Consider the following 57,671-nt stretch of genomic DNA (forward strand, 5'->3'; position numbering starts at 1 on the left):
TCTTATAAAAATTATAACTTATTTCAAATATTTTAGCTATAAAAACAATCTAAAAAACTGACTTTACCCTTGCAAACACAATAATTTAGCTAAAACGGAAGTTAGTTTTGCATTCAACGTGTAAATGTATATCCAAGTTCATTTGCAACATCAATAGCATCTGTATTAGTAGAAACATATTGGAATGTAAATCTTGCTATTCCAATCAGTTATGGATTATATGAAGTTGGTATTAGTAGAAACATATTGGAATGTAAATTAAATTCTTTCTTATTAATTAACTCACCGAATGTAGTATTAGTAGAAACATATTGGAATGTAAATCCTAAGTTTTTTTCCATTGTCTATATCACACCTCCATGTATTAGTAGAAACATATTGGAATGTAAATGGTGCAACAATCCACTCACTTTTATCTCTTGTTTTAGTATTAGTAGAAACATATTGGAATGTAAATGCTAAGCAAGCTGTTGCTTACGATTTTGTTGAAGGTATTAGTAGAAACATATTGGAATGTAAATGATTATTATTTTTCGGATACTAATTTGATGAAACATGGTATTAGTAGAAACATATTGGAATGTAAATGCGGTATTAATTGCAGCAGCTATAGGAGTAGTTGTAGGTATTAGTAGAAACATATTGGAATGTAAATTTGCTTGGTGGAAAAAATTCTAAGATTGAAATAGATTGTATTAGTAGAAACATATTGGAATGTAAATATAGGCGATTATAAGGTTGCTGTAGGCGATAAGTTAGTATTAGTAGAAACATATTGGAATGTAAATTCAGATTAGAAATCTTGATAAGGCTTGTTTGTATCTGTATTAGTAGAAACATATTGGAATGTAAATTTGCTTGGTGGAAAAAATTCTAAGATTGAAATAGATTGTATTAGTAGAAACATATTGGAATGTAAATATTATAGATTGGACAGAGGCAGAAATATGGGAATTTGTATTAGTAGAAACATATTGGAATGTAAATTTAATGATGCAAGCACTAACTTACTATACTTAAATGCAGTATTAGTAGAAACATATTGGAATGTAAATTTGGAATACTGCCGTTTGTGAAGAATTGGGTATAAAGGTATTAGTAGAAACATATTGGAATGTAAATCCTTTTTATTGTTAAAATATACTTGTTCACAAAACGTATTAGTAGAAACATATTGGAATGTAAATTTAGAATAATCAGGAGGGGGTTTCCCCCTTCCCCCGTATTAGTAGAAACATATTGGAATGTAAATTGTGAATTTGCTTTTGCATCTGATGAACGAAAAGATGGTATTAGTAGAAACATATTGGAATGTAAATTGACGAATTCGGCGAGATTCAAGAGCATTAACCAAAGTATTAGTAGAAACATATTGGAATGTAAATAATGAAGATGAAAGTCACAAAAAAGCTTTAGAGTTAAGTATTAGTAGAAACATATTGGAATGTAAATTAACATATAAATTATCTTTTTTCATTTGTGTTTTCGGTATTAGTAGAAACATATTGGAATGTAAATAGAAATCATAGAGGATTATATAGCTTCCATCTACTGTATTAGTAGAAACATATTGGAATGTAAATTATATAAATAAATGTGTTGGATATTGTGGTTGTGAAAGTATTAGTAGAAACATATTGGAATGTAAATATATGAACTCATCAAAAATTATCTTATTGACTTTTGGGTATTAGTAGAAACATATTGGAATGTAAATTCCACAAAATAATTTAGAAATGAGCCAAATTATGACAGTATTAGTAGAAACATATTGGAATGTAAATTTTGTGTTATATTATATATATAGCACAAACTAGCACTGTATTAGTAGAAACATATTGGAATGTAAATAGCTCTGCTAGATAAATCTTCTCTAAGCTATAATCCGTATTAGTAGAAACATATTGGAATGTAAATAGATTGTATAAAAGTTAAAGAAGAATTGGATAAAACAGTATTAGTAGAAACATATTGGAATGTAAATATGAAAGCGACGTAGTAAACTATGTACAAGCAAATAGGTATTAGTAGAAACATATTGGAATGTAAATGGATAAATAGATCCTATTTTAACTTGTAATTTATCAGTATTAGTAGAAACATATTGGAATGTAAATTATCGAAAACAGATTAGATTTACGGCATATGATGGTATTAGTAGAAACATATTGGAATGTAAATAAGGAAAATCAAATTTTACTGTTAAGAACAGACATTGTATTAGTAGAAACATATTGGAATGTAAATCTGCGTCATAGATGGTAGGGATATCATTATTCAAACGTATTAGTAGAAACATATTGGAATGTAAATGAAGTTGCGGCTGAATAATATGTTAGGTGACAGATAGTATTAGTAGAAACATATTGGAATGTAAATGGGACATATTGTCATAGAAATTGGGGATATGAACTTGTATTAGTAGAAACATATTGGAATGTAAATACTATGTTATCCCATATTTCCTTATTACTATTAAATGTATTAATAGGAACATATTGGAATGTAAATATAAACTATGTTATCTTATAATAATTAATTAAGGTTTTAGATATTTAATTAATTTTGCATAATACTTAAAAGACAATAAAAGGTGAAAAAAGCACCCACAATAGTAGATGCTTACACACTTTCTCCTAGCTTTTCAATTTCAGCAAGTTTAGGAGAATTATTTATACAACCTTTCTCTAACATATTAGGTACAGTAATTATACCTACATTGTTCCATTTTAAATAAGAAGTCATTGCTTTGTATTGAGCAATAGCAGCATCGAATACATTATCTGCACCAGCATCTAATAATAGTGCTGTTTTGTTAAAGTTAAAACCTATACTTCCACAAGCATATAATCTATCTATAACTGTTTTTAACTGAGCTGTTATATCGAACCAATATATTGGTGAAGCAAATACTACCATATCAGCTTTTTTTAAGTTTTCCATTATATCTTTCATATCATCATTTATTATGCATTCACCAGAGTGCGAATAACAATATCTACATGCTTGACATCCTTTTATATTCTTGTTGGCAATATTTAAAATGGTCACTGTATGATTATTTTTTAATGCACCTTTTTTAAATGTTTCAGCCATAATTTCTGTATTACCATTTTTTCGTGGACTTCCATTTAATATAACTATATTCAAAGTTTTCCCCTCCATTTTATTAAGATATTTTATAATTAAATCAATTTACACATTAAAATATTATAACATATTAATAAAAATATATATAAATAGAGTGGCTATATTGTTGGTTAATAAATAGGTGTAAATATTAATGTATTAAAATATTAGAAAAAAGAGGAAAAAGCACAAGAGTAGTAGAATTACATATATTGTAATCTTATTATAAGAGATAGAATGATGGAGAAGAAACTTTTTATAAGGGGGAAAAGAGATGAGTTTTAGATTTTCTGATAGGAAGGTTGAGTATGCTAATAGATGGAAGATTAATGAATTAGGAGAAGATATAGTTGAATTAGATAGGTATGAAGGGGAAGTTTATGAAGAAGGTACACCTATAAATTCAGAAACATTAAATACAGTTATTGATGAAGTTTTCAATGCTCTTAGTGAAGGACTTACAAAAGATGAGGTGATTAAACTTATTAACGAACAAATAAATGATAGGATTATAGAAGACAATAGTGTAACTACTTCTAAAATACAAGATAATGCAGTTGTTCCTTCCAAGATTCAAGGTGAATATGAGAATTATGTTGAAACAATTGAAAATGATAAGACAATAGATATTACAACAGGAGAATTAATAGATAATAAAGGTTCTTATGTAACTAATTTTATTAAGATAAAAGATGAGAATGGAGACATTCATCCTAATTTATATGTGAATAAGTGGAAGGAAGATTTGTTATGGGTAGGCTATGATAATGATAGAACTACAGTTATTAACTTTGGTAATGGAGATGCAAGTGTAGTAGATTTGTGTTATAAAGTGAATTTTGAGAATGTATACTATGTTAGATTTATTGGTTATTCAGACATATGTAGAAGCGATTTATTTGTAGTTTCTAATCAGGAATATAAATACTTAAAATGGTTACGTTTAACAGAAGAAAATTATTCAGAACAAATAGGAATGGAGAATGTAAGAAATTGTGTTGCTAGAATTAGAGAAGCACAGGTATTTAAGGTTAAAATTAAAGATGGAATAGCTACACTAAAAGCTTTAAGAGGGGCATTAGCTTATATTAATAATGTAGATAAAAGAATATGCTATAGTGGAGATACTGATTCTATTAACTTAAGTGATCAAACAACTTATGCAATTATATATGATATATATCAAAAAGCTACAAAGATAGTAGAGTATAAATCCATATCATACAAGTGCATTATATTTGCTTATATATATTATTATAATAAGAATACGGTTAAGGTTGCATTATTAGGTAATGATAATAGCATAAGTGTATATAATAATGATATTAGAATATTTGATGCTGAGACAGAAGAGAGTATTTTTAATAACTATCCTAATAAGGCAAGTGCTGTGTGGAATGATTGGTCAACTGTAAAGGTTGACAAGTTAGTAGCACCAGTTCCTTTTGTATTTAATAGCTCTATTTATGCAAAAAATGGTATGTTTGTTGCAAAGGCTGGATTGACTAATACTTGGAATAGTTATGATAACGGAAAAGGTGGTCATATTGTTCAGTTATTTGCTAATGACAAGAGTTATAGAGGAACACTGATTTTAGATGATAGAATAGATAGTTTACCAGTTATAGCATTACAGAGCTGGATAACTACAGGAAAGGGTCATATGTCATTTGGTTGGACTCATTTAGGTGCTGATTCATGTGGATTTGTAGATGAAGTTAGTATAGGTAAAGAAACAGGTATATATGTGAATCCAAAGGTATCTATATTTAATACTCCAACTATTATGAAACCGCAACCACTTATAACCAATATGCCTATGCAATATCAAATGAATGATAATGGTGATTATGTTCTTGATGAAAATGGCGGTAAAATACCTGTAATAGGGGAATCTATAGAGAATAAAAATGTACTTCAAGTTAACGAAAATAATGATTTATGTTATCATAGGGCAGATACAAACAAATGGTACAAGATTAATATGACGGAAATAACAGAATAGCATAATATAGATATTGGTAATTATAACAACAGATGAGGTTATTATGTATTCAGTAAGATAATAAGTATAAAACAGAGTGCTATCTATGTTTTAAATAAGCACTCTGTTTTTATATTATATAAGAAGTGTCAATAGAGGTATGGTTACCATTGAAAATAATGTTGAAACAAATACTATTTGAGAAGCAAATAGTGAATCACAATCATATTTTTCAGCAAGAATAGAAGTAGTACTTCCAGCAGGTAGTCCACACATAAGGACAATAATTGATACTAGTAATTTATCTAAGTTAAATAAACTTAAAACTCCAAGGGTTAATAATGGAAAAGCTACAAGTCTCAAAAATGTATAATATAATATAGGTTTTGAAAATAGTGATTTTATGTCTGCATCAGCTAATATTGATCCAATTACTATCATAGACATAGGTATTGTACATTTACTTACACTTGTTATTGAATTATTAAGAAATACTGGTAATTCAATAGGTAATACCATAAGTAAAAATCCTATAAATATGGATACTATACATGGGTGTACTGCTAACTTCTTAAATGCATCTTTTTTGCTAACATTAGTAAATAAGGCAAGCCCAGCAGTCCACATAGTGAAACGTAGAGGTATTTGAGCTATAGAAGTATATAATACTCCCATACTACCATATAATGCTTCAGCAACAGGTAGTCCTACGAAGCTAGAGTTAGAACATATTATACCATAAGACATAACGCTCTTTTTTTCTTTAGGATATTTTATAAATAATAACTTACTTATATATGTAGCAAATATCTGAACTATAAGTGATATTATTATCGCATATATACAATTCTTCCAGAACGAAGCAGTCATCTCTATCTTCTCTAGAAATGAGTGTATTATATTACAAGGAAGAATAAAGTTTATAAGTAGGTCTGATAAAGTTTTCTTGGTTTTATTATCTATAAGACCTTTTTTCTTTAATATAATACCTACTAGCATAAGAGTAAACAACATGAGTTGAAGATTTATCATGTTTAGAAAAAACTTCATAATTAAAAGCCCCCTATTTAGTTTTTTTATACAATCAATATAGTATTATAGCACGAAAGGGAGTATATGATAAGTGTAACTATATATGAAATATGTTATAATTTCTAGGAATAAATTTTTGATGCTTGGAGATAATTATATGAGTAAAGATTATAATAGAGAACAACTTAAGGAAGATATTATTCATGGAACAGTGTTGTTTCCATTAGCTAGTTATAATTGGTCAGATCGTGGAGAGTTTGTAGTTAATTTACATTGGCATGATGAGATGGAGATAGTTTTTTTTCAGCAGGGGAATTTCATAGTACATATTAACATGGAGAAGTATATTATAGATAAGCCTGCATTTATGTTTATTTCTTCAGGAGATATTCATTCTATAGTGGGAGCACCAGATTGTATAGAGAGTGCTATAGTTTTTGATCTTAAGATGCTTAGTTTTGAGTATTTTGATGGAATACAATATGAGATTATAAGACCTCTATTAGAGAAGAAGATAAGTATGCCTACTATTATATACGAGGATGATGTTATTTGGCAGGATCTGCTTAGAAGCTATAACGGAGTTCTTGAAGAGTTAGAACATGAGGGGTTAGGAAGTTTTATCAGGATTAAGTCTCATATATATAATATAATTGCAGCTTTTTATGATAATAATAAGTTTAGTGATTTTCAGGAGATAAGTGAGAGTAGCACTTATAAGATAGATAACATTAAGAGAGTTTTGACTTATATTCATAATCATTATAATGAGAAGATATATATAGAAGATTTGTCAGAATTGTTGAATATGAACACTCAATATTTCTCTAGATACTTTAAGAGATTAGTAGGGAAGACACCTACAGATTATATATGCGAGGTTAGAATAGAGAAGGCGAAGGAATTACTTATAGAGAGTAATGAGAAGATAATAGAGATTGCTATGGAATGTGGATTTGATAATGTTGGGTATTTTATTAAGAGATTTAAGGAGTATAAACATGTTAGCCCATCTGAATATAGAAAGATAAAAAAGTCAAAATAATATAATTTTTTGTCATAATTGAATAAGTAAACCTTTACCTATGTATCTATAATGTAAGTATAATCAATGAAGAGAAAGAAGGTTTTCATTATGATACAAAAGAAGTGGTGGCAAGACAAGGTTGCATATCAGATATATCCTAAGAGTTTTAATGATACAAATGGGGATGGAATAGGTGATATTAGAGGTATTATAGATAAATTAGATTACCTTAAGGAATTAGGTATAGACATAATATGGATTTCGCCTATATATAAGTCTCCTTTTATTGATCAAGGTTATGACATATCTGATTACTATAAGATAGCAGAAGAATTCGGTACTATGGAAGAGTTTGACGAATTATTAAGTGAAGCTAAGAAGAGAAATATGTATATAGTTATGGATTTAGTTGTGAATCATTGTTCTGATAAACATGAATGGTTTCAGAAGGCATTAGCTGATCCAGAAGGCGAATATGCTGATTATTTTTACTTCAGAGAAGGTAAGGATGGTAGAGCACCTAACAATGTACGTTCTTATTTTGGCGGAAGTATATGGGAACCTATAGAGGGTACTAATAAGTATTATCTACATTCATTTGCAAAAGAACAACCGGACTTAAATTGGGAGAATCCAAAAGTGAGACAAGAAATATATAAGATGATTAATTGGTGGTTAGAAAAAGGTGTTGCTGGATTTAGAATAGATGCTATCATCAATATAGCGAAGAATTTAGATTTTCCAGATTATCCTGTAGATGGAGAAGATGGTTTATCATCAATAATTAATTTTATAGCTGATTCAGAAGGCATAGGTCAGAAATTAGAAGAACTTAAACATGAAACATTCGATAAATATAATGCATTTACAGTAGGGGAAGTCTTTAATATGAAGGATGATGAGTTAGCTGAATTTGTAGGTGATAATGGACATTTTTCAACTATGTTTGACTTTACAGCAGAAGTATTAACTAGTGGAGAAGATGGTTGGCACAGTGCAAGAAAACCTGAGTTTAAGGTGTGGAGAGATGCTATGTTTGAATCTCAAGAGAAATGTGAAGACATAGGTTTTCTAGCTAATATAATAGAGAATCATGATGAACCTAGAGGCGCTAACAATTATCTTCCTAGTTATGCACAAAATAATAATGGTGTTAAGATGCTTGCTACGACTAGTATTTTGCTTAGAGGAATTCCTTTTATATATCAAGGCCAAGAGATTGGAATGAGAAATTGTAAGATGGATAGTATAGCTGATTATGATGATATAGAAACTATTAATCAGTATAATGTGTGTCTAGAAGTAGGACTTACTGAAGCAGAAGCACTAGATGTATGTTATAAACATAGTAGAGACAATGCAAGAACACCTATGCAATGGAGTAGTGAAGGTAATGCAGGATTTACTACTGGTAAGCCATGGCTTAAGGTTAATCCAAACTACAAGGATATTAATGTAGAGGATCAATTATCAGATGAATCATCAGTACTTAGATACTATCAGAAGCTTATAGCTCTTAGAAAATCTACTGATTATTCAGAAGTATTCACATATGGTACATTTATTCCTAGATTTACAGAATTAGATAATATATATTCTTATTCTAGAAGATTAGATAATAAAGAAGTACTTGTTGTGGCAAATTATTCTAGAGAAAAAATTACTATAGATCTAGAAGAAGTAAATGGAGTTGTTATTTTAAGTAATAAAGATAGAACTGGCAATATTGAAGGAAGATTAGAATTATCATCTTGTGAGGTTATGGTTATAGAAATAAAATAATAAATCTGTCTACGTACTTATAATCCAATAAATGTTTTGACAAGAATTAAATAAGCTAATATAACATTACTTAAGAATAAAATTAAGGAGGTACTATAATGAATTGGGCAACATTAGGATGTGGAGTTATTGCAAATGAACTTGGCAGTAGCTAAGGAGAATAATGTTATATTGGCAGAAGCTATGACTATATTTCATATGCCATTATATAAGAAGCTTAATGAGATAGTTAGGAGTGATAAGTTAGGACCTCTTAGAATGATACAAATGAACTTCGGTAGTTATAAGGAATATAATATGGAAAATCGTTTTTTTAATCGTAATCTAGCAGGAGGTGCTATGTTAGATATAGGTGTTTATGCATTGTCTTTCATCAGATGGTTTATGTCAGAAAAACCAGACAACGTAGTATCTCAAGTTAGGTATGCACCTACAGGAGTAGATGAACAAGCAGGAATATTACTTATGAATTCATTAGGAGAGATGGCAACAGTATCATTATCATTGCATGCAAAACAACCTAAGAGAGGTACAGTAGCATTTGATAAGGGATATATTGAAGTGTATGAATATCCTAGAGGTAGCAAGGCAACTATTACTTATACGGAAGATGGGCATCAAGAGGTTATAACAGCAGGAGATACTAGTGATGCTTTATTGTATGAAGTACAAGATATGGAGAAAGCTATACAAGGTGATGATGGAGTTATTCATATGGATTATACTAAAGATGTTATGGAAATAATGACAGATATAAGAAAATCATGGAATATGACTTATCCAGAAGAAGAATAAAATAATTGGGAGAATAATATATTATGTTAAGTACAAATGTTGATTTGATAAGAGGTAAAATATTAAAGTCACTTATAATATTTGCAGTGCCATTATTTATATCTAACCTATTTCAACAACTATATAATACAATAGATGTTATGATAGTTGGCAACTATCTAGGAGATGTCTCTCTTGCTGCAATGGGAGCTTGTGCTGCTGTTTATGAGTTACTTATAGGATTTGCGCAAGGTGTAGGTAATGGATTAAGTATAGTTGTAGCAAGAAGTTATGGATCAGGTAATGAGAAGTTAGTGAAAAAATCAGTAGCAGGATCTCTAGTTATAGGAGTTATTATATCTATAATTATAATGATAATATCTGCTTTATGTCTGTATCCATTACTTCGAGTACTAAACACACCAAGTAATATAATAAAAGAAGCATATTCGTATATAAGTATGATAACAATGTTTGTATCTGTTATGTTCATGTATAATTTATTTGCAGGAGTGCTTAGAGCAATTGGAAATAGTATTATGCCTCTTATATTTTTAATTATATCTTCAGTATTAAATGTTGTATTAGATATATTTTTTATAACTAAGATGGATATGGGAATAAGGGGAGCTGCAGTAGCTACAGTTATAGCTCAAGGTGTATCTGCACTATTATGTATTATATATATTTATTCTAAGTGTAAGATTTTAATACCTAGTAAGAAAGACTTTACTTATGATAAGGAACTATATAAGGAATTATTATCCCAAGGATTATCAATGGGAATTATGCTTATGGTGGTATCAGCAGGTACTGTTATCCTTCAGAGTGCTATTAATGGATTGGGATATCTTACAATAGCAGCTCATACAACAGCTAGAAAAATAAGCAGTTTTGCTAACATGCCATGTATTGCATTATCACTTAGTTTAGCAACATTTGTATCACAGAATAAAGGTGCAGATAAGAGAGATAGAATAAAAAAGGGAGTTAGATATACTAATATATTATCTATAGTATTTGGATTTGTAGCTTTTGGATTACTAGTTATAGTAGCACCTGCATTAGTAAAGCTATTATCAGGTTCAACAGAGGCGTTAGTTATAGACAAAGGGACAAGGTATTTAGTTATTAATTCATTATTTTATCCTGTACTAGGAATATTACTTAATCTTAGAAATTCCCTTCAAGGATTAGGGGAGAAACTTATACCATTAGTATCTAGTGTTATAGAACTTGTAGGAAAAATATTATTTGTAATATTATTTATTCCAACTCTTAAATATACAGGAGTAATATGGTGTGAACCTATAATATGGTGTCTTATGTGTATTCAACTTGCTTGGTCATTTTATAGAAATTCATATATTAGAAATAAAGAAAACTATGTACATTTTGTTGAAAATGAAGCAAAATAGTGTTAGAATAACTTGGAAATTTTTTGATTATAAGGCGAAGATGTATATGGAACGTTCATTTGAAGTATTATTATATGGAATGCAATTTAGAAAATTATTAGAAAAAGAATTAGATTGTTTGCAAAAAGAATATGATTTGTGCAAAATAGATATGCATATATTGTTATATCTCTTTAATGCAGGAGATAAGAATACAGCAAGAGATATAAAGAATCTTAAGATGTTTACTAAAGGACATATATCTCAATCACTTAATAGGCTACATAATAGAAGATATATTGAGATGGTTAAAGATGATAAGGACAAACGATGTATGCATATACTTCTTGATAGAACTGCAGATGGAATTATAAGTAGGATATTAGAAGCATATGATAGAATTAATAAGATAGTATTTCAGAATATTACAGATGAAGAAATGCAAGTGTTAAAATCAGTGGCAAGCAAGATAAATAATAATATAAAAGGTGTATTGGAAGAAAAGAATATAAAATGATGAAATAATTATTATGTAACCTCATGAAAGAGAGACTAGAAGTTTTTGTATGCTTGGAGCGATAATATAAGTATTATAAAAGCCTCTAGTCTTTTCCATAAGTGTGTTGAAGTATATAATTGTAAGAAATAATTAATATTTGTATAAGATTCTACTTGTTGACAAACTATTTTTTTAGAGTTAAAATAGTTTAAAATTAAACTATTTTTTATCCCTTAAAAGAATATTCCAATAATTATTTATTGGAATATTCTTTTAAAAATATATTAGCACTCAATAAAGCTAAGTGCTAATAATGACGAAAAAGTAGTTTTATAAAAATAAAATGGGGTGATTTGGTGGTAGATATAAGAAATTATTCAAATGAACAAGAGAGATTATGTAGAGAAAACGATAAGATTGCACCTAAACTATATGAAGAATATGGAGTAAATTTAGGATTAAGAGATAAAAATGGGAATGGAGTATTAACAGGACTAACTAATATATCAAAGATTATATCTTTTAAGAATGAAAATGGACAAAAAGTTCCTTGCGATGGAGAGTTATGGTATAGAGGATATAATGTAAAAGATTTAATTAGAGATTTAGGACCTACAGAGTTTGGATTTGAGAAAATAGCTTATTTATTACTTATTGGGCAATTACCTGATGATAATCAACTTGAAGAATTCAGTAATATAATAGGGCAAAGTAGAACATTGCCTACTAATTTTACTAGAGATGTTATAATGAAGGCACCTAGTTCTGATATTATGAATAGTATGACAAAGAGTATTCTTACTCTTGCATCGTATGATGAAACAATAAAAGACAATAGTATAAGTAATAGTTTACGTCAATGTATACAACTTATTAGTTTATTTCCATTATTAGCTGTATATGGATACCATTCTTATAATCATTATGAAAATGATGAGAGTATGTATATTCATAGACCAGATCCAAAGTTATCAACAGCAGAAAATCTTCTTATGCTATTAAGACCTGATAAGAAATATACACCTGTTGAAGCTAAGGTTTTAGATACAGCACTTATATTACACATGGAACATGGTGGAGGAAATAATTCAACATTTACAACACGAGTAGTTACTTCATCAGGTTCAGATACTTATTCAACTATTGCTGCAGCTATGTCTTCCCTTAAAGGACCAAAGCATGGTGGGGCAAATATCAAGGTTATGGAGATGATGGAAGATATCAGAAATAACATTAAAGATATTGAGGATAAGGAAGAAGTTGAAAATTACTTAAGTAAGATATTAGCAGGGGAAACCTTCGATGGTAAAGGTTTGATTTATGGAATGGGACATGCTGTTTACTCTTTATCAGATCCTAGAGAAAAAATATTTAAGAAGTATGTTGAGAAGTTAGCCATAGAGAAACATCGTGAAAAAGATATGCAGTTATATAATACTATTGAGGAATTAGCTCCAAAGTTAATTGCAGAGAAGAGACGTATATACAAAGGGGTAAGTCCTAATGTAGATTTTTATAGTGGATTTGTATATGATATGCTTGGAATTCCACAAGAATTATATACAGCGATATTTGCAGTAGCTAGAATAGTAGGTTGGAGTGCACATAGAATAGAAGAACTTATATGTGCAGATAAGATAATTAGACCTGCTTATAAGAGTGTTATGGAAGAGAAAAACTAAGAGATATAATTAAAGAAGATATATAATAGAAAAAAGAAATAATAATGTAAAAGATAAGAGAAGCCTAAATTTAAGCTTCTCCTATCTTTTTATCCATATTAATAATATGATTAACTAACCAGGAATTTAGAAATTCTAGTAAGTCTCTAATTGATGCATCTTGATTATCATCAATTGTATTAAGATTATAATCATCTAATTTCTTGATAAATTGTTCATGTGCTATTTGCTGTTCTTTTAAACCAGCATAGTTAATTTCTTTCATGTATTTTTCCTCAGTTGCAAAATGAAGCTGAGTATATTCTTTTAATTCATCTAATAGTTCCATAATTCTATCATATTTATCAACTAATAAATCATTAGTTAATAATTCATATGTTTTGTCTGTTATTTCAAATAAATGCTTATGTTGCTCATCAACAATGTCAATATTAGTTTTATAGGCATCCTTCATTTCATACATTTTACTTCATCTTCTTTCATAAATAAAATAATATTTAGATAATAAATATATGATAAAATGAGGAAATATCAAAGTCAACGAGTACTAAAACATGTTAACAGAAAATTATAATATTAATGAATTAAATTTCGTTTTTACTTAAACCTAAAACCTCTTTGTTATCTCTTATCAAGAAAAACATAACTAGTGGGAATACAAGAGATAATAGTGAAGTTGCTTGGAATCCTGTAACAGCTATTCCATATATTAAGTTGATTATAGTTATAATATAGTAGCCGTATACACCTATATAATTCTTTGCAAGTATAAGAATTAGAGATGCTATAATTAAGGCACCTAGTACTATAGAGATAATATAATCAGTTGTAGTTGGAATAAGTCCGGTATCTAATCCCATGGATTTATAAGCTGATTCTATTTCGTCTTTGAAGAATATTCCTATAATTGTTACAAGAAGTGATATTGCATTTACCACTAACAAGAATATTGATACTCCTTTTAATGCTCCTGATAATTTATTTTGGTTCATTTCCATATTTTCAACCCCCTTTTTTAAATGTAGACAACATCATTATAACACATAATAGAGATGGTGGTAGGAAAGAATAACTTAAGGATATCTTAAGTTTTCATTTATTTACAGTATGTGTTAATTTATGTTATATTACAAATATAAAATATAGAAGTATAGGGAGTTTTTGAGTATGAAGAAGAAAAACATAATAATTTCAGCAATTATAATTGTAGTGGCTACAATTATTTTAGTTACAGTAAATAAGGTATCACATAAAGGAAATTCAGGTTCTGAAACAACATTAAAAACTACCAAAATAGATGTATCGGATAAAATATATATAAATGGTGAAGTAAAAGCTGTAGATAGCACTAATATATATTTAGATAATACAAAGGGTGTAGTTGATTCGGTAGCAGTTACAGATGGGCAAGAAGTGCAAGCTGGCGATTTATTATTTACTTACAGAAATGATACAGTAACTAGTCAAGTAGAAGAGTTAACTAGTCAAGTAACAACATATAATAGTCAAAAGTCTAGATTAGAGTCAAAGAAATCTGATGCTAATAATAAATTAAATGATAAGAAGAATACTATTAGAGATCTTGAAGCTAAAGTTAATAATGATGCTACAGGTATGATAGCACAAGAGTTAGAACAAGCAAAAAGTGAAGCTCAAGCATATGAGCAAGAAATTGCAGGATATGATGATCAAGTAGCTACAATAAATGATTCGATAAATGATTTAAATAGTAAGACACAGAAACTACAATCAGAGGAGAAAGTTGAAGTTAAGGCAGAAGTTAAAGGAATAGTTAGAATAGTTGGAACTAAGGATGATTATACAACTGCATATATGAAGATAGATAGCAGTGATTTCTGTGTTAAAGGAACTGTTAATGAGAAAAATGTAGCCAAGGTTAAGAAGGATCAAGAGGCAGAATTATTAATAATAGCTTTAGATAAAACAATAAAAGGAAAAGTTCTAGAAGTGTCAAGAGAACCAGTGTCAGCAGCAGAACTAGGAGCAGAAGCTACAGCTAGTAGTGCAAGTTCATCGTTATCTTCATATAGAGTTGTTATTTCTGTAGATTCTTCAGAAGATTTATTAACAGGATATCATGTACAAGCTACTATAAAAGAAAAAAGTAAGGATATTGAAATATCTAAAAAAGCAATAATAGAAGAAGATGGCAAAGAATATGTATTTAAAGTTGTAGATAATAAGCTAGTTAAGACAGAAGTTAAAACTAATACTACAGAAAAGGGAAAGGCTATAGTTGAAAGTGGCTTAGAAGATGGAGATAAAATAGTTACTAACCCTACATCTAATACAAAGGAAGGAATGAAATTAGATGAGTAGTTTAATAAGCTTAATAGACATAAATAAATATTATGTTGTAAATAAGGAAAAAATGCAAATTTTAAAGTCTATTAATATAGAGATAGAACAAGGTGAATTTGTTATGATAATGGGTAAATCTGGTTCGGGGAAAACTACTTTAATGAATTCATTAGGATTTCTTGATAGATTTAGTGATGGAAAATATTTATTTAATGGTGAAGATGTAACTGATATAAAAGAAGAGAAAAAATCAGAACTTAGAAATAGATATATGGGATTTATATTTCAACAGTTTCATCTTATAGATTCCTTAACTATAGGGAAAAATGTTGAACTACCGCTATTGTACAAAGGTGATGTAGAGAAGAAGGAAAGAGATAAACTTGTTAGAAAATATTTAAAGCTTGTAGGCTTAGAAGAAAAAATAGATAGATATCCAAAAGAGCTATCTGGAGGACAACAACAGAGAGTGGCTATTGCTAGAGCACTTATATGTGATCCATATGTAATATTTGCAGATGAACCTACAGGAGCACTTGATAGTGAGACAGGGATTCAGATAATGGAAATATTAAAGGAACTTAATAAGGATGGCAAGACTATAATTATGGTTACTCATGATGGAGACCTAACTAAATACGCTACTAGAGTAATAAGAATTAAAGATGGTTTAATATTAGAGGAGAAATAAAAGATGTCTATAGGAAATTTAATAAAAACAGCACTATATAGTATAAAAGCACATAAGTTAAGAGTGTTTTTAACTATGATAGGAATAATAATAGGTATAAGCTCTACAGTGGCAATGAAATCTATAGGAGATGGACTTACTGAATATATGGTTAGTTCTATGCAAGAATCTGGCTCTAATGTATATCAAGTATATTTTAACAATGACAATTCTGAGATGGACTCTGGAATGGTAGAATATTTTGATGACAATGATATAGCGGATGTAGAAGCTATAGATGGAATAACCAAGGTTGAAGCAGCAACTAATATGGGGACTTCTGATCAGATATATGGTACATTGAACTTCTTTGGATCAACTTATGAGACATATGTATCATCATATTCTGATTATAATCCAGATATGAAATATGGTAAGTGGTTTGATGGAAATAATGATAGCAAGAAACAAATAGTTTTAAACTATAAAGCTGCTGAGAAGCTTATGGAAAATCCAAAGAATGCGATAGGAAAAGGTGTAACATTTAATGGTGAAATATATGAAGTAATAGGAGTAACTAAGGATTCAGATAGTTTATTTGATATGACTTCTATGTTTTGCTTTATTTCAAGTAAGAATGTGGCAAGTGTTGCAAGTGCAGATAGTATATATCAATTAAACTTTACCATAGATCCTGAGTATGGAAATACTGATGATATATTTGATGAAGTTACTGAATTACTTGCAAAGAACCACCCACAATTACAAGGTAAATATGAAGTATATGATCCAAGCGCAAATGTTGAATTGATATCTAATGTTATAGGTGGATTAACCACTTTTGTAACTGCAATAACTGGAATTGCTTTATTTGTAGGTGGAGTTGGTGTTATGAACATAATGTATGTTTCTGTAACAGAGAGAAAGAGAGAAATAGGAATAAGAAGGGCAATAGGTGCTAAACCTAATTCTATAATGTTACAGTTTTTATTAGAAGCAGTTATTGTTACTGGAATAGGAGGAATAATAGGAATAATATTTGGTGCAATATTTGGGAAACTAATAGGTCTTATAATTCCTATAGATGGATTTAAGGCGGTAATAACATTGAAGACGCTAATACAATCAGCATCTGTTTCAGTATTAGTAGGAGTATTGTTTGGTATAGTACCAGCACAAAATGCAGCGAAGTTAGATCCAATAAAGGCGATATATCAATAAAGATTTTAATTATATATAGTGAAAAAGTTAAGTTAGCTAAATGTTGTAAACTTCTTAAAGATCATACAGTGGTACAACATTTTTAAAGCTAACTTAATTTTTTTACTCTTTAGGAAATTATAGGCTAGTAAGATTAACATGGAACAATAGGTTACTGTAACTAATTCTATTATATTTTAATATGCTATTATAATTGATATTAATGAATAATTCTGTATAATTAAGGACATAATAAACAAATGAAAAAGAAATTTATAGGAGCAGGAAGACATGACAAAAGAATATAATAGAGACATACATCATTTACACGACAAGAGCTACAAGGATTTATATTCTAAGAAAGAAATAGCAGCAGACTTGTTTAAGAACATAATAAAAGCCGAATGGGCGCAGCATATAGATGCAGATAAATTAACTCTAGTGAATAAGTCCTATGTAACATCAGATTATGAGGAAACAGAATGCGACATAGTATATACGGCAGAGATAGAAGGAACAAAGATGATATTCTATATACTTTTAGAATTTCAATCAAGGGTAGATTATACTATGCCACTGAGGTTATTATTCTATATGACAGAGATACTTAGAGAATATTCCAAGAATGCTAACCATAAGAAGCATGATAGAACAATGAAAATACCAGCCATAATACCAATAGTATTATATAATGGAGAAAAGGTATGGGATGCACCAAAAGAGTTTAGAAAGATAATATATAAAGAAAAATTATTTGGTGATGGATTAATTAATTTTACTTATGATATTATAGATGTAAATAATGACTTAGATAAAGAAGAATTAATAAATAGTAATAATGTATCAGCAGCTATATTTCTATTAGATCAAAAGATAGATGCAGTAGAATTTCTAAATAGAATCCAGGCTATAGCACTGTTTTTTAGTGAATTAAGTGAAGTAGAAACTAAGGCATTAAAGCATTGGATAAGAAATACAGTAGAGAATAGATTAGCAGAAGCAGCAATAGATATATTGGAAGCTGATAGGGAGGATGTGGAACTTATGTTAGCAAACAATGCTTTTCTACTAAAAGATATGAGAGAAAAATCTAAAGCAGAAGGCAAAAAAGAAGGTAGAGAGGAAGGAATAAAAGAAGGTAGAATAGAAGGCAAAATAGAAGGTAAATCAGAGGGAAGAGTGGAAGGAATAGAACTTGCAAAAAAAGTATTCAAATTTTTTGTGAATGGAGAAAAAATAGAAGATATATCAAGAAAATGTGAAATATCTGAAGATGAAGTAAAAAAAATATTGGATATAAATGATTAATATTATATTGATACTAATTAAGAAAATCATAATATTAACGTTATCAAACAACATTGGATTTTTAATTATCAATATTTACTTAATTCAATATTTTTTTAAGTAAGAATTACTAGTGACTTAATATACTTGATGACAATATAGATATAGTAGCAATCACCATAACGTTTAGATAATTAAAATAGAATCCAGGCTATACCACTGTTTTTTGGTGAATTAAGTGAAGTAGAAACTAAGGCATTAAAGCATTGGATAAGAAATACAGTAGAGAATAGATTAGCAGAAGCAGCAATAGATATATTGGAAGCTGACAGGGAGGATGTGGAAGTTATGGTAGCAAACAATGCTTTTCTACTAAAAGATATGAGAGAAAAATCTAAAGCAGAAGGTAGAATAGAAGGTAGAGAGGAAGGGATAAAAGAAGGAATAAGAGAAGGGATTGAAGCAAAAGCTGTTGCTATAGCATTGGAGATGCTTAGGGATAAAGAGTCAATAGATAAAATAATGAAGTATACTAAGCTTAGCAAAGAACAAATACTAGGAGTAAATAATAAGGAATGATATGATGGCAATTAATATTATGTTGAGATATCCTAAATATTTAAAAGGATTTAGATGTATAGCAGATAAGTGTGAAGATACCTGTTGTGCAGGATGGGATATTGATATAGACAAAGTAACTTTTAAGAGATATTTTAAAGTGAATAATCAAGAAATGAAAAAGATGTTTCAAAAGAATGTTCATAATAATCAATATTGTACTAGTGAAGATATTGATTATGGGCGTGTAAAACTTAAAAATAATAAGAGATGTGCATTTTTAGATGATAATAATTTATGTATAATATATTCTAATATTGGGGAAGATTATCTATCAAATGTATGCACATGTTATCCTAGAATTACTAATATTATAGATGGAAATTATGAGATGACATTAGATGTATCTTGTCCTGAGGCAGCAAGGAAGGTATTGTCACTTAAGGATGGAATAGAGTTTATAACTGAGAAGGTCACATTAAATAAGCATATAATATCAGGAAATATTGATACAAGGTCTAAGGAACTTAAGGGATCTATTTTCATGCATTTTAAGGAAATAAGACAAAAATCAATAGATATAATAGAGAATAAGAAGTATTCTCTAGATGAGAGATTATATGTATTAGGGGTATTTTTAGATAATATAACAGAGTTAGGAGACGGCGATGTAAGGGCTGTAGGCAGATATATTGATAACTTCAATACAAAAGATGCATTAGCTTTATATATGGCAGATGATATGAGATATATGATACAGATATCATTTTTTAAGGGATTATTAGATAAGTTAGATGTATTTAAGGAAGTAGCTAGTAAAACATTTAAGGCTTATACTGAAAAGGTATTAAAAGGGTATGATTTTGTAGATAATATAACTGAAAAATCACAAGAATATGTAGAAGCTTATAAGAAATATAATAATGATATTATGAGTAAATATGGCTACATATTTGAAAATTATCTTATTAACTTTATATATAATAATTTGTTCCCATTTTCAGAGAATGATGTTGCATTTCATGGATATATAATGCTTCTTATAAGATACTCATATATGAGGTTCTTCTTAGTAGGGCTTATGCTTGATGGAGAGGAATTAGATGAAGAAAAGATAATAACATTTATTCAAACATTCCTTAAGACAACAGAACATCACAAAACTTATTATACTGATGTTCTAGAAGAAGTTGTGCAGAATGAATATGATAATATGATGTTTGTGAATAATATTATATAGAATATATGATTATAACTGTTGTTTAACGTTTACAAAATGTTAATAGAATATATGTGCTTAATGTAACATAATGAAACTTTATATTGAATAATATTATAACATAAGGACAATAATTAAAGTCCTACAATAATATTATTTTAAGGGGTGGAATTATGAAAGAATCTCTAGACATTATAAAAGGAAAGATAACTGATAACTTAAGAGATGATTATTTTAAGGAACATGTAGTATTACCAAAGGCTTTTTATCTTATTGTTGAAGATGATTCAATTAAGTTCTTTGATTATACTGAAGTTGTTAAGAACAATAATGAATTAAAAAGTTATATGCTATATGAAGAAAATCTATTATTTAACAACAAGGATGATGTTTGGAGAGATACTATTCTATCAGCAACACCATATTCAATAATAACCACATATAAGAGTATATTTAATAAAAGAATTTTATTTGATATAGAACTTCATATAAGAATTTTAAGCTATCATTATGGTTTTCAGTTTGATGTAGAGAAGATATTAAACTGTTATAAGAAAAATATATCACACATTCAGAAAATTCTTCTAAAAGAAGGGGAGTTCCCTGAGGATACCAATGTAGTTATATTTTTAAGTGAAGATTTAGAGAGATATAGAGAAGCTTTTAAGACATATGTGTGTAGAAAAGCAATATTGTCTTGCTATGGAGAAGATGAGTATGACTTAAGTGGAGTAACCTATGAAGAATTATGTTTATTATCTTATTTATCTAAGGTTGATAATGAATGTTTATTAGATATATTAGAGGTTCAAGAAGCTTCAGATAACTTATTTAAAAAGGTTGAAATAATAGAAGACACAGTAGATAAGATGTTGTCATATCTAAAGGATGATTTAGATACATTTAGAGATAAAGCAAGAGGTAGAGCTCTAGTATATGATAGAGTGTTCTGTTTTGCCTGTTCACCTATAAAAAATGGTGATGTGAAATTATCTTTTAGTAATGATGCAAGTTTATTTTTATTAAATAAAAGATTCTTTTCATTATATTATCTTATAAATAACAACAATAAGTTACCAGATAATATAAAGAATATAATATTTGAAATATATAATCAGGTATTTCTAAAATGTAGTGATGTATATCTAATAAGTGAAATAGTGAAGAATAACCTAAATGAAATAGATAGATTGTAAGGGGTATCTGAGAAAAAGTATCACTAATTGCAAATTGTGGCAAGTGGTGATGCTTTTTTTGTTTTTAAAATAGTATAAGGTCTTTTCCATAACTGTGTTGAAGTTATTTGTTGGATAATATTGATTATTATTACTTCAACATTTTAATGGAAAAGACCTTATATTTTTTACACTATAGGAAATTATATAGAATCTAGATCTATGGATAACACATTAGAATATATTTCTTATAGAAAAGTAGGAATATAATGGTACAAAGAAAAATTATAACTAAAGGGGGAAAGTGTATAGTAGTAAACAGCTTGTAAAATAAATTCAATAAAATGTAAATTTGATTAATAACAAGAGCATTTATGTGTATTTATAAATTAACAAAATGGATAGAAAAAATTAAAAAAAAATTAAATGATATCGATTACAAACAAGTGTATAATTGTAAAAATATTGATAATTGAAAATATATAATATATAATTTATTATAGATTACTCAAAGTAGGAGGATTTTAAATGAATGAAAATTATATTGGGGTAAAAGATATACTGATGGCTATTCGAAAGAAATGGATATTAATTACAATTATTACGATATGTGTGACTGGATTGTTTGGAATATATAGCTATAAAGTTTCTAAACCAGTATATCAAGGAAGCTCAAAGGTTATAATAGGAAAGATTAACACAGATGACTTATCAATTTCATCAACTGATATAACATTATTTACTTCATTAAAAGATACTTATCAAGAATATATAAAGAGTACATCTTTCATGAAAGAAGCATTAGATTTTAAAGATTTAGATATGGATCCTAGAAAGGTGTTATCAGGATTAAGTATAACTTCATCTGAAACATCGACAACTATGACAATATCATACTCAGGAAATAATGTTAAAGATGTATGTAATGTATTAGATGCAGTAACAGAGTATGTATGTTATTCATGTACAGATATTATTTCTAATGCGAAAATAAGTGTGTTAGAAGAACCTTATGTTAGTACTATTCCAGTTAGTCCTAACCATAAGAAGGATTTAGTAATAGGATTTCTAGGAGGCTTAATAATAAGTGTTGGACTTACAATTATTCTAGAACTTACAAATGGAAAGATTAGAACAGAAGAGGACTTAACAAGTGTTACTAGTTATCCAGTTCTAGGTAATTTGTATAAAATAGATAGAAATTCTGATCCATTAGTAGTTCTTAATAATCCTAATTCAATACAAGCAGAAGGGTATAGGGGACTTAGAACTAGTATAGAATATTCATCTTTTGATAATAAGATAAAAACATTATTAATAACTAGTTCGCAACCTTCAGAAGGGAAAAGTGTTACTACAGCCAATCTAGCATTAGCATATGCACGTGCTGAGAAGAAAACACTTATAATAGATTGTGACTTAAGAAAACCTACGCAACATAAGAAATTTAGTATTATAAACAATATAGGATTATCAGATGTATTAGTAGGAAATAAGGCATTAGTTCTTGCTATACAGAGTATAGATGAAAATTTAGATATTCTACCAGCAGGCAGTGTAGTACCTAATCCAGCAGAATTAGTTTCATCACAAGCAATGACTAATTTAATAGATAAATTGAAGGCACAATATGATTTTATTGTCATAGATTCACCACCTGCATTAGTGGTATCTGATGCACAAACATTAGCAACTAAGGTTGATGGAGTAGTAATAGTAGCTAAGGCTAATTTCTCTAAGAAAAATTCTATGAGAAATGCAAAGAAGAGCTTAGAATTAGTAAATGCTAATATAATAGGAACTGTTCTGAACTTCAAGGATAAGGTAAAGGGATATTATGGCCACTATTATGGGAAAAATAGAAAAAAGGATTGAGGGAAGTAGTATATGTTAATTCTTAAATTAAAATATCATATTTTAGCATTCTTTAAAAGACTAGGATATAGAATTATATATGGACATAATGTTATTTTTGGAAAGAGTGTTGGATTCCGAAAGGGATTTCACATATCAATAGAGCAAGAAGGAAAGATAAAAGTAGGAGATAGGGTGTTTTTTAATAATTTCTGCTCAGTAAATTCACTAGAATATATAGAAATAGGGGATAATACTATATTTGGTGAATGTGTGAGAATCTATGACCACAATCATAGATTTAAGGACAGAAATAAGAAAATAATGGAGCAAGGTTATAATACAGGCAGAGTTAAGATAGGTAAGGATTGTTGGATAGGTAGCAATGTAATTATCTTAAAAGGAGTTACTATAGGAGATGGTGTTATTATAGGCGCAGGTTGCATAATCAATAAGGACATACCTAGTTATTCTGTAGTAAGAGGGGAAAGTAAGTTAACTATTGAAAGGAGAAAATAATGGAATATCCAATTAGAGTATTAGTTTTAGACACTGTTATGGATAGGGGAGGTGCTGAAACTATGATGATGAATTATTTGAGAAATATGGATAGAAGTAAGGTTATATTAGACTTCTTGGTTAATAGAGATTACAAAGCAGATTATGAAGACGAAATAGAGAAACTAGGTGGTAGAATATACAGAATGTGTCCTATGTATCCTCAGTATTTTGGAAGATATAAGAGAGAAATAAGAGAATTCCTTATAGAACATCCAGAATACAAGATAATACATTCTAACTTAGAAGAGAGAAGTTATTTTGCATTAAAAGAAGCTAAGAAATTAAATATACCTGTTAGAATATCTCATTCACACAATGCACCTAAAGGATTTGATATTAAATCTATAGTAAGATATTATTTCAGAGCTAGACTTATACCTCAAGTAACACATATGTTTACATGTGGATTAGAGGCAGGAGACTGGCTATATGGAGTTAAAAATAGGGATAAAGTAATAATGCAGAATAATGCTATTGATGCTAAGGCTTTTGAATATAATAAGGAATTAGAAGAGAAGGCAAAGAAAGAATTTGGACTAGAAGGAAAGTTTGTAATAGGACATGTTGGAAGATTCTTTCCTCAGAAGAATCATGGATTTCTTATTGATATATTTAATGAAGTATATAAGAGAGATAAGGATGCGGTTCTAGTTCTAGTAGGTGGAGGAGAACTACAAGATTCTATAAGAGAAAAGGTACAAGCGTTAGGATTACAGGATGCAGTTAAATTCTTAGGAGTAAGAAGTGATGTAAATTATATAATGCAGGCTTTTGATTTATTCATATTACCATCATTGTTTGAAGGACTTCCAGTAACAATGGTAGAAGCACAAGCAACAGGAGTTAAATGCATAATATCTGATAAGGTACCTAGTCAATGTGCAATAACAGATAATGTGGAAATAATTAAACTAGAGGATTCTCTAGAACATTGGGCTGAGAGAATATTATCTTATAAAAATAGTTACAATAAGGTAAGTATGTATGATGAGATAGTAGAGAAAAAGTTTGATATAAAAGAAAATGCAAAATGGATGGAGAATTTCTATATTAATGCAATTGGTGAGAGATAATGGAAAAATATTTTAATGATAGTCAGAACAAGTATAATAAAAAATTAATAATAATGAGTATAATACCTATAACTATAATAGCTAAGATACTTCAATTTACAGTACTTCCTGACAAATATTTCTGGGATAGTGCAAGAATTAATTCTATGGTTACTGGTAGCGGAATAATGCCATCTTGGGAAGGATCATATAAAATAGCAGCCAATGTATTCAAGAAGTTAAATATATTTGGATTTACAGACCTTGAGGATTGGGCAGTTCTAATAGCAACTGTATTTAGTCTCCTATTAGTTATTATGTTAACAAGACCAAAGGAATTAGACATTATTCAAACAGCTTTTGTACTTGCTAGTATAGGACTATTAAATATATATATTTTTAATATAAGTAAGGATATTATTCAATATTTTATATTTATGCTTATTTATATTGTGTTAATGATGGATTTTTTGAAACCTATAATAAAAGTTATTCTATCTTTTCTGATATTTTATTGGGAGAGTACATTCTTTAGAAGTTATTACCTAATAATAGGTGTATTAGCAGTTGTTCTGTATTTTGTTTTCTCTATAAGAGCGAAGAAGGATAAAAAGATGACAGTAGGCTCAGTTCTTTTAATTGTAGCTATTGCATTTGCAACTATATATGCATTCTTGCTAGCAGCATCAGTAGTAATGCCAGCAGATTATAAGGAAGTAATATATGTTCGACAAACAAATCTGAATGATGTAGCCGTTTCTCAGATAGAAAATGTATTTCCTATAGATGGAACATTAAATAATTTCATGATTAATTATGTTATAAATGCAGTTAGAATGATGATACCAGTAGAGCTTATTAGAAATGGTGTTTTTTATCTGCCATTTGTTGTGTATCAAATATTCATACTATTCTATTTGGTAAAAACAATAAGAGGTTTGAGGAAGGAAATGAATGAAACAGCCATTATAGCTTTAAGCGTATTTACAGCTTATTTACTAGGATCATTTATATTTGAACCTGATTTCGGTTCATTTGTAAGACATGAAGCTGCTACATTTCCAGTTTTGCATCTAATGGTGTTAGATAAATGTAATATTATAAAAGCAACAAATAATAAGGAGGTAGCAGAAGTTGAATAATACAGGGAAAACCAATATATGTTTCTTCTCAGGGGATATAACTAATAGTGGAGGAACTGAAAGGGTAGGAACTATAATTGCAAATGAATTAGCCAAGTGCACTGATAGATATAAGGTATCATTTGTAAGCTTAGTTGAAAAACGTGATAAACCATTTTTCGATATAAGTGATAATATAGATAGGTTTAAATTATATGATGAGCCTGTTAGAGGCCTTACTCATATAGTTCAGATATGTCATAGGTTAAAAAAGGTTGTTAAAAATAATAATATAGATGTTTTAATTGATATTGATGGAATATTAGACATGTATTCACTCGTAGTAAAGAAGTTTACAAAAGTAAAAGTTATATCATGGGAACATTTTAATTTCTATCAACATCCAACAGTAGGACATAGAAAATATACAAGAAGGTTAGCAGGTAAGTATGCAGATGCAATAGTTACACTTACTAAGGCAGATGTTTCATACTATAAAGATAATATAAACATAAGATGTCCTATAACATATATTCATAATCCAGTTATGAGTTTATCAGAACAACATATATATAATGCTGACTCTAAAATTATCTTAAGTGTAGGAAGATTAACTAGTCAAAAAGGTTTCGATATGTTAGTTGATGTTGCAAAGGAGATATTTAAAGATGATAATGAGTGGAAGTGGATAGTGTTAGGTGAAGGTGAAGATCGACCTACATTAGAAGAAAAGATAAAACAATATAACCTTCAAGATAGAATAATACTTAAGGGTAATGTTAGTAATGTAAATGATTATTATAAAGAAACAGGAATATTTGTATTAACTTCAAGATATGAAGGACTTCCTATGACACTTCTAGAAACTAAACCTTTTAAACTTCCAGCAGTGAGCTTCGATATAAAAACTGGTCCTAATGAATGTATAATTAATAATGAAAATGGATTTCTAATAGAACCATTTAACATACAGGATATGAGTGAAAAGGTTAAATTATTAATGAATAATAGAGATTTAAGACAAAATTTCTCGGATAATGCACTAATGGATACTGATAAGTTTGATTTAAGAAGCATAATGGATAAATGGAATGAAATATTAAATAGTATTAAATAATTAATATTTGCAAGGTATAAAGTTCATTAAAGGGGATTAATATGAAGATAAGTATAATTGTGCCTGTATACAATAATGCAAAGTATATATCTAAATGTATTGAAAGTATAATTAGTCAAAAATTTAGTAATTGGGAATTGATTTTGGTAAATGGTGGTTCACAAGATAAAACTAAAGAAATATGCGAAAAGTATGCACATAAAGATGAAAGAATTATATTAATTAATACTATCAATGAAGGACCTTCAGGAGCTAGAAATATAGGACTTGATTATGCTCATGGAGAATACTGTATGTTTGTTGATGGGGATGATTATATAGAACAAGATACTTTGAAAATTTTAGCTGATGAAATAAAAGAAAAAGATTATCAAATAATATTCTATGGAAATTATAATGATATATTGAATGATGGTAAATATACTATAAAAAATGAGAATGTAAGTAAAGAATGTGCTTTTAATGATAATAGTGAGTTTCAAAAAGTATATAAAGATTTATTAGACAATCATCTTGTAAATCAAGTATGGAATAAAATATATAAGAAATCCTTTATTGATGAAGTTGGAGCAAGATTTCCAAAAGGAATTAATTATTCAGAGGATTTAATATTTAATATAAAACTATACAAAAAGCTACAAAGTGGAATGGTTATTGATAAAGCATTATATCATTATGTGAATCATGAAAAAGATAGTTTATGTACAACATTTAATATAAATAAGTTTAATGATATGAAATATGCGTATGTTAAAGTTTGGGGTTTTGTAAATGATTGGAATGAGGGGCTGAAACAATATATTAATAATTGGTTTGTGAAAAATATAAATATTTATATTAATTCATTATTTAATTCTAGTTGTCAACTTAATTACTCGCAAAAGAGAGATATATTAGAAAATATAATTAAAGATGATGTAGTTCAAGAATGTATAAGTTCTAATAGTGCTATAGGATTAAGAAATAAAATAACAACTTTTATTATAAGAAATAAATTGACATCTATAGCATTATTAATGGGGCGAGTTACAAGAATTATAAGAAAAAGATAGATATATAATGAAAATCATTTGGAGGGATAAAATGAATAAAGTTGGATTAATTACTTATCATGCTGCACAAAATAATGGATCTTTTCTACAAGCTTATGCACTAGAAAAGAAAATATCAAAAATAGAAGGATATAAATGCGATATAATTAATTTTTATTCTTATGAACAAGAAGAATTATATTCTGTATTTAAGAAAAATAATTCATTTAGAAATATAGCTAAGAATTGTGTTGCATGTTTAAATTACAGAAATTTAAAAAAGAGACATGATGATTTTGATAACATAGTTAATAATTCAATGTCACTAAGTAAAAAATGTTATAAAACATTAGAAGAATTGGATGAAGCAGAAAATGAATATGATATTTTTGTTAGTGGTAGCGATCAAATATGGAATGTAGATGCGTGGGATTATAATGATGCTTACTTTTTAAGTTTTGTTAATAACAAACCTAAAATATCATATGCATCTAGTTTTGGAGGAAAAATAGATTCTAAAAAGGCACAAAATTATAGTGACAATGTAAGAAAATTCTTAAATGAATATGATTCTATTGCTGTAAGAGAAGTAAAAGGACAGAAATATGCAAAATCATTAGTAGATAGGGATGTACAAGTTGTATTAGATCCGACTTTTTTATTAGATCAGCAAGATTATGATAAAATATGTGCAGATAGATTAGTAGAAGGTGATTATATATTCTTTTATTCTATTGATTATAATGATGCAGCGTTAAAAATAGTAAAAAAGTTCGCAGAAATAAATAATTTACCAGTAGTAGTTGTATATTCTGGTGATAATAAATCATATAAAACATTGAAGTATGGTTTCAAAATGCTTAAAGAAGCAGCTCCTAATCATTTTTTAAGTTTAATAAAACATGCTAAATATGTTCTATCAACATCATTTCATGGAACAGTTTTTTCAATAATATATAATAAGCAATTCTTTACTGTAAGAGGAACTGAAAATGGAAAAATAAATAATGATGATAGATTAACAACAATATTATCAAGATTAGGACTAGAAGATAGGCAATTATCAGAATTATCTAAAGAAGAAGATTATAGACCTAGTGATATAGATTATAGTATAGTTAATCCAAAACTTGCAGAAGCAAGACAAGAATCAGTTGATTATTTGGTTAATGCATTAAATAAAGCATCAGAAAAAGTGAAAGGATAGATGAATTGATGATATGTAGTAAGGATAATTGTACAGGCTGTTATGCTTGTTATAATATATGTCCCAAACAATGTATATCTATGGAAGAAGACGAATATGGTTATATTTATCCTACAATAGATGAAGAGTCTTGTGTTAATTGTAAAGCGTGTGAAAAAGTATGCCCATCTAATGTGCCAATAGATGATTTTAAGAAACCTATGAAAACATATGCTTCGTGGAGTAATGATGAAAAAGATAGAGTTACGAGTTCATCTGGGGGATTATCTTCTGTTATAGCAACATATGTTGTTGAAAATGGAGGCTATGTGTTTGGTGCAGTATATGAAGAAGGACTTAATGTAAGACATATTGAAGTAAATAATATTGAAGGATTAAAGAGGATAAAAGAATCTAAATATACACATAGTTCTATTGAAGATACCTTTAGAAATGCAAAAAGACTCCTTAACAACAATAAAGATGTTTTATTTGTAGGAACACCTTGTCAAATAGCTGGATTACTTAAATATTTAGGTAAAACATATGATAATTTATTGACTATAGATATAATATGTCATGGGGTTCCATCTAATAGAATGTTACAAGAATATGTAAGAGATACAACTAGCGAAAAGGTAGATAAAGTTAGATTTAGAAGTGGCACAGATAATAACTTTGCAATTACGTTTTTACAAAATGACAAGATTGTATATAAGAAACACTTTAGAGAAAGTGAGTATTATATGGGATTTATGGAAGGAATGATTTATAGGGAAAATTGTTATAAATGTACTTATGCTAGAAAAGAAAGAATAAGTGATATTACATTAGGAGATTTCTGGGGAATAGGCGAAAAGATTCCTTTTAATCATAATGTAGATAAAGGCGTTTCGGTAGTTTTATGTAATACGGACAAGGGAATAGCTATAGTAGACAAAATAAAAGATAGAGTTTTTATAGAAGAAAGAACATTAGAAGAAGCGGTTTTCAAGAATGAACAATTAAATAAACCAACTAGAAGACATCCAAAGAGAAATCAATTTTTAGATTTATACAAAAATAAATCATTTAATAAATCAATAAGAAAATGTTTAAGAAGAGGTTTTATTAAATTTAAGGTAAAAAAATATCTGTTTATAAAATAATCTATAGTTATTGGAGGACTTAGGGGATGGAAGTAAAGAAAGCTAATAGAATTTCATGGATTGATGAGCTGAAAGGATTTGCTATTATTTTAGTAATGTGTGGACATGCTGTTTTCCCAGAGTTATTGAAAGTTGAATTATATTCATTTCATATTCCACTCTTTTTTTTCTTGTCGGGATATGTATTTTCTACAAGAAAATACAATGGGTTTAAGGAATTTTTGAAAAGTAAAATAAGGAGTTTGCTAACTCCGTTATTATCTTTTTCAATTTTTATATTTGTTTTTGATTTTATAGTAAAATATTTAATTTTAAATGTTTATGACTTAAGGAGAGTATTATTTGAAATACCAGGATTATTCATACAAATAAGAGGAACTTTCCTTGGTGGAAGTATTTGGTTCTTGCCTTGTTTATTTGTTACCGAGATAATTTTTTATTTTATAATTAAGTTTGCCAATAATAATAAATATAAGATATTTTTATGTATAATTTTTTCAGCTATAGTTGGATATGTTTATTTTAGATATATTAATAAATTATTACCTTGGTCTGTTGATGCAGCTTTAACAGCAACATTTTTCTTGGGACTGGGATATTTAAGTAAAGAATGTAAAGAGATATTTGATAAAATTGTTAATATAAAGGTAGCTATAATTTTATTTGTTTTAAATGTTGTTACAGCGTACTTAAATTATAGAATATTTGGAGAACGTGTAGATTTATATGCATGTAAACAAGGTAATATTTTATTATATTATATTTCAGCAATTTCAGGTATATATATGTGTATAAGTATAAAAAGATTATTGAAAAAAAATGATATATTAACAATAGTGGGAAAGAATAGCTTGATATATTATTGTATGCATGGATCAATATTTACAGTGTTTACAGCAATATTAGCATGTTTTACCTCTGTTGATGACTATGATTTTGCAAAGGCTCTAATTATAGGAATTATTATGGTAATGTTAGCAAGTATAATTATTTATTTTGTATCAGATTTTATTAATAAAAAGTGTCCATTTATATTAGGAAAAATAAGTATTTGTAAGGATGATAGAATATGAAAAGAGAAAAGATATTATATATAGTAGAAGGGTTTGGGGGAGGAGTTTATTCTTATATAGTTCAGTTAGCTAATGAGATGATTAATTATTATGATATTACACTAGCTTATAGTATAAGACCTGAAACACCAGATACCTTATTTGATGATTTTGATAAGAGAATAAAGATGGTAGATTTACAGAATAAAAGAGAGTTAAGTTTTTCTAGTGATATAAAAGGTTTCTTTAAGATAAGAGATCTTATAAAAGAAGAAAAACCAGATATACTTCATCTACATTCTTCAAAAGCTGGTGTTATGGGTAGAATAATGAATGTAACAGTTAGAGGAAGAAAAAATAGAAAGGTATTTTATAATCCACATGGGTTCTCTTTTTTGCAAACAGATATATCTAAGATTAAGAGAAATATATTTTATTTTATAGAATGGTTTACTAGTAAGTTTGGTGGAACTATAGTTGCAGTATCAAAAGGTGAAGGAGAAGAAGCTAGTAAGTTTTCTAAGAGAGTTAAGGTTATTAATAATTCAATTAAATTAGATGAAATAGATGAGATACTTAAAACGTATAATGAAGTAGCTACAACATCTGATAAAAAAGAAGATAATAAGTTTAAGATTGCAACATTAGCTAGAATATCAGTACAGAAGAATCCAGAGTTATTTAATGAGGTAGCAGAAGCAACTGATGATAATTATTTATGGATAGGGGATGGGGAACTTAGAGATAAATTAACTTCTTCTAATATAGAAATTGCAGGATGGCAACTTAAACCTGATGGATTAAGAATGTTATGTGATAGTGATATATTTATGCTAACTTCTAGATGGGAAGGCTTACCTATATCTTTACTTGAAGCTATGGCACTAGGTAAAGTATGTATCGTAACTAATGTAATAGGAAATAAAGATGTTATAGTAAATGGAGAAAATGGATTTATTGCTAATAATAAAGAAGAATTTGTAGAAGTAATAGAAAAGCTTAGAAAAAATCCTGAATTATTTAATAAGATATCTAAGAATGCAAGAAAGTGCATAGAAGAAGAATTTGAAATAAATATAATGTTTGATAATTATAGAAAGCTTTATTCTGAATAGTAATTAGTTTATATTTGACGGATTAAATTGAAGAACATATAATAAGGAGTTAAAAAATGAGCGGAGAAAAGAGCATCAAGAAGAATTATGTATTTAATGTGTTAGCTCAAATAGTAAATATAGCATTACCATTGATTACAGTACCATATGTTTCTAGAGTATTAGGTCCTAAGGGGGTAGGAATTAATAGTTATACAAGTGCAATAGTACAGTATTTTGCATTAATAGGATGTTTAGGACTTACGACATATGGAAATAGGCAAATTGCATATGTTAGAGATGATAAAGAAAAGATGTCTAGAACATTTTGGTCTTTAGTATTATTAAGGATGTGTACATTAGGAATAGCATTAATTTTATATATATTTATTTTTGGCACTAATAAACAATATGGAAATGTTTATTTAATACAATCAGTTGCAATAATAGCAGTTATTTTTGATATTAGTTGGCTATTTATGGGCAATGAAGATTTTAAAAGTCTTTTTACAAGAGGTTTATTAGTAAAAATATTATGCTTAGTTGGAATTTTTGTATTTGTAAAAGATGAAAATGATTTATGGAAATATATTTTACTTAATAATGGAATAATTTTATTAGGTAATTTAGTTATGTGGATCTATGTTCCAAAGATGGTCTACAAAGTAAAAAGGTCGGAAATTGATATAAGACCTCATATTTTACCAGCAGCAAAGTTGTTTGTGCCAACAATTGCAACACAATTAGCACAACTTATTGATAAGACTATGTTAGGTGCTATATCTACTGAGGTTCAAACAGGATATTATGAACAATCTCTTAAGATAACAGGATTTACAATAAGTTTAGTAACAGCATTAGGAACAGTTATGCTTCCTAGAATGAGTAATGCTTTTGCAAATGGACGAAAAGAAGAAATGAATAAGTATTTTAATACATCATTAAAAGCTGTTTCATTTATTGCTGTTCCAATGGCCTTTGGTATAGCAGGAATATCTAATGAATTTGTTCCATGGTTTTTTGGGCCTAAATTTACTGATGTAAAATTGTTGTTAATGATTTTATCAATTCAGATGTTTTTTATAGCAATAAATAATGTTTTAGGTATGCAATATTTAGTCCCAAGAAATAAGAATAAAGAATATACAATAGCTATTTTAATGGGGGCGTTAACTAATTGTTTAATTAATCTTGTTTTAATTAATAAATTCAATGCATTAGGTGCATGTGTGGCAACTGTTATTGCAGAAATAGTAATAACTATAAGTGAATTGAAAATAATAAAATCAGATATTGCGTTTAAAGCTTATTTAAGATGTTTGATTAAGTATGTTATTTCAGCAATTTTTATGTATATGATTGTAAGAGTAATAGGAAGTTTTATGGGAGCTGGAGTTTTAACTACTATTGTACAAGGAATAATTGGTATTATTGTATATGAAATTATGCTTATTATATTAAAAGATGAGTTAAATAGTTCTATTTTAAAAGGTATATTAAAAAGAAAATGATGTTATAAAATTTTTTTGATTAGGTGTATTGTTAACAAGAATTAATGGGAGAATTGGAATGGAAAAATTAGTAAGCATAATAGTTCCTGTTTATAATGTTGAAGCATATTTAGATAAATGTGTAACTTCATTAGTAATGCAAACATATAAAAACATAGAAATAATTTTGGTTGATGATGGTTCTACAGATTCATCAAGTAAAATATGTGATAAATGGAGTATAAGAGATTCTAGAATACGAGTTATACACAAAGAAAATCAAGGCCTTTCAGCTGCAAGAAATGATGCTATAGACATAGCAAGAGGAAAGTTATTTGCATTTGTAGATAGTGACGATTTTGTAGTTGAAGATATGATTGCAACATTAATATATTATCAAAATAAATTTAATGCAGATATAGTACAAGGAGAATTTTGTAAGTTTATAGATGGTGATGAAATACCTATAATAGATAAACCAATTAAATATAATATAGTTACAGGAATTGAGGCTATAAAAAATATATATTATAAGAAGCCAAGTGTAGAATCTATTGTGGTTTGGAATAAGTTATATAATGCTGATTTATTTAAAAAAATTAGGTTTCCAATAGGTAAAATTCATGAGGATGAGTTTACAACATATAAGTTATTTTATTTAGCTTCAAAAGTCATTTATATAAATAAAGTTATATATTTATATAGACAAAGGAATCAAAGTATTATGTCAGAAGGCTTCAATATAAAGAGATTACAGTGGCTAGAAGCAAATGAAGAGAGAATTGATTTTATTGATAAAAATATAAATGATAAGGAATTAAGTGGTAAGGCTATTGAAAGCTATGGAAATAGAATAATGGATTATCATTATTTACTTAATAAATATTATAAGAATGATAAAGAGAATCTAAATTTATTGTTAAATAAAGCTAAAAAAATTAAGAAAAGATATATGCAATGTGACAATATAAGTTTATTAAGTAAGATTAAATTCAATATATGGTTATGGCTAAATCCTTTAATATATTCTCTAAATAAGATTAGAAGAAAAGTTATTCCTAAAAAATGAAATAATAGGGTTCTTATTAATTTTATAATATAAAATTAATAAAGGAGTATAAAAATGAAGTTAAAAAGTGATTATAAATGATATGTAAACACATCTAAAAGTGTTAATTTTTTGATATACTAAAGGCTTATCTCAAATATCCGACATATAAATATATAGTTAATTTAAGAATGTGTAATATGTTAAAAGGAAAGAAAGCTTTGTTTTTAATTTTTATATTTTTTAGATTAAACTTAAGAAGATTGTCAATAAAGTTAGGTATACAAATACCATATTATACAGACATTGATGAAGGATTTATGATTTTTCATTATAATTGTATTGTTATAAATGGTGATGCTGAGATTGGCAAGAATTTCACTATAAGACATGGAGTTACAGTTGGTGATGTTAATGGTAAGACACCTATTATAGGAGACAATGTTACTATAGGAGCAGGAGCAAAGGTTATAGGCGGAATAAAGGTAGGAAATAACGTTGTAATTGGTGCAAATGCAGTTGTAAATAAAGATGTACCTGATAATTGTGTAGTTGCAGGTGTCCCAGCAAAAGTAATAAAGGTTAATAACAAAAAAGTAAGCAATTAGCTTACTTTTTTTATCCAATCACCTAGATACTTCATATTATATAGTGAATATATATATAAACGATAGGAGAGATGAAGTATGCTTTATGATATAAGAAATTATGGAGCATTAGGAGATGGAACTAATGACGATACTATTGCTATTAATAAATGCATTGAAGAGGTAGGAAGTAAAGGTGGAGGAACAATACTATTTTCTAGTGGGGACTACAAGGTTACAGATACTATAATTATTTCTTACAGCAATATAACTTTAAGTGGTGATTCTAGTGGTAAGTCTAGGATTATATATTATGGTAAAGGTTATAATATGGATTTAATAAGGATATGTGGAAGCTATAAAAATATTTTGCATGACATTACAATAGAAAAGTTAAATATAGATGGAACTAATCAGTTATATAAGGGTGGAGTGGCAGAAGATAGTTTATTATTAACCGCCCCTAATCCTTTAGGAAAAGGAATGACAGGTATAAGGTCTGAATATGCTTATAATATTACTATTAGAGATAATACGTTAACTGATATTTATGGAGACGGAATAATATGTAAGAGAAGTCCTTTTACTCTTATAGATCATAATACTTTATGGGATTGTTCTGCGAGTGGTATGGCAAGTACAAATACTGATTATCAAGGTGATGGTATTACAGCATTTATGTCATTTGCAGTTACAATAAGTAATAATTATGTAGTTAACAGAAGAAAGTTTAAGGTTCATAATAAGTTGGCAAAGGATGTATACGATTTACAATGTGGAAGAAGTGGATTAGAATTTGAATATACAGTAGATATGGATAATCAGAAAAATCCAAAGAGATGGTGTCCGTTTTCTAGTGAGTTAGTGAAAAATACAACATCAGGTTATGCACTTATTGCTAAGAACAATTATGTATATGGCTATAATAAGGGAATGCATTTAGAATATGGTGTTAATGTTTTAATAGATGGTAATACATTTGTTCATAATAATATAGGTATACTTGATGCAACAGGAGGTAATACTCTTATAACAAACAATGAATTTAATAGTGATAATGTAGGTGCAAGTCCTCAAGGGGGATATGATTGGTACTATGCAGCTATTGCTTTTACACATTTTCTAGGCACTGATTTTGATAATCCTATAGTATCTAATAATAGATTTTATGGAGATAGTGCAGGTATAATCATAGGTAGGAATAAGCTTAGAATAGAGAATAATGAATTCAGGAATACTGGACATTATATTATTCAGAGGATAGGTGTAGCTAGAGATATAACTATAGATGGAAATAGATTTGTATGTAATGAAAATTTAGAGAAGAATAAGAACTATATAGATAAGTTTAGTATTCAATTTACAGATGGCAAGATAATTAATAATACCTTTAATTCTAAGAGTGTATTTATGAAGTTAGGTATGTGCATGAAAGAATGTATATTTGCAAATAATACTTTCATAAATACTCAATTATATTATGTATATTCTAATTATAATAATATATATAATTCTAATATATTCGTAGATAACATTAGTGTGGATACTAGAAGCTTTTTAGCAAATGCTTTGAATACAGACAGTATATACGAGTGTAATCAATTTTTTAGTAGGAATGGAAGTATGATTATAGGTGTAGGAGATAGAAGTATCTTTATAAATAATAAGATATATATGAAGAATTTTAATAATTTTTATTTGTTAGATGCAGGTAGAGATGTACTAATAGCTAATAATGAATTCAAGATAACAGAAGAACTTGCTTCGAAAAAATATCTAATAAGAAGATTTATAGCAAGTAATACGTATAATGTAAGATATGCTAATTATATAAGAATAAATAATAATACGATAATAGGTGGAGGAAAGGATTTCTTTATATTATTCCAACAAGGGGACCAAGCTACTCGTTCTATAGAGATAAATAATAATATTCCTAATAGGTATATCAATATAACAACTAATAGACCATATAATGGTCAATATTATAATATAGGAGATAAGACTTGTGAGAATTCAGATGGAAGCTATTATAAATGTATAAAGGAAGGATATTATTCTGATGTTAAGTGGAAGAGTGGCTATATTTATTCTCTAGGAGATTATATTATTAATTCGGATAATAAAATATATAGATGTAACTCAAGTGGTGTAGCTAGTACAATAGAACCTAAGCATAATAAGTCTAATATATTAGAAGAAGATGGGGTAACATGGACTTATTATGGAGAAATTGCTGAATTTGTACAAATCAATTAAATTTGTAGTTAAGGATTTATAGGCCTTTTGAAATTTGTATCTACAAATATCAAAAGGCCTTTTAAAATTATGCAGAATATGGTATATTAAGGTTGAATGATATAAAAATGACAAAATTATGGGGAGAAATGATATGGAATCATATATAAAAAATAGATTAAAGAATAAATCTGTAAATGATTCGGCGATTATAATTGTTGAATATGCAATTCTAGCAATAGTTGTAGTGGTGCTTTTTACTTTGTTAATAGCAGATACATATCGAGGATTTAAAATTGGAAATACTGATATAAATGTAAAAGTTTCAGATATAAAGATAGAAGAAGCTAAACAAAGAGGTCAAGATGTAATAGTTATACCTAGTGATAAGTGGAAGTTTTCTAGAGATAATGTTGTATCATGGGGGATATATTTCTCTAGTTATTTATTAGTTATTACTATACTTATATTTGTTACTAGTAGAGTAATAAAGTACTCTTTTGAAGTCTTTTATAAAACTAAACTTAAAGATAATGTTGATAAGATGTTTATGACTTTAGAAAAGTTATATAGACAAGAATATTATGAAGAAATTAAATATGAAGAAGACAATGAAATGTATAGAGTATTTCAAGTGTTAGAAAAAATGAGACAAAAGATTGTATTTTATCAAGAAAGAATTGAAAATCTGAAAAAAGATATGGTTGATGTGTCACATAATCTAAAAAGATGTATTTATAAATGTATAGATATTCAAAATAAAAAGATTGATATATTACAGGAAAATATAAAAAGTTGTATTATTGATGTTAAGCAAATTAATGAAACAATGTATTCTTTAAAAGATTTTATATATGAAATAAAAAGTTATATTGCATCTAATGAAAAGATATATAGATGTGATATAAAAGAAATTAAGAGAGAAGAGATACCTATTGATAGACTTGTATTAGATATAAAATCTTTATTTAAAAAATTGTCTAGTAAATATGATATTAGATATAAATTAATTGATGCAATTAAAATTAACAGTTGTAATATTGATAAAGAGAATTATTTATTATTACTTAGTCTAGTTGCTGAAAATGCATTTTGTTATGCAGAAGATAGAGTAAAAATAGTATTAGGATCAGAGCAAAATAAACTTCTAGCTTATATAGAAGATGATGGATATGGATTTACAGAAGAAGAGATAGAACATGGAAAAGATGCATTTTATATAGGTGATGATAACTTTAATATTAATAAAGGGATTGGTCTGTATATTGCTGATAACTTGGCAAATAGACAAGGTGGGATAGTAAAACTGAAAAATTCCTCAAAGGGAGCAGTTGTTAAGATAGAAATAGCAATATAGAATGTTAAAGATAAAAAATTATTAGACGATAAATATAGTATAAAGGAAACTTATAAACATTTATTGTATAATAAGGGGAGATGTACATATGGAAATGGATGAAAGAAAGATATCCAAAGAGGATTCAGGAAATAAATTAACAGAAGAAAACATAGATAAATTATTTTCAAGCTATATTACTATAGAAACTGTAAATAGTGATGAAAATAAAGATAAATGATTTTCTATAGAAGAGAGTATTCATAAAAATGCTTCATTATCAATAAATATGATAATAGAAGCATTTTTTATTGTTTAGGAGGCCTTTTATGGATATAAGAAAAAATTTGTTAAACAGTTATACTATACCAAATAGAAAAATGAAGCTATTTACCTATAATTTTTTAAAAAGGCTTAGAAATGAATTACTAAAATATAGAATTGATGAAAAAGAATCTTACTATGGATTTTATCTACAGATTGAAGGAACTATTAATTATTACAGTGCATTAAGAACTACTTGTGAAGAATTTAATGTGAAAAATGCTATTTTTGATTATGCTTTAAAGCTATCAGAGGAGAAAGCTGATATATTTAATGATTTTATTATAAGAAGTATGGTAAAGAGAGGATTAATAGACGAAGGAAATATTTATGATGGCATCCCGGATTATTCAGAGAGCTCAGATGAATTTGTTTATATTAATACAATAAAAGAATGCAAGAATTACAATGTGATTGTTGGTGAATGGAAACTGAAAGAAAAGGATATAATTCAATAAAATAAAAAGTAATAATTATTGATACTAATAAGATGAAAAAGTAAGAAACAATAATTTACTTTTTATATTGTAATTTTTGTTTTAATTCTTTTCCATATGTGTGTTGATGAAATGTGTTTATATATAAATTTATATGAAGAATTTTGATTACAAAAGTAGCTTTTAGCAGTATATTAGGAAAAATAATACATAAAAAGAAAAATATATTTTACAATAAATTGATTTTGTGTTAAAATAATTATTAAAATGTAAATATTATTAATAAATGTTGTATAAAATGTATGGAGGGGTCACATGAGTAGAAAAAAAATAGCTTGTATAATTGCAGCTACAGTTATTTCAATGAACTTATTTACAGGATCAATATCAGTATCTGCAGATACAAAAATAGTAGGGGGATGTTCTGCAACATATACAGATGATGCGGATTTTGATCAAGGAGTTATGAACAATGTATCTTATGATAATGCAAGTGGAGAATTGCAGATATCTAAGAAACAAAATAATCAAAATGTATCATTAGTTTATTCATTAAAAGATATAGTATTGTTTGGATATGAAGATGATACTAATGTAACTATAGTTGGTCAATCGGGTGAAGATGTATGGTCTGGAACTATTAATAGAGGGGAAAATATAATCGTTAACATAAAATATTATGGAGTATATAAGGTTGTTACAGATAAAAAAGTCTCTATTCTTACAGGTGATCCAATAACAAGTGGTGTATCAGGATATTATGCAATGGATCAAGATGGATACGGAGCTAGTAATGAATTTTATGTACAAGTTCCTAAGAAATATGATAAGTGTCAATTTATAGTTACATCTATGGAAGATAATAATTATGTTGTAATTGAAAATTTAAGTGAAGGCACAATTGCATTTGAAGGTGTATTGAATGAAGGAGAACATTATTCAATTGAACCTACAAAGGATAATATAAAATATAAGTATCATGTAAAATCAACTAAGAAAAGCTCAGCTTTAGTAGATTATGATCAATCATATTATGCACCAGATGTTAATGGTAAGTGGAGTGGAACTAAATTATATACACATATAGGTAATACAGGAGATTGGACACATGAATTAACAGTTTACTCATTTGCTGATAACAATAATGTTACTATAACTGATACAGAAACTAATGAAGTTCTATGGAGTGGAGTTCTTAATTATGGAGAAAATAATGTAATATCTTATGAAAAAGGAACTGATACTTATGTAAAAATAGAAAGCTCAGATACTGTTACAGCAGCAGTTCAACCATGGAAGATGTCAAATGAAAAATATGCACAAGGTACTTATATTCCAGATAAAGATGGATCAGGAATAGGTACTGATTTCTTAGGTTCATGTATTAAGAATGGGCGTATAGTTGTTATGGCGTACAATGATAATACAACTGTTGAATTATATGATTCATTAGATAATAATAAATTATTAAAAACTGTATCATTAGAAGCTGGTAAGTTCTATAGATTTGAACCTAATAACGGAGCATTTCATATAAAATCAAATAAGGCAATAAGCTGTTATTCAGGCTTTTCAAGTGCAAATGCAGGATTTGCACCAATTCAATATGGTGATAATGTAACAATAAAAGATGGAAGCTGGAATGTAGTTAAAGATTCTGAAATAGAAGATAACAATTGGAATAAAATATCATGGACAGCCGAAACACCAGAAGGAACTTCTATAAAGGTAAGTGCAAGAACAGCAAATACTGAAGAAGAATTACAAAATGCTGAATATGTTTATGTGGATAATGGTGTTAATAGTGATAAATTAAATGGTAGATATATTCAAGTTAGAGTCGAATTCAATACTGATTCTGAAGTATCACCTGTATTAAAAGATATAACAGTAGGAGAAAATTTATATACAGACTTTTCTGGTGAATTAAGTGCAAATAAATCTTCAATATATAATAATGAAAGTTTGGATGTAGATTTTAGTATAAAAAATGATGGTAATGCTAGTATAGGTGAAAAAAGCTACATAATGAAAGTATTAGATGCTGATGGTAATGTTGTTAAGGAAACTGAACCAGAACAAATATCATTGCAAGCACATTCTAAATTTACAGGATCTATGAAGCTTTCAGGAAGAGAACTTGGAATAGGTGAATATACAGTAGAATTGATAGATGTTACAGATAGTGAACCTGTAGTATTAGATTCTTGCAACTTTAAAGTTATAAAGAAACCAGAAGTAGTAAGAGTAGAGAGAGTATCAGGAAGCATAGAAATAGATAATAAAACAATTAATAATAATGAAAATGCAACAATAAGTTATTCATTAAAGAATCAAGGAAATGTAAAATTAGCATCTAAAGAATATAAAATAAGATTATTAGATGAAAATAATAATGTAGTTAAAGATATTGAAAATAGTGGTTACTCTTTAGAAGTAGGTGGACAATTTAGTGATACATTAACATTATCAGGAGAAGGATTAGCTGCAGGACAATATACTATTCAATTAGTAAATGTTTCTGGTAATAATGAAGATGTTTTAGATTCATGTATATTTAATGTATCAGAACCATTAGTTGAAAACTTAACAGGTACTATAGTAGGAGATAAAGAAGTAATATCTAATAAAGATACATTAGCTATAGACTATTCAATTAATAATGAAGGTAATATAGATGTAGATAAGAGAGATTACAAGGTAAAATTATTAGATGAAAATAATAATGTAGTTAAGGAATTAGTTCAAGGATACGTTTCATTACAAGCTGGAAGTTCATATAGTAGTTTATATGAATTATCAAGTGATGAATTAAAGAATGGCAATTATACAGTACAACTTACTACAGTTAAAGATGGAGAAGAAGCTGTTATTGCAAGTTATTCTTTTAAAGCTGTAATAATCGAAGAAGATGAACCTGTTATAGATGTTAAACCTTCTGATGTTAATAAACCTAAAGAAGATGAAATATCTGGAGAAATAGCAGGGGTAGAAGCTAAAAATGATAATAAAACTAAAGTTACTTTACCTAATACATTAATTAAACCAGATGCTGCAGTAGCTGATGTTAAGGCAAATGCTAAAACAGGGGACAATAATAATGTACTAGGATATTTAGCAGCAGCTATAGCATCACTAGGAGCTATAGTACTAGCTATAAGAAGTAAATTTAAAGTAAAATCAGATAAATAAAAATAGCATTTATTATGTTGATTAAAAGCCGCCTTTTGATGGTGGCTTTTTTTACTTTTTAAGTCGACTTGGCGATTCTTATATATTCTAATTTATATTATTTGAGTTATAGGTTTCTTGAATTATAGTTCTATTTTGAAATGTATAAGTTCTTTTCCATAAGTGTGTTGATAAAGTTAATATAATAATTTTACAAATGTAGTTGATGAAAAATGTCGTAAAAAAATCAGATAAAAAAACAGAATGCATGATTAAAAAAACATTAGTTCGGGAATAATTTAAATATACGAACAAAGGTTTTGGATTAAGAGGTGTTTTTTTATGAATTCTATATCAGATATTAACAATAATGAGATTGTAACTTGTCCACATTGTAAGGATAATAATATATGTAAGTATGGATATGTTAAGAAACGACAGAGATATAGGTGCAAGAATTGTGGAAGAACGTTCACAAGCTATACTAACAAGCCATGGAGTAATTCTAGGATTAGTATAGAAGTGTGGGATAAATATTTATCACTTATGGATAACAAGAATACATTGTTAGAGTGTTCTAGAATTTTAGGAATAAACATTAAAACTGCCTTTAGGATGAGACATAAGATAATGGATATTATACAAGAGAATAATGGATTATTACAGGGAGTAGTTGGAATAGTTAGGAGAGTATATTATGAAAATAGAAAAGGAAGCAAGAATATAGAAGAACCTAGAAGGAAATATAATCTTCATTTTGGAGTAGATTCACAAGAAAATAGTTTTTTAGATATTAATGATGATATTATGTCTGTTAATCTTGTGGCAGATATTATAAAGTGTAAGATTCATAATGACGCAGTTATACTTCCATCTAATAATAGATTTGTTAATAAGGCTATAGGACCAAGGATTAAGTCAGGCGGAACTATAGAATATTTAAATGTATGTAGAGAGTATAGTTTTTATAAGATCTGGAATTACGAATTTAGAGGGGTAGCTACTAAATATATTTATAGCTATTATTCATGGTATAGAAACAAAGGGAAGGTTAGGCGTAGAGTTTATGATATAGTTCATAGCTGATTAATTTAAGACCTTATTTATGAACTAGTAAGAAGTATTGATAAAATTAATAGACATTACTGGTGGAGGTAGTCTGTTTATAAAAGATAAAAGCTAATAATAAATTATGCAATTATGGTATATTTGCAGATTTAGGAAAATTAATATAATTATTTTCAACACTATAATGGAAAAGAACATAGGAAAATATTAAACAATATTAAAAAGATCCATCTGACTAATACCTGATTCTTAAGTGGGACAGAACAAGTTTAGATGTAGTATTATCATTTGGTATATAGAGAGAAGTCAGATATAAGCATATAATTGTAGAACACTAGTAAAATATAATAAAATAAGATAAAATATAATTTGAGTATATGTTGAAAGGTAGATAATCATGAAGAAAAAAAGTTCGATAGTTGGAATAATTATAGTTATAATAGCAATAATAATAGCTATAATGTCTATAGTGCTTAGTGTTATTTCTAATATAAAAGATAGCAAATTAGAGAAATATTCATCAGAGATACAAGGTTATACAGAAACATTAGATAAATATGCATTTGGGGATTATAAGAAGGAATATGATAGCTTATTAAAAGAAAGTAAAAAGATGATAAAAGCACAAGATGTAGATAAAATAGTAGATATGAAGAGTAAGTATAAAGCATTAATACAAAAGATTGAATCTAGTGCTGAAGCAGAACTTGGGAATTATTTAACTGAAGTAAATAATATGGATATATCTAGATTAGATGATGATACCAAGAATAATATAGCAAAAGATTTAAATTATGTGACTATACTTATTCAAAAGAAATATTATAAAGTTGCATATAATGAGATAGAGAGAATTAAAGAAAATATTAATAAAAGTAATGAAGAGATAGACAAAAAGAAAGAAGAAGAGGCAAAAAAGCAAAAGGAACAAGAACAAAAAGACAAAGAAAATAATGACAATTCACAAGAAAATACAACTGTAGATACAACTCAGAATAATAATGATCAAAATAATAATGAGGGTAATCAAACACAACAAAATAATGATTCATTAACAGAAGATGGAATACAAACTCAAACACAACAATCTACAGAAAACAATCAAGATAATAATACAGATGTTTCTAAGGAAGATAATTCAGGTTCTTCTCAAGAGAGCAATAATACGAACAACTAGAATAAATGTATATATAAATGGCTTTTAGAATGTGATATAATATACATATAAAAATGTATCCTATATGATAGGGAGCTGAATATAATGGTGAGAAATTATGGCATTGAAGAAACTACCTTAGAAGAGAGGATAAGTATAGTTAATTCAGCCTTGGCACTAGCTAGATTAGATGCAAGAGAACCATCTGTTGAAACAAAAGAGTTAGTTAAACTATATATAAGTGGTGAAGTAGAGATAGCTAGTATTTTACAGAAAACTATAAGCAGATATAAGAATGATCTTTAACAAATATAAGGCTTTGAATTAGTTCGTTTTAACTGATTTTAAGCCTTTTTTTGCTCTATAGACATCTTGAAGATTTTATCTTTTTATTATAGTGTTCTGTATCTCTATTAGGTGAATTTACTATACATATAGAACAAAAAAGTTACCTTTATGAATAGAGGAGGGGAGTTTTTATGAGAGATATATATTTATATGATGATATAGATGTTATGAAAAATAAATTAAATATAAAAAATAAAGAGGAATTAGAAAAGGCTGAAGCAGACATTACATATATTAAATTATTAGATATAGATAGGGCTACTGCAAATGGGGTATTTAATTTAAAACATCTAAAGGCTATTCATAAATATATGTTTGAAGATATATATGAGTGGGCAGGAGAAATAAGAACTGTTAATATTGAAAAGAGTGAAAAACTATTAAATGGTATGAGTGTTGAATATTGTGATTATAGCTTGATAGAAAGAGAATGTAAAAATACTCTTCATTCATTAAAAACTATAGAGTGGGGAAAATTATCATATGATGATAAGATTGAATATTTTGCAAAGTATACAGGAAGACTATGGCAAATACACCCTTTTCGAGAAGGAAATACTAGAGCTATAATAACATTTATGACACAATTTGCAGCTAGTGTTGGAATTGACTTTGATAGAGAACTATTAAGAAACAAGGCTCAATATGTTAGAGATGCTTTAGTTATGACATCAATAGGTGAATATTCTGAATATATTTATTTAATTAATATTCTAAAAGAGGTCATAGTAGCATAAATTCTATTGAAATAGAATAAATCTTTGATATAATAGTTATAATTGTAGATAACTTAATATAAGGGAGAGGAAGAAAGTATTGAATAAGTATAAGATTACAACAGACTCAACATCAGATTTGCCTTTTTCGTATCTTAAAGAAAATGATATAGAATTATTGCCTATGTCTTTTCAAATAGATGGGCAAGAATTTGAAGGAGACAAGGAATTTGATGTTAAGGCTTTTTATAATAAAATGAGAGAAGGGTCTATGCCTACAACAGCTCAAGTTACACCACAGGTTGCAACAGAGAAGTTTAAGAAAATATTAGATGAAGGATATGATATACTTCATATAGCTTTTACATCAGGAATGAGTGGTAGCTATAATAGTTCTAGACTAGCAGCTATAGAATTACAAGAAGAATATCCTGACAGAAAGATAATAGTTATTGATTCACTATGTGCATCATTAGGGGAAGGTTTATTAGTTTACAAAGCAGTAAATCTTAAGAATCAAGGATATACTATAGAAGAAGTAAGAGATTGGATTGAAGATAATAAGCTTAATTTATGCCATTATGTAACAGTAGATGATTTGAATCATCTATATAGAGGCGGAAGAGTATCAAAGGCAACAGCAATTGTAGGAAGTATTATAGGTGTTAAGCCTATTATACATGTCAATAATGAAGGAAAACTTATTCCTATAGGTAAGGCTAGAGGACGTAAGCAATCCTTAAATACATTAGTAAACTATATGAAGAAGTTAACAGAAGGTTATGAAGATAAAAATGATATTATATTTATAAGCCATGGAGATTGCGAAGAAGATGCTAAATATTTAGCAGATAAGATACAGAAAGAACTAGGATATGACAAGTTCTTATTCAATTATATAGGACCAACTGTTGGAACACATTCAGGACCTAATACTATTGCATTATTTTTCATGGGAAAAGAAAGATAAAGTTTAAAGAGTTGAGAAATGTGGTGAATATAATGGGGGATAATTTAATTCCATATTGGGAAGCTTGGTTACAAGATGAAATAGAAATACCTATGAATAAGGATGGATATGTTATTAACTATTCTATTATAAATATGGTTAGTAGTGAAGGTGTAGGAGAGTGGTTATGCTGTAATACCTTAAAAAAGGTATGTTCATTTATTAAGTTTGTCTTATTACCTTCAGTGATTATTACTAAAGTCATTGGTAAAAATGAAAATCAAGTGTATTTAGATGTAAGTAATTATCAAGAAACTATAGATATGTTAGAAGAATGTGAGTTTGATGGTTATAAAGAAGCAATAGAAGAATATACATCTTGCTTTCAAGAATTAGAGATGTTAGAGAAGCATAACGCATCATGGCAGGATATAAAAAAATTATTGGATTATATTAATTATAGTATAGATATACAAGAAGGAATTCTTGTGAATTTACAATTATATGAAAATATAAGTTCAGTAGGTAAGACATTAATAAGAGAATATGAAGAACAAGGTATGTTAGCAGAATTAGAAGATATTATGGAATTAAAAAAGAAAGAGATAGAAGAATTATTTGATAATATCGATAACAATGAATTTATGATGAAGAAGATAAGTATATTACTTAATAGTAAAGTTCTATTATAAATAAATAAGAGATTTTAAATGCTATATGATATAACAAATAAAATCTCTTATTTTAACGTCAATAGAGTGTTTAAGTAATGTTAGAGCATATTATCTAAAGAATAAAAAAGAAAAAATAGTGATACGACAGAATACAAAAAAACAAGTTTTGGAACCTGTCGCAAGGACTGAAAAATATATAAAAAGAAATTATGATATAAAATGTCAAAAAAAAGAAACAAAATGTTTCAAAATTATAAATTAAATGTTACAATTATAATAGGGTATAAAATGAAACTATAGGGGGATAAAATGGAATTTAACATTTCAATTATAACGTTTTCGACTATATTGACGGCAATACTTACGATATATAATAATGATAACATAATTTCGGAAATTTCACGTAGTAAGGTATTTTCAAGTATAGTGTATTCTATATTGCTTATAGATATAATAGACTTAACATGTTCATTTATATATGGATTTTCAAGGAGTTATAGAAGCGTTATTAATATTTTAGATTTTTTCTTTTATTTAATAGCACCTTTTATTATAATGCTTTTGGTATATTATTGTGAGTTATATGTAGAAGATAATGATATTTGTGTTAAAAGGTTTAGAATGTTAGGAATAATAACATATTCTATATATTTTATTATACTAGTTCATAGGACTATGCAAGGTAGATTAAATAGAGCTATAAATGTTGATGATTGTTTTAATATAAAGAGTTTTAATAGCATTTATTTTTTGACTATGATAATTTATTCATTTATTGGAATGTATATAGTTCATATCAAAAAAAATAGAATGAATACAATACTAATAGGGATAATGAGGACATTTCCATTATTAGTTTGTACTTATGTTGCATTAACAATTTTATTTCCAGAGATATATTTGCTTGGAGCATTTAGTAGTTTAGTTATTGTTATGCTATATTTATACATTGAAAATAAAAAGTTATTGGTAGATCCTTTAACAAAAGTACTAAATAGAAGGGCCTTTTTGTCTAGAATGGATATAATTATAGCACAACATAAAAAGGCTGTTGTAATATTAGTAAGTTTAGATGACTTTAAAATAATAAATGATAATTTAAGTTCAAAGGTTGGAGATACTGTTTTAATTGAGGTAGTAAACTTTTTGACTAGAATATGTAAAAAGAATGAAGTATATAGATATGGCGGAGATGAATTTATAATTTTATTAGAAAATAATAGGATGTTTAGAGTATCTGAATTGATTCGAAAGATAAAAGATAGATTTTCTAAGGAATTTATTGTTGATAATTATTCAGTTATGCTATCATCATCTAATGCTGTGGTTGAAATGCCTATACAGGCAAATAATACAGAGGAATTAATATCATTATTAGAATACATAACAGTAAAATCTAAAAATACTATGGGTAAGGGAAGAACTATTTATTGTAGTGATTTTATTAAAGATGAAATAGAGCGTAAGAATAAAGTTGCCCATATTTTAAGAGAAGAAGTAAAGAATAAAGGATTTATTGTAATGTATCAGCCTATATTTGACACCTCTAAAAATGCATTTACAAAAGCAGAAGCACTTATAAGACTTAGAGATGATGAGTTAGGAATGTTGTCGCCTAATGAATTTATTCCTATTGCAGAGGAATTAGGCCTTATTGTTGATATAGGATATATAGTTCTAGAAAAGGTGTGTAAATTCTTACGTAGGATAGAAGATAGTAATATAGATATAGAGAGTATATCAGTTAATTTTTCACCAAACCAAATGTTAAAGGATTCTTTAGTTGATAATATTATGAATATAATTGATTATTATAAAGTAGATCCGTCTAAAATAAGCATAGAGATAACAGAAAATTTTATTATTGATAGAAATGAAAAAGTAATTGAAAAGATGAATTTACTTCATCAAAAAGGAATAAAATTTTATTTAGATGATTTCGGAACTGGTTATTCTAATATATCTAGAGTTATGGAATTGCCTTTTGATGTGATTAAGATTGATAAGACACTGGTGGATAATTGTGAGAGCAATTCAAAATGTTATCATCTATTAGAAGGGTTATCTTCAGCCTTTGAAAAGGCAGATATGAAAGTTCTTGTAGAGGGAGTAGAGACAGAAGTACAAAAAGATATAATAGGCAATATATGTTATTATATACAAGGTTTTTATTTTGCAAGACCTACAGAAGAAGATGAAGTTATCAAGATGCTTGGAATGTAATTAAGTAAAGATTTCTAAATAAAAAATTAAGTTAGCTAAATGATGTAATTAATTAAAATAATACAATATTTGAATGCTAACTTAATTTTTTTATGTTTATTCTGAAAAATATTATAAGGTCTTTTCCATGACAATGTTGAAGGTATAATAAGTAATGTTATCCAATAAATAACTTCAACACTATTATGGAAAAGACCTTATATTTTGTTATATGCAAATTATATAATTTGACATCTTAATATTTAAATAAGTGTAAGGTTCTTAAGAGATATATCTAATACTTTAAATGAATGAGTTAATGCTCCAACAGAAATATAATCTACTCCTGTTTCTGCATAATCACGAATATTTTCTAGAACTATATTTCCAGATGCTTCTGTAATGGCACGATTATCAATAAGATTAACCATTTCTTTAACCATATTAGGGTTCATATTATCTAACATTATTATATCAGCTTTTGCATCTAAAGCTTCTAGAACTTCTTCTTTTGTTTCAGTTTCAACTTCAATTTTAGTAGTAAAGGAGCTATTTGATCTAGCAAGCATTACAGCATTTTTTATACCACCTGCAGCATCTATGTGATTATCTTTTATAAGAATAGAATCAGATAAAGAGAATCTATGATTCTTTCCACCGCCACATAAAACTGAGTATTTATCTAAATGTCTATATAAAGGTGTCACCTTTCTAGTATCAACAACTTTTGCATGAGTTCCTTCGATTGCTTTAGCATATTTGTAAGTTGTGGTAGCTATTCCACTCATTCTTTGCATAAGATTTAATGCAATTCTTTCACCCATAAGTACATTTCGAGTATTTCCTTCAAGAGTACCTATTTTTTGTCCTTTTGTAACAGTATCACCGTCTTTTACAGTAATGTTACAAGTTACATCACCAACTATATAAAATACCCTATTAAAGACAGGAACACCACAGATTATACCATCTTCTTTTACATATAAATTAACTGTACATCTGCTATTTTCTGAAATTATAGAATTAGTAGTTACATCTCCAAAAGGCATGTCTTCATTTAAGCCATCTTGGATTAATTTATCAATCATTAAGTAATTTAACATAATTTTCGTCCACCCTTTCCATTAAAAAGCTTATTAATTTTTCTTTTGATGGATATTCTTTTTCTGAGTTATTAGCAATTTCAGAAGATATTTTCTTGGCGCATCTATATCCAAAAACAAGGCCTTCTAATAGAGAATTACTAGCTAATCTATTGCTACCATGAACTCCTGTACAAGAAGTTTCACCTAATGCACATAAATTTTTTAAACTTGTTTCACCATAACTATTAACTTTTATTCCACCCATAGCAAAGTGATGAGCTGGAGATATAGGAATTAAGTCTTTTTCCATAGCATAACCTTTTTCGTAGCATTGTTCATATAAGAACGGAAAACGATGAACTAAAAAGTCCTTGTCTAAATGTGTTAAATCTAAATAAACATAAGGTGTATCAGGAGTTTTATTAATTTGTTCTAGTATTGCTCTAGATACAACATCCCTAGGTTTAAGTGGATCTATGAATTCCTCACCTTTTAGATTTCTTATTTTGGCTCCTTCACCTCTTAATGATTCAGATAATAAAAGTCTCTTGCAAGAAGAGTGTTTTTCATATAGAACAGTAGGGTGTAATTGTAAGTATTGCATATCTTTAAGTTCAATATCATTCTTAAGAGCAATAGATATTCCATCACCAGTTAAAGTAGGCACGTTAGTACTAGAAGTAAATAATCCTCCTAGTCCACCAGTTGCAAGAATAGTTCTCTTAGAATGAATCTCTAAATTTTCACCATTATAGCTACATATTCCACCTAAACAAGTATCATTATTCTTAATAATATCTATTAAGCGACAATTTTCTATTACTTCAATATTGTCTCTAGTTTCTAAATCTTTATACAAAGATTCCATAACAAATTTTCCAGTTTCATCCTTGACATGAACAATCCTAAAAGTACTATGTCCACCTTCACGAGTATATGCAAGAGAATTATCTTCATTTCTGTCAAATTCTACATTTAAATCTATTAATCTTTTTATATTGTCTCTAGATTCTTTAACTAATATTTCTACATTTTTAACATCATTTTTATAATTACCAGCCTTTAGAGTGTCTTCAATATAAGCAGGATAATCACTACTATCAAGTGCTGTTGAAATACCTCCTTGAGCTAAATAAGAATTACAATCTTTAAGACCTTCTTTTGTAATAAGAATTACTTTGAGGTTTTTATCTAAATTTAAAGCGGAATAAACACCAGCTATTCCTGTTCCAACAATTAATACGTCACATGTCCTTATCAAGTTAGTCATCCCCTAACAAATGCATTTTTTGTAAAGCTGTTAATGCTTTAACTCTGTCTGTTTCATCTATAATTATTTCATTGCTTTCATGTAATAAACATTCATACAAATCTTCAAGCTTAGTCATTTTCATATTTGGACATATCATTCCAGCTTTTAGTTTGATAAAAGTTTTATTAGGACTTTTTTTCTTCATTTGATGAAGAACGCCTTCTTCTGTTACTACTATAAATCCATCGTTATCTGATGATGCAGAATAGTTTATAATTTCCGAAGTGCTACCGATGTAGTCTGCTACTTCACGAACCTCCTTATTACATTCAGGATGAGCTAGTACTTCATAGTTTGGATATTCATTTTTTAATTCTAAAACTTCTTCTTTTGTAACCCTCTCATGAGTAGGGCAGAAGCCTTGATATAAAATGAAATCTTTGTCTGGGAAATGTTCTGCTATATAACTTCCAAGATTTCTATCAGGAACAAATATAATTTCTTTTTCTTTTATATTATTCATTATCTTCATAGCGGAAGATGATGTAACACATACATCAGATATTGCTTTAATATCTAAGTTAGTATTAATGTAACTAACTACACAAGCATCTGGATGTTCTTCTTTTAGTTTCATAACTCTATCTACTACGCCCATATCTGCCATAGGACATGTAGAATTTTTTGCAGGTAATAATACCTTTTTATTAGGAGAAAGAATTTTAGCACTTTCAGCCATAAATCTAACACCACAGAATACAATTAGATTTGAATCAGATTCTACAGCTTTCTTACTAAGAAAGTAAGAATCACCCACTAAATCAGCAACCTCTTGAATCTCAGGTCTTTGATATAAATGTGCTAATATTAGAGCCCCTTTTTCTTTTTTTAACCTTTTTATCTCATTTACTAAATCCAAAATCACGCAACTCCTTAAAAATGTGTAGATTGATTTTATATTACACTATTTCCTAAAGTTTAAAACAGAAGATTTTTTTTGTCAATTATAAATTGCATGAATAAAAAAGTACAAAGTGGAAAAAATTAATATTAGGAGGTGAATTAGGATGAAAAAGAGAAGAATAATAATTTTATCCAGCGCTTTTTTATTTACAATTATTTGGAGTGTTTTTTGTACTATTAGGATCAATAACATAATTGCGGAGGCTCCGCCTACGCCTACAGAAACAAATGTGAATAGTGCAGAGGTTATAGATAATAATCATAAATCAGCAGCTAATGAAGGATTAATTCCCGGTCATTATTATATTGAAGAATATAATGGATATTTAGCCATTTATAAGTGTAATGATAATTACGAACTTGTAGTTGAAGATGAGGAAGAAGATGTTTTTATGAATGCCATGGAATATTCATATTTTAATGATACTGATAGAGAATATTTTGAGAGTCATAAGGCAGCATTTAGCTCTAAAGAAGAAGCTCGTAATTATATGACACAATTTATGTCATAATATATATAAGAATATCAGATATTTATTTTGGTATTCTTATATATTTTTTTTCTCTAACATGTTAAAATAAAATGAAATGCATAAATATTTAAACAAAATCTAAGGTTTCATAGTCATCTTGAGGATTTTGTTCTTATTTTTGCTTAATAATAGTTAGAAGGGAGAAGCTACATTAATGTATTGTATGAAATAATATATAAACGTAGCATAGACAGATGTTTGAATACATAAAAGGTGAATTTATTGGGATTAATAAAGATTATATAATTATAGAGAATAATAATATAGGATATAAGATATATACATCAGGTGCAACTATGGCTGATATGCCCAAAGTCGGAGAAAGTACTATGGTATATATAGAACAGATAGTTAGAGAAGATTTTATAGGCTTATATGGATTTAGCACTAAGGAAGAATTAGAGATGTTTAAGTTACTTATATCTATAAATGGAATAGGTTCTAAGGCAGCTCTTTCATTATTATCTATAAGTAGATTAGATAACTTGAAATATGCTATTATAACAGAAGATGATAAACACATATGTAGGGCACCTGGTATAGGTAAGAAGACAGCAGGACGTATTATACTAGAACTTAAGGATAAACTTAAGAAGGAAGATATGATAGTTGAGAGGTCTACATTAGATAGTATGGATTATAGAGAAGACAATAATGAGATTGTGAACATGAATGAAGCTTTAGGTGCACTTTTAGCTTTAGGATATACTGAAAAAGAAGCAGAAACAGCACTTAAGAATGTAGATAAATCAGATACTATAGAGAATATCATTAAGGCGTGCCTTAAAACATTAATGAATTAGGAGGCGTTTTTCGTGGAGAGAATAATTACTCCAGAGGAGCTTGATGAAGATAGAGGGGGCGAACTTAGTTTAAGGCCCAAGAGAATAAGTGAATATATAGGTCAGAATAAGGTTAAGGAACGATTAGATGTATTTATAAGAGCTGCCCAGAAGAGAGATGAGTCATTAGATCATGTGTTGTTATATGGACCTCCAGGATTAGGTAAAACAACACTAGCAAATATCATTGCAAAAGAAATGGGGGGAGAGCTTAAAATTACATCTGGACCTGCCATAGAGAGAGCTGGTGATTTAGCAGCTATATTAACTACTTTGAATGAGAAAGATGTATTATTTATAGATGAAATTCATAGGCTTAATAGAAGTGTAGAAGAAATATTATATCCAGCTATGGAGGATTATGCTTTAGATATAGTTATAGGAAAAGGTGCTTCTGCAAAATCTATTAGATTAGATTTACCTAAGTTTACACTTATAGGTGCTACAACTAGGATAGGAATGTTGTCTGCACCTCTTAGAGATAGATTTGGAGTATTGTGTGCTATGGAATATTATTCTGTAGAGGACTTAAGAGAGATAGTAATAAGAAGTGCTATAGTTTTAGGGTGCAATATTACAGAAGAAGGAGCACATGAGATAGCTAGACGTTCTAGAGGAACTCCAAGAATAGCTAATAGATTATTAAAGAGAGTTCGTGATTATGCAGAAGTGTATTCAGATGGTTTAATAAGTCTTAAGGAATCCAAGGCAGCATTATCATTATTAGAAGTTGATAATGAAGGTTTTGATAGAGTTGACAATAAGATTTTAGATGCTATAATTAATAACTTCGGAGGAGGACCAGTGGGAATAGAAACTTTATCCTATTTTATAGGAGAAGAACTAGGAACATTAGAAGATGTATATGAACCTTATTTATTACAGAGAGGGTTTATTACTAGAACTCCGAGAGGAAGAGTGGCTACTGAAAAGGCCTATAGACACTTTGGAATTACTAAGGCTAACAATAAAAATAATAAACAACAGAACTTTTTTAATGAAGATTAAGGAGGAATGCTTTCGTGAAGGCAAGTGATTTTGATTTTTATCTTCCAGAAGAACTTATAGCTCAACATCCTTTAGAGAAGAGGGATGAGTCTAGACTTATGGTGTTAGATAAGAATACAGGAGATATAGAACATAAGAGATTCTATGATATTATTGATTATTTAAATAAAGGAGATACTTTGGTGCTAAATAACACTAGAGTTATGCCTGCAAGATTAATAGGAGAAAAGGAAGTAACTAAAGGAAAAATAGAATTCTTGTTACTGAAGAGAATTGAAAAAGATAAATGGGAGTGCTTGGCGAAACCAGGTAAGAGCGCAAGAATAGGTAGAAGATTTACATTTGGAGAAGGTAAGCTTAAAGCAGAAGTTGTTGATGTTCTAGATAATGGTAATAGAATAGTTGAGTTTTATTATGACGGAATATTTGAACAAGTTTTAGATTCTCTTGGTGAAATGCCGTTACCACCTTATATTCATGAAAAATTAGAAGATAGAGAAAGATACCAAACAGTGTACTCAAAGGAAACAGGTTCAGCTGCTGCACCTACTGCAGGATTACATTTTACAAAAGAATTATTGCAGAAAATAAAGGATAAAGGAATAAATATAGCTTATGTTACATTACATGTTGGACTAGGTACATTTAGACCAGTACAAGTTGAAGATGTAGAAAATCATGAGATGCATTCGGAATTCTATGTTCTCCATGAAGAAGATGCCAAGATAATAAATGACACAAAAGATAGAGGAAATAGAGTTATATCAGTAGGTACTACATCTACTAGAACATTAGAAACAATAGGCGATGAAAATGGACATGTAAAAGCATGTAGTGGATGGACTAATATATTTATATATCCAGGCTATAAGTTTAAGGTTATTGATAACTTAATAACTAATTTTCATCTCCCAGAATCAACATTAATCATGTTAGTATCAGCATTAGCGGGAAAGGAAAATGTGCTTAATGCATACAATATAGCAGTTCAAGAAAAATATAGATTTTTCTCATTTGGAGATGCTATGTTTATAAAATAAAAAGAGGAGGAAGAGTTTTGTCTAAAAATTATACATTATTAAAGAAAGACGGTAAGGCAAGAAGAGGAAGATTTGAAACAGTTCATGGAACTATAGAAACACCAGTTTTTATGAATGTTGGGACTTTAGCAGCCATAAAGGGAGCAGTTTCCACAATGGATCTTAAGGAGATAGGTTGTCAAGTAGAACTATCTAATACATATCATTTACATTTAAGACCATCAGACGATGTAGTATATAAGATGGGTGGA

51 protein-coding genes and 1 CRISPR repeat array (1 of these 52 running past the window's edge) are annotated in these 57,671 nt (G+C 28.0%); of the genes, 44 read left to right on the forward strand and 7 right to left on the reverse strand.

Translation table 11 applies throughout. The features are described 5' to 3' along the window. Positions 1-162 precede the first annotated feature (162 nt). A CRISPR array of direct repeats spans positions 163-2,511; the repeat unit is 30 nt; unit sequence GTATTAGTAGAAACATATTGGAATGTAAAT. Between the two features lie 111 nt (positions 2,512-2,622). After that, positions 2,623-3,150 (reverse strand): flavodoxin family protein, encoded by a 528-nt coding sequence (locus tag KQI77_RS02735; protein WP_216388128.1) that lies wholly within the window; start codon positions 3,148-3,150, stop codon positions 2,623-2,625. A 253-nt stretch (positions 3,151-3,403) separates the two neighbouring features. Here KQI77_RS02735 and KQI77_RS02740 point away from each other — a divergent pair, with 253 nt between their 5' ends. Continuing rightward, entirely contained in the window at positions 3,404-5,134 is a 1,731-nt protein-coding gene (locus tag KQI77_RS02740) for a hypothetical protein (protein WP_216388130.1), read from the forward strand. Between the two features lie 114 nt (positions 5,135-5,248). On the opposite strand, the gene KQI77_RS02745 is transcribed toward KQI77_RS02740, so the two are convergent. After that, positions 5,249-6,163, reverse strand: a complete 915-nt coding sequence (locus tag KQI77_RS02745; protein WP_216388132.1) for an AEC family transporter — start codon at positions 6,161-6,163, stop codon at positions 5,249-5,251. Between the two features lie 139 nt (positions 6,164-6,302). On the opposite strand from KQI77_RS02745, the gene KQI77_RS02750 reads away from it, so the two are divergent. The 6 genes from KQI77_RS02750 (at position 6,303) to KQI77_RS02775 (ending at position 13,306) form a co-directional block, all read left to right on the forward strand. Further along, complete coding sequence (locus KQI77_RS02750) at positions 6,303-7,190, forward strand: AraC family transcriptional regulator (protein WP_216388134.1); 888 nt, start codon at positions 6,303-6,305, stop codon at positions 7,188-7,190. 93 nt (positions 7,191-7,283) lie between these two features. Then, complete coding sequence (locus tag KQI77_RS02755) at positions 7,284-8,954, forward strand: alpha-glucosidase (RefSeq protein ID WP_216388261.1); 1,671 nt, start codon at positions 7,284-7,286, stop codon at positions 8,952-8,954. A 135-nt stretch (positions 8,955-9,089) separates the two neighbouring features. Then, positions 9,090-9,749 carry a Gfo/Idh/MocA family protein gene (locus KQI77_RS02760; RefSeq protein WP_367397269.1) on the forward strand — a complete coding sequence of 220 codons (660 nt, stop codon included), beginning with the start codon at positions 9,090-9,092 and terminating at the stop codon, positions 9,747-9,749. A gap of 23 nt (positions 9,750-9,772) precedes the next feature. Next, positions 9,773-11,146: an MATE family efflux transporter gene (locus tag KQI77_RS02765; RefSeq protein WP_216388136.1), complete on the forward strand. Its 1,374-nt coding sequence runs from the start codon at positions 9,773-9,775 to the stop codon at positions 11,144-11,146. Positions 11,147-11,192: 46 nt separating this feature from the next. Continuing rightward, entirely contained in the window at positions 11,193-11,642 is a 450-nt protein-coding gene (locus KQI77_RS02770) for a MarR family winged helix-turn-helix transcriptional regulator (protein ID WP_216388138.1), read from the forward strand. A 338-nt stretch (positions 11,643-11,980) separates the two neighbouring features. Further along, positions 11,981-13,306, forward strand: coding sequence for a citrate/2-methylcitrate synthase (locus KQI77_RS02775; RefSeq protein WP_367397270.1), 1,326 nt, complete (start codon positions 11,981-11,983; stop codon positions 13,304-13,306). A 70-nt stretch (positions 13,307-13,376) separates the two neighbouring features. Here KQI77_RS02775 and KQI77_RS02780 read toward each other — a convergent pair whose 3' ends face one another. Then, positions 13,377-13,769 (reverse strand): bacteriohemerythrin, encoded by a 393-nt coding sequence (locus KQI77_RS02780; RefSeq protein WP_216388139.1) that lies wholly within the window; start codon positions 13,767-13,769, stop codon positions 13,377-13,379. A gap of 121 nt (positions 13,770-13,890) precedes the next feature. After that, complete coding sequence (locus KQI77_RS02785; protein WP_216388141.1) at positions 13,891-14,304, reverse strand: hypothetical protein; 414 nt, start codon at positions 14,302-14,304, stop codon at positions 13,891-13,893. A gap of 169 nt (positions 14,305-14,473) precedes the next feature. Here KQI77_RS02785 and KQI77_RS02790 point away from each other — a divergent pair, with 169 nt between their 5' ends. The 32 genes from KQI77_RS02790 to KQI77_RS02940 all read left to right on the forward strand — a co-directional run bounded on the left by KQI77_RS02790 (position 14,474) and on the right by KQI77_RS02940 (position 50,718). Further along, complete coding sequence (locus KQI77_RS02790; RefSeq protein ID WP_216388143.1) at positions 14,474-15,646, forward strand: efflux RND transporter periplasmic adaptor subunit; 1,173 nt, start codon at positions 14,474-14,476, stop codon at positions 15,644-15,646. Further along, positions 15,639-16,319, forward strand: a complete 681-nt coding sequence (locus tag KQI77_RS02795; RefSeq protein ID WP_216388145.1) for an ABC transporter ATP-binding protein — start codon at positions 15,639-15,641, stop codon at positions 16,317-16,319. The genes KQI77_RS02790 and KQI77_RS02795 overlap by 8 nt, the downstream gene beginning before the upstream one ends. A gap of 3 nt (positions 16,320-16,322) precedes the next feature. Then, on the forward strand, positions 16,323-17,519 hold the full coding sequence (locus KQI77_RS02800; RefSeq protein ID WP_216388147.1) for an ABC transporter permease: 1,197 nt from the start codon (positions 16,323-16,325) through the stop codon (positions 17,517-17,519). Between the two features lie 270 nt (positions 17,520-17,789). Beyond that, positions 17,790-18,806 (forward strand): Rpn family recombination-promoting nuclease/putative transposase, encoded by a 1,017-nt coding sequence (locus KQI77_RS02805; protein ID WP_216388149.1) that lies wholly within the window; start codon positions 17,790-17,792, stop codon positions 18,804-18,806. 327 nt (positions 18,807-19,133) lie between these two features. Beyond that, complete coding sequence (locus KQI77_RS02810) at positions 19,134-19,364, forward strand: hypothetical protein (RefSeq protein WP_216388151.1); 231 nt, start codon at positions 19,134-19,136, stop codon at positions 19,362-19,364. 4 nt (positions 19,365-19,368) lie between these two features. Then, complete coding sequence (gene fliB, locus KQI77_RS02815) at positions 19,369-20,583, forward strand: flagellin lysine-N-methylase (protein ID WP_216388153.1); 1,215 nt, start codon at positions 19,369-19,371, stop codon at positions 20,581-20,583. Positions 20,584-20,735: 152 nt separating this feature from the next. Next, positions 20,736-21,758, forward strand: a complete 1,023-nt coding sequence (locus KQI77_RS02820) for a hypothetical protein (protein WP_216388155.1) — start codon at positions 20,736-20,738, stop codon at positions 21,756-21,758. Between the two features lie 507 nt (positions 21,759-22,265). Next, positions 22,266-23,612, forward strand: coding sequence for a polysaccharide biosynthesis tyrosine autokinase (locus KQI77_RS02825; protein WP_216388157.1), 1,347 nt, complete (start codon positions 22,266-22,268; stop codon positions 23,610-23,612). 12 nt (positions 23,613-23,624) lie between these two features. Continuing rightward, positions 23,625-24,110, forward strand: a complete 486-nt coding sequence (locus tag KQI77_RS02830; RefSeq protein WP_216388158.1) for an acyltransferase — start codon at positions 23,625-23,627, stop codon at positions 24,108-24,110. Then, on the forward strand, positions 24,110-25,225 hold the full coding sequence (locus KQI77_RS02835; protein ID WP_216388160.1) for a glycosyltransferase family 1 protein: 1,116 nt from the start codon (positions 24,110-24,112) through the stop codon (positions 25,223-25,225). The genes KQI77_RS02830 and KQI77_RS02835 overlap by 1 nt, the downstream gene beginning before the upstream one ends. Then, a complete protein-coding gene (locus KQI77_RS02840; RefSeq protein WP_216388162.1) occupies positions 25,225-26,346 on the forward strand; it encodes a hypothetical protein in 1,122 nt (373 codons plus the stop codon). Before KQI77_RS02835 ends, KQI77_RS02840 begins: the two co-directional genes overlap by 1 nt. Then, positions 26,339-27,442 (forward strand): glycosyltransferase family 4 protein, encoded by a 1,104-nt coding sequence (locus tag KQI77_RS02845; RefSeq protein WP_216388164.1) that lies wholly within the window; start codon positions 26,339-26,341, stop codon positions 27,440-27,442. Before KQI77_RS02840 ends, KQI77_RS02845 begins: the two co-directional genes overlap by 8 nt. A gap of 41 nt (positions 27,443-27,483) precedes the next feature. After that, a complete protein-coding gene (locus KQI77_RS02850) occupies positions 27,484-28,494 on the forward strand; it encodes a glycosyltransferase family 2 protein (protein ID WP_216388166.1) in 1,011 nt (336 codons plus the stop codon). 31 nt (positions 28,495-28,525) lie between these two features. After that, positions 28,526-29,680 carry a polysaccharide pyruvyl transferase family protein gene (locus KQI77_RS02855; RefSeq protein WP_216388168.1) on the forward strand — a complete coding sequence of 385 codons (1,155 nt, stop codon included), beginning with the start codon at positions 28,526-28,528 and terminating at the stop codon, positions 29,678-29,680. 8 nt (positions 29,681-29,688) lie between these two features. Beyond that, positions 29,689-30,807: a Coenzyme F420 hydrogenase/dehydrogenase, beta subunit C-terminal domain gene (locus KQI77_RS02860; protein WP_216388170.1), complete on the forward strand. Its 1,119-nt coding sequence runs from the start codon at positions 29,689-29,691 to the stop codon at positions 30,805-30,807. 26 nt (positions 30,808-30,833) lie between these two features. Then, positions 30,834-31,880, forward strand: coding sequence for an acyltransferase family protein (locus KQI77_RS02865; RefSeq protein ID WP_216388171.1), 1,047 nt, complete (start codon positions 30,834-30,836; stop codon positions 31,878-31,880). Next, positions 31,877-32,974 (forward strand): glycosyltransferase, encoded by a 1,098-nt coding sequence (locus tag KQI77_RS02870; RefSeq protein ID WP_216388173.1) that lies wholly within the window; start codon positions 31,877-31,879, stop codon positions 32,972-32,974. The genes KQI77_RS02865 and KQI77_RS02870 overlap by 4 nt, the downstream gene beginning before the upstream one ends. Before the next feature lie 56 nt (positions 32,975-33,030). After that, positions 33,031-34,464 (forward strand): flippase, encoded by a 1,434-nt coding sequence (locus tag KQI77_RS02875; RefSeq protein WP_216388175.1) that lies wholly within the window; start codon positions 33,031-33,033, stop codon positions 34,462-34,464. Between the two features lie 58 nt (positions 34,465-34,522). Then, positions 34,523-35,512 carry a glycosyltransferase gene (locus KQI77_RS02880; protein ID WP_216388177.1) on the forward strand — a complete coding sequence of 330 codons (990 nt, stop codon included), beginning with the start codon at positions 34,523-34,525 and terminating at the stop codon, positions 35,510-35,512. Positions 35,513-35,691: 179 nt separating this feature from the next. After that, positions 35,692-36,099 carry a serine O-acetyltransferase gene (locus KQI77_RS13150; protein WP_301281671.1) on the forward strand — a complete coding sequence of 136 codons (408 nt, stop codon included), beginning with the start codon at positions 35,692-35,694 and terminating at the stop codon, positions 36,097-36,099. 78 nt (positions 36,100-36,177) lie between these two features. After that, complete coding sequence (locus KQI77_RS02890) at positions 36,178-38,337, forward strand: glycosyl hydrolase family 28-related protein (protein WP_216388181.1); 2,160 nt, start codon at positions 36,178-36,180, stop codon at positions 38,335-38,337. Positions 38,338-38,470: 133 nt separating this feature from the next. Further along, positions 38,471-39,673 (forward strand): hypothetical protein, encoded by a 1,203-nt coding sequence (locus KQI77_RS02895; RefSeq protein WP_216388183.1) that lies wholly within the window; start codon positions 38,471-38,473, stop codon positions 39,671-39,673. An 88-nt stretch (positions 39,674-39,761) separates the two neighbouring features. Further along, complete coding sequence (locus KQI77_RS13155) at positions 39,762-39,893, forward strand: hypothetical protein (protein WP_301281672.1); 132 nt, start codon at positions 39,762-39,764, stop codon at positions 39,891-39,893. 88 nt (positions 39,894-39,981) lie between these two features. Continuing rightward, on the forward strand, positions 39,982-40,434 hold the full coding sequence (locus tag KQI77_RS02900; RefSeq protein ID WP_216388185.1) for a hypothetical protein: 453 nt from the start codon (positions 39,982-39,984) through the stop codon (positions 40,432-40,434). A 294-nt stretch (positions 40,435-40,728) separates the two neighbouring features. Then, positions 40,729-43,605: a hypothetical protein gene (locus tag KQI77_RS02905; protein WP_216388186.1), complete on the forward strand. Its 2,877-nt coding sequence runs from the start codon at positions 40,729-40,731 to the stop codon at positions 43,603-43,605. A gap of 321 nt (positions 43,606-43,926) precedes the next feature. Next, positions 43,927-44,670 (forward strand): hypothetical protein, encoded by a 744-nt coding sequence (locus tag KQI77_RS02910; protein ID WP_216388188.1) that lies wholly within the window; start codon positions 43,927-43,929, stop codon positions 44,668-44,670. 379 nt (positions 44,671-45,049) lie between these two features. Next, entirely contained in the window at positions 45,050-45,829 is a 780-nt protein-coding gene (locus KQI77_RS02915) for a hypothetical protein (protein WP_216388190.1), read from the forward strand. A gap of 84 nt (positions 45,830-45,913) precedes the next feature. Then, positions 45,914-46,114, forward strand: a complete 201-nt coding sequence (locus tag KQI77_RS02920; protein ID WP_216388192.1) for a hypothetical protein — start codon at positions 45,914-45,916, stop codon at positions 46,112-46,114. 173 nt (positions 46,115-46,287) lie between these two features. Next, positions 46,288-46,893, forward strand: coding sequence for a Fic family protein (locus tag KQI77_RS02925; protein ID WP_216388195.1), 606 nt, complete (start codon positions 46,288-46,290; stop codon positions 46,891-46,893). Positions 46,894-46,972: 79 nt separating this feature from the next. Continuing rightward, positions 46,973-47,842 (forward strand): DegV family protein, encoded by an 870-nt coding sequence (locus KQI77_RS02930; protein WP_216388203.1) that lies wholly within the window; start codon positions 46,973-46,975, stop codon positions 47,840-47,842. A gap of 32 nt (positions 47,843-47,874) precedes the next feature. Beyond that, complete coding sequence (locus tag KQI77_RS02935; protein ID WP_216388206.1) at positions 47,875-48,513, forward strand: hypothetical protein; 639 nt, start codon at positions 47,875-47,877, stop codon at positions 48,511-48,513. 291 nt (positions 48,514-48,804) lie between these two features. Beyond that, positions 48,805-50,718 (forward strand): bifunctional diguanylate cyclase/phosphodiesterase, encoded by a 1,914-nt coding sequence (locus tag KQI77_RS02940; RefSeq protein WP_216388208.1) that lies wholly within the window; start codon positions 48,805-48,807, stop codon positions 50,716-50,718. A gap of 242 nt (positions 50,719-50,960) precedes the next feature. Here KQI77_RS02940 and nadC read toward each other — a convergent pair whose 3' ends face one another. Genes nadC through nadA form a run of 3 tightly spaced genes read right to left on the reverse strand, consistent with a single transcriptional unit; the run spans position 50,961 to position 53,953 of the window. Then, the gene (gene nadC / locus KQI77_RS02945; protein ID WP_216388210.1) at positions 50,961-51,800 is read right to left on the reverse strand and encodes a carboxylating nicotinate-nucleotide diphosphorylase; all 840 of its coding nucleotides are present in this window, start codon (positions 51,798-51,800) and stop codon (positions 50,961-50,963) included. Further along, a complete protein-coding gene (locus tag KQI77_RS02950) occupies positions 51,778-53,043 on the reverse strand; it encodes an L-aspartate oxidase (RefSeq protein WP_253289317.1) in 1,266 nt (421 codons plus the stop codon). The genes nadC and KQI77_RS02950 overlap by 23 nt, the downstream gene beginning before the upstream one ends. Before the next feature lies 1 nt (position 53,044). Beyond that, positions 53,045-53,953, reverse strand: coding sequence for a quinolinate synthase NadA (gene nadA, locus KQI77_RS02955; RefSeq protein ID WP_216388214.1), 909 nt, complete (start codon positions 53,951-53,953; stop codon positions 53,045-53,047). A gap of 148 nt (positions 53,954-54,101) precedes the next feature. Between nadA and KQI77_RS02960 the strand changes: the two genes are divergently transcribed. From KQI77_RS02960 to tgt, 5 genes are all read left to right on the forward strand, one after another. Further along, complete coding sequence (locus KQI77_RS02960; protein ID WP_216388216.1) at positions 54,102-54,509, forward strand: hypothetical protein; 408 nt, start codon at positions 54,102-54,104, stop codon at positions 54,507-54,509. 215 nt (positions 54,510-54,724) lie between these two features. After that, on the forward strand, positions 54,725-55,333 hold the full coding sequence (ruvA, locus tag KQI77_RS02965) for a Holliday junction branch migration protein RuvA (RefSeq protein ID WP_216388218.1): 609 nt from the start codon (positions 54,725-54,727) through the stop codon (positions 55,331-55,333). A 12-nt stretch (positions 55,334-55,345) separates the two neighbouring features. Continuing rightward, the gene (ruvB, locus tag KQI77_RS02970) at positions 55,346-56,380 is read left to right on the forward strand and encodes a Holliday junction branch migration DNA helicase RuvB (RefSeq protein WP_216388220.1); all 1,035 of its coding nucleotides are present in this window, start codon (positions 55,346-55,348) and stop codon (positions 56,378-56,380) included. Positions 56,381-56,394: 14 nt separating this feature from the next. Beyond that, the gene (gene queA, locus KQI77_RS02975; protein WP_216388222.1) at positions 56,395-57,420 is read left to right on the forward strand and encodes a tRNA preQ1(34) S-adenosylmethionine ribosyltransferase-isomerase QueA; all 1,026 of its coding nucleotides are present in this window, start codon (positions 56,395-56,397) and stop codon (positions 57,418-57,420) included. 17 nt (positions 57,421-57,437) lie between these two features. Beyond that, positions 57,438-57,671, forward strand: the beginning of a protein-coding gene (gene tgt / locus KQI77_RS02980) for a tRNA guanosine(34) transglycosylase Tgt (protein WP_216388225.1). 903 nt of this gene lie beyond the right edge of the window; 234 of the gene's 1,137 nt are visible here — the first part of the coding sequence; it begins with the start codon at positions 57,438-57,440; the stop codon falls past the right edge of the window.

The sequence above is a fragment of the Clostridium sp. MSJ-8 genome, from assembly GCF_018918325.1.
Classification (GTDB): Bacteria; Bacillota; Clostridia; order Clostridiales; family Clostridiaceae; genus Clostridium.

Coding starts and splice junctions, on each gene's coding strand:
- KQI77_RS02870 (WP_216388173.1), top strand. CDS start 31,877: ATGAAAAGAGAAAAGATATTATATATAGTAGAAGGGTTTGGGGGAGGA.
- KQI77_RS02760 (WP_367397269.1), top strand. CDS start 9,090: ATGAACTTGGCAGTAGCTAAGGAGAATAATGTTATATTGGCAGAAGCT.
- KQI77_RS02900 (WP_216388185.1), top strand. CDS start 39,982: ATGGATATAAGAAAAAATTTGTTAAACAGTTATACTATACCAAATAGA.
- KQI77_RS02750 (WP_216388134.1), top strand. CDS start 6,303: ATGAGTAAAGATTATAATAGAGAACAACTTAAGGAAGATATTATTCAT.
- fliB (WP_216388153.1), top strand. CDS start 19,369: ATGGCAATTAATATTATGTTGAGATATCCTAAATATTTAAAAGGATTT.
- KQI77_RS02830 (WP_216388158.1), top strand. CDS start 23,625: ATGTTAATTCTTAAATTAAAATATCATATTTTAGCATTCTTTAAAAGA.
- ruvA (WP_216388218.1), top strand. CDS start 54,725: ATGTTTGAATACATAAAAGGTGAATTTATTGGGATTAATAAAGATTAT.
- KQI77_RS02785 (WP_216388141.1), bottom strand. CDS start 14,304: ATGGAAATGAACCAAAATAAATTATCAGGAGCATTAAAAGGAGTATCA.
- KQI77_RS02875 (WP_216388175.1), top strand. CDS start 33,031: ATGAGCGGAGAAAAGAGCATCAAGAAGAATTATGTATTTAATGTGTTA.
- KQI77_RS02860 (WP_216388170.1), top strand. CDS start 29,689: ATGATATGTAGTAAGGATAATTGTACAGGCTGTTATGCTTGTTATAAT.
- KQI77_RS02825 (WP_216388157.1), top strand. CDS start 22,266: ATGAATGAAAATTATATTGGGGTAAAAGATATACTGATGGCTATTCGA.
- KQI77_RS02810 (WP_216388151.1), top strand. CDS start 19,134: ATGGTAGCAAACAATGCTTTTCTACTAAAAGATATGAGAGAAAAATCT.
- KQI77_RS02960 (WP_216388216.1), top strand. CDS start 54,102: ATGAAAAAGAGAAGAATAATAATTTTATCCAGCGCTTTTTTATTTACA.
- KQI77_RS02915 (WP_216388190.1), top strand. CDS start 45,050: ATGAAGAAAAAAAGTTCGATAGTTGGAATAATTATAGTTATAATAGCA.
- KQI77_RS02805 (WP_216388149.1), top strand. CDS start 17,790: ATGACAAAAGAATATAATAGAGACATACATCATTTACACGACAAGAGC.
- KQI77_RS02820 (WP_216388155.1), top strand. CDS start 20,736: ATGAAAGAATCTCTAGACATTATAAAAGGAAAGATAACTGATAACTTA.
- KQI77_RS02780 (WP_216388139.1), bottom strand. CDS start 13,769: ATGTATGAAATGAAGGATGCCTATAAAACTAATATTGACATTGTTGAT.
- KQI77_RS02920 (WP_216388192.1), top strand. CDS start 45,914: ATGGTGAGAAATTATGGCATTGAAGAAACTACCTTAGAAGAGAGGATA.
- KQI77_RS02880 (WP_216388177.1), top strand. CDS start 34,523: ATGGAAAAATTAGTAAGCATAATAGTTCCTGTTTATAATGTTGAAGCA.
- KQI77_RS02905 (WP_216388186.1), top strand. CDS start 40,729: ATGAGTAGAAAAAAAATAGCTTGTATAATTGCAGCTACAGTTATTTCA.
- KQI77_RS02790 (WP_216388143.1), top strand. CDS start 14,474: ATGAAGAAGAAAAACATAATAATTTCAGCAATTATAATTGTAGTGGCT.
- KQI77_RS02890 (WP_216388181.1), top strand. CDS start 36,178: ATGCTTTATGATATAAGAAATTATGGAGCATTAGGAGATGGAACTAAT.
- KQI77_RS02850 (WP_216388166.1), top strand. CDS start 27,484: ATGAAGATAAGTATAATTGTGCCTGTATACAATAATGCAAAGTATATA.
- KQI77_RS02925 (WP_216388195.1), top strand. CDS start 46,288: ATGAGAGATATATATTTATATGATGATATAGATGTTATGAAAAATAAA.
- KQI77_RS02935 (WP_216388206.1), top strand. CDS start 47,875: ATGGGGGATAATTTAATTCCATATTGGGAAGCTTGGTTACAAGATGAA.
- nadC (WP_216388210.1), bottom strand. CDS start 51,800: ATGTTAAATTACTTAATGATTGATAAATTAATCCAAGATGGCTTAAAT.
- KQI77_RS02940 (WP_216388208.1), top strand. CDS start 48,805: ATGGAATTTAACATTTCAATTATAACGTTTTCGACTATATTGACGGCA.
- KQI77_RS02770 (WP_216388138.1), top strand. CDS start 11,193: ATGGAACGTTCATTTGAAGTATTATTATATGGAATGCAATTTAGAAAA.
- KQI77_RS02865 (WP_216388171.1), top strand. CDS start 30,834: ATGGAAGTAAAGAAAGCTAATAGAATTTCATGGATTGATGAGCTGAAA.
- KQI77_RS02740 (WP_216388130.1), top strand. CDS start 3,404: ATGAGTTTTAGATTTTCTGATAGGAAGGTTGAGTATGCTAATAGATGG.
- KQI77_RS02795 (WP_216388145.1), top strand. CDS start 15,639: ATGAGTAGTTTAATAAGCTTAATAGACATAAATAAATATTATGTTGTA.
- KQI77_RS02765 (WP_216388136.1), top strand. CDS start 9,773: ATGTTAAGTACAAATGTTGATTTGATAAGAGGTAAAATATTAAAGTCA.
- KQI77_RS02840 (WP_216388162.1), top strand. CDS start 25,225: ATGGAAAAATATTTTAATGATAGTCAGAACAAGTATAATAAAAAATTA.
- KQI77_RS02800 (WP_216388147.1), top strand. CDS start 16,323: ATGTCTATAGGAAATTTAATAAAAACAGCACTATATAGTATAAAAGCA.
- KQI77_RS02910 (WP_216388188.1), top strand. CDS start 43,927: ATGAATTCTATATCAGATATTAACAATAATGAGATTGTAACTTGTCCA.
- KQI77_RS13155 (WP_301281672.1), top strand. CDS start 39,762: ATGGAAATGGATGAAAGAAAGATATCCAAAGAGGATTCAGGAAATAAA.
- KQI77_RS02895 (WP_216388183.1), top strand. CDS start 38,471: ATGGAATCATATATAAAAAATAGATTAAAGAATAAATCTGTAAATGAT.
- KQI77_RS02835 (WP_216388160.1), top strand. CDS start 24,110: ATGGAATATCCAATTAGAGTATTAGTTTTAGACACTGTTATGGATAGG.
- KQI77_RS13150 (WP_301281671.1), top strand. CDS start 35,692: ATGTTAAAAGGAAAGAAAGCTTTGTTTTTAATTTTTATATTTTTTAGA.
- KQI77_RS02745 (WP_216388132.1), bottom strand. CDS start 6,163: ATGAAGTTTTTTCTAAACATGATAAATCTTCAACTCATGTTGTTTACT.
- KQI77_RS02855 (WP_216388168.1), top strand. CDS start 28,526: ATGAATAAAGTTGGATTAATTACTTATCATGCTGCACAAAATAATGGA.